We start from the raw sequence: 57,671 nt of genomic DNA on the forward strand, positions 1-57,671 counted from the left end.
TGATGGTAGAAGATCATCCCTACAGTTACAAGGATTTTGAAGGTACAATTCCAGAAGGAAACTACGGCGCTGGAAATGTGATTGTTTGGGATAATGGAACGTATACTTCGGATGAAAAAATAGCTTCCGACGAAAAACAATTATTAAGTGATTTAGAAAAAGGGCGTTTGAGTTTTGTTTTAAAAGGAAAAAAACTCAAAGGCGAATTTTCCTTGGTTAAACTTCACGGCAAACAAGAAAATGCTTGGCTTTTAATCAAGAAAAACGATAAATATGCTTCTACTGAAGATATTTTAGAAAAAAATAAATCGGTTATTTCTAAAAGAAGTTTGGAACAGCTTATAGAAAAATCTGAAAAACTGACTTCAAAAATAGCAGAAAAACCAGCCGAGAAAAAAGCTGTAAAAAAAAAGATTAATCCAAAATTAAAAAAAGCTGCATTTTTAAAACCCATGCTTGCCAGCGTACGCGAAAAACCTTTTGATGATGACGAATGGGTTTTCGAAAATAAATACGACGGCTATAGAACTATTGCTGTCATTAATGCGCAGCAGGTAGATTTATTCAGCAGAAATCAGCTTTCTTTTACTGATAATTTCAATCCAATCGCCGAAGAATTAGAACAAATAGATCATAACGTAGTTTTAGATGGCGAAGTTGTGGTTGAAAATGATGCAGGAAAAGCCGATTTCCAACTGCTTCAAAATTACATGAAAACCGGAATTGGGAATCTCAAATATTACGTCTTTGATTTATTGAATTTGGATGGAAATCTGATTACCGAATTATCGCTTTTGGAACGAAAAGAACTGCTTAAAATTCTGTTCAATAAATACCCTTTCTCAAATATTTTTTATTCTGAACATACCATTGGCGACGGAATAAAACAGTTTGAAAAAGCGGTTAAAGATAAAACGGAAGGCATAATTGCCAAAAGAGCCGATAGCACTTATGCTGCCAACAGAAGAAGCACAAACTGGCTCAAAATAAAAACAGCAAACGAAGAAGAAGCTATTATTATTGGAATCACAGAACCTAAAAATTCGAGAAAGTATTTTGGTGCGCTTCTTTTGGGTCAATATCACGGTAAAAAACTGCAATATATTGGCAAATGCGGAACGGGTTTTACCGAAGCTGTACTGAAAGATTTATACACTCAACTCGAGCCTTACTTTTTAGAAAAATCTCCGCTTGACGAAAAAATCTCTTTGCGCGATCCCATTCAATGGGTAAAACCAAAGGTCGTTTGCCAGGTAAAATTTTCCGAATGGACGCAGGATCAGCATTTGCGACATCCTGTTTATCTTGGATTAAGGGTTGATAAGAAAGCTGAAGAAGTGAATTACAATGGCAATGACAATATCAATGACAATATCAATATCAATATCAATATCAATGGGAATAGAGATTCTAATTTAATTGAAATGGAAAAATCAAATAAACACAAAACTGAGAATGATTACGATTTAAAAATTGGTAAAACTACCTTACATCTCACCAATCAGAATAAAATTTATTTTCCAAAAGATGGCATTACTAAAGGTGATATTGTGCAATATTATAATGAAGTTTCAGAACTGATTTTACCGTATTTAAAAGATCGTCCAGAATCGATGAACCGTTTCCCAAACGGAATTGATTCTCCTAGTTTTTATCAGAAAGATGTCGATGTCGATAAAATTCCGAAATGGCTTAAAACCAAGAAAATCTTCTCAGAATCCAACAATGCCAACATTGATTATCTTATTTGCAATAATAAAGAAACACTACTTTATATGGCCAATTTAGGCTGTATCGAAATGAATCCGTGGAATTCGACCATCAAACATATTCAGAATCCAGATTGGCTTGTAATTGATTTAGATCCTGCAAAAGACGACTTTAAACTAGTGGTTCAAACTGCTTTGGTTGTAAAAGAAGTTTTAGACGAATTGGAAACCGAATGTTTGTGCAAAACTTCGGGCGCTTCTGGACTTCATATTTATATTCCGCTTGGCGCGCAATACGATTATGATTCGATTAAAATTCTAGCCGAATTAATTGCCAAAGAAGTACATTCGAGACTGCCCGATATTACTTCGATTGACAGAAGCATCAAAAAAAGGAAAAATAAACTGTACATCGATTTTTTACAAAACCGACGCGGACAAACTTTGGCAGCGCCGTATTCTGTTCGTCCAAAACCTGGTGCAACAGTTTCTACGCCTTTAGAATGGGGTGAGGTAAATGATAAACTGCATCCGTCGCAATTTACCATTAAAAATGTATTGAAAAGATTTGAGAAAAAAGGCGATTTATGGAAACCCGTTTTATCGAAAGGCGCCAATATTAAAAAGATTATTCACAAATTGGAAAATAACCAAAATAATTAAGACGATTTTTTCTTTTTGTTTTCAAGACTTGCTTTCAGCATTTCCATTAAATCGTCGCTTTGTTTGTGCACGACTTTTAGTTTTGGAGCTGCTTTTTGCGGTTTTCCTTTGGCTTTCTTTTTAATGATATCCAAAAGCTTGGCGGTATATTCGTCTTTAAAGCCAGAAATATCAAATTTCTCCGTTAGCTGATCGATTAGTTTTTCGGCCATGTCCATTTCTTTTGTCGATTTTTTAGACATTGGCGGCAGTTTTAATTCTGCTGTACTTCTAATCTCCTGTTCAAATCGAATTCGGTTTAAAACAATGACATTTTTGTACGGTTTTAGAATTGCCAGACTTTCTTTATTTCTCAGTACAAATCTTGTAACACCCACTTTTCCTGAAGCTTCGAGCGCATCGCGAAGCAATCCGTATGCATTCATAGCGCCTTTATCGGGTTCGAGATAATAGGGCTGTTCGTAATAAATACTTTGGATTTCTTTTTCGAAAGCAAAACTTTCAATATCGATTGTTTTGGTTTTAATAGCGTCTGCAGCTTCAAAATCAGAATCTTCTAAAACAATATATTTACCTTCCAGATTATATCCTTTTACAATATTGGCAAAATCTACTTCTTTACCCGTGTTTTCGTTAATACGTTTAAACTTGATATTAGCGTGATCTTTCGCATCCAGCATATCCATATCCAGACTGCTTTCCTGCACCGCCGAAAACATTTTTATTGGAATATTAATTAATCCAAAACTTACCGAACCTGTCCAAATCGATCTCATGATTTTTGTTTTAAAAATTGAACTCTAATTTAATTCAATAAAAAAACGTAAGTATTACAAAATCAACAGATTGTTTTATATAATTGTTAAGGGTTAAGGGTTAATACTAACCGCGTATTCCCGTGGTTGAAACCACGGGCTATGTTTGAATAAATGTACGTATAGTACAAAAAAAATGAGTTATGAATTATAAGTTAGACAACACTCATAACTCATAACTCATAACTCATAACTTTTAACTTTTAACTTTTAACTTTTAACTTAAAAAAATTACCAGCCTTTAACTGCTCCTCCTTTAAATTCCTGCTCAGCAGCTTTTTCTACTTCTGGAGATTGAAAAGCCTGTAAAAACTGTTTTACTTTTTCTTCGTTTTTATTGTCTTCGCGGCTTACCACCAAATTTACATAAGGAGAATCTTTGTCTTCAACAAACAAAGCATCACGAGATGGAACCAATCCTGCTGCAGAAGCGAATGTATTGTTGATTATAGCAATTGAAACATTTTGATCATCAAGAGCACGAGGTAATTGAGGCGCTTCCAATTCTAAAATTTTTAAGTTTTTAGGATTGCTCACAATGTCTGTTACCTTTGGCAACAAACCAACGCCCTCTTTTAATTTTAATAATCCGTTTTTCTGTAAAAGCAACAAAGAACGTCCACCGTTTGTTGGATCATTTGGGATAATAATTGTGCTTTCGTTTTTCAATTCAGAAAGACTTTTTATTTTTTTAGAATAACCAGCAATCGGATACACGAATGTATTTCCAATAATGGCTAATTTATAACCTCTTTGTTTCGATTGCTCGTCTAAATAGGGTTTGTGCTGAAATGCATTCGCATCGATATCACCTTGGCTTAAAGCTTCATTTGGAATCACGTAATCGTTGAAAGAAACTAGTTCTACTTCCAATCCGTATTTTTCTTTAGCTACTTTTTTAGCCGCTTCCGCCACTTTTAGTTCTGGACCAGAAGCCACACCCACTTTTATAAAATGAGGATCGTTATTTTTTTTGTTTCCGCAATTGGATAAAACAAGCGCCAAAGCCAAAACTCCAGCCGTTTTTAAAATATTAAGTTTCATATATTTCTAATTGTAAATTGTTAATTATAAATTGTTAATTGAGGATTATCTATGATCGAATCGTTTTGATAACCTGTCTCCCGCAAACTGAATTACGAATACCAGAATAACCAATAAAGCCAAAACCGAGTTCATTGTTACGGCATCATAACCAATATATCCGTATTGATACCCAACTTGTCCTAAACCACCTGCTCCAACAGCTCCTCCCATTGCAGAATATCCAACAAGAGTAATTAAAGTTATTGATGCTGCATTGATTAAAGAAGGCAAAGCTTCTGGCAGTAATACTTTGTATACAATTTGTAAAGGAGTTGCGCCCAATGCTCTCGCTGCTTCGATTAATCCCGACGGTAAACCTAGCAAACTATTTTCTACCAAACGGGCAATAAACGGTGCTGCACCAATACTTAACGGAACCAAAGCGGCACTCACACCAATAGAAGTCCCGACAATAGCACGTGTAAACGGAATCATCCAAACGATTAAAATAATGAATGGAATAGAACGAAAAACGTTTACCACAACCGATAATGTTCTGTTTAAAACTGGCTGTTCCAGAATCTGGTTTTTACGAGTTAAGAATAATAAAATTCCTGTTGGAAGTCCTAACAAAAACCCGAAAAAGCCCGATACAAAAGTCATAACAATGGTTTCCCATGTTCCTTTTAACAATAAATCTATAAGAGAATCAGACATAACCTATAATTTCTGTTTTAATATGTTTTGAATTAAAATATTGAATTGCTGCGTCGTAATTTTCGCGTTTCCCTGAAAGTTCAATCAGCATTACACCAAAATTCACTTCGCCAGCCTGATCCATTTGCGCGCTAACGATTTTGAAATCGGTATCAAAAAGTCTTGAAACTTCTGAGATAACAGGCTCGTTAACCGATTTTCCTGTCATTTCCAGTTTCAACAACGGATTCAGATTTCCGTTGTCTTCTTTCTGCAATTTTTCCTGATAAACAGACGGAACTTCGATATGAAGCGAAGAAGAAATAAATTCTCTTGTTAATTCATGTTTTGGGTCTGCAAAGATTTCGCCCACACTTCCCTGCTCGATTAATTTTCCGTGACTGATTACCGCTACTTCATCGCAAATAGATTTTACCACTTCCATTTGGTGCGTGATCAGCAAAACCGTAATATTAAGACGTTTATTAATGTCTTTCAGTAAATTTAAAATCGATCTCGTTGTTGCAGGATCCAATGCGCTTGTCGCTTCATCACACAGTAAAACTTTCGGATTATTAGCCAAAGTTCTTGCAATGGCAACTCTTTGTTTTTGTCCTCCCGAAAGACTTGCTGGATAATCATTGGCTTTTTCTGCCAATCCAACCAATTGCAATAATTCTAAAACGCGTGTTTTGATTTCCGTTTTTGACGTTCCAGCCAATTCTAGCGGAAAAGCCACATTTTCAAAAACCGTTCTCGAAGAAAGTAAATTGAAATGTTGAAAAATCATTCCGATTTGTCTTCTTTCAATCGCCAATTCAGCATTTGACAACTGCATCAAAGCTTTTCCGTCAACGATAATTTCGCCAGAAGTTGGTCTTTCCAACAAATTCACGCAGCGAATCAAAGTACTTTTTCCTGCTCCGGAAGTTCCAATTACACCAAAAATTTTCCCCTGAGGAACCCTTAGAGAAACATCAGACAAAGCAGCTACAATTCTGTCTTTCTGATGAAAAGTTTTGGTTACATTTTTTAATTCAATCATTCTTTACAGTTTAAAAAACAAAAAAGCCTTCCATTAATGAGTTGAAAGGCGTTTTCGAAATAAATTTTATCATTTTATATTAAGCCAGATCAATAAATACCATAACAGCAACACAGCACATCATACTGCGACGATAATAATTATTCATTTTCTGGTTCTGTTTCTTCATAGCGAGTGCAAATTTAAATAGTTATTTTCAATTTTAAGCTATAAATTGTTAAAACTTTTATTACCCTATCAATCTAGTAGGCTTTTTTTTTGAAATCCCAAATTTTTGAAATTCCAAATTCCAATCTTAGTTTTAAATTCCAATATTTGAAATTCCAAATTCCAATCTTGAGAATCGAAATTCCAAAATCCAAATTTATTTCAATTCAAAAAAATCCAAATTCCAATTTGCCCGAGACTTCGAGATTGGAATTTGGAATTTTTATTCTTTGGAATTTGAAATTTCAAGTATTGGAATTTTAAAAAAACTAGTTGTTCTGTTCTGCAATTACCGACTTATTCAACTTTATTACTCTGATTTTTTTATTGGTATTATCAGATAAGAAAATACGATCGTCAAGTTGTGCTGTTCCAACAATAGTTCCAAAAGCATTTTGCCCTAGAATATCAGAAACGCTTAAAGTCGCTTTATAATTCTTTTTAATGAATTCGTCTTTTGGATATAGTTTTAAATAAGATGCACTTCCAATATTTTCTGAAGTAACTGCCCAATCTTTGCTAAAAGATACTGCAACTGGTTTAATGTCTACAAATTGCACTTTTTCTGGCTCAATAGGAGTGGTTAACGAAGCTGCGGCATTGGCTTTAATATTGGCAATATTATAGTATAAATAGCTTTTGGCATCTCTTCCTCCTACAACCAAATTTCCATCAAAAACATCTAATGAATATATTTCTGTATATCCGTTTAGCGTATTCAATTTGGCAATAGGTTTCAAATTCCAATCGCTTGTTTCTGTAATTTGAGTAGCATCAAGAACTTTTATGCTCTTTTCTTTTTCTTTTACAAACACCAATCCGTCTTTTGCGACAACGCCAAAAACGTGAACAAAAGTCTGCCACCACTGACCATTTCCAACAGTACTGATTCCAGCATTTGTAATCTCATCAAAAACAAATAATCTTGATTCTGTACTACCCACATAAATACGGCCACCATCAACAGAAACCGATGTTAAACTTGTTAGCGCAATAGTTGTATTTCCTTTTTTATATTCTTTTATTGTTTTAAGATGATCTAAAGTCAGAGCATTAAAAATCTCTAATACATTTCCGTTAATCACATACAATTTTTCATTTGCAATAGTGATTCCTTTTGGATCAAATGCTTCTGTGCTTCCTGGAATATTTTCGTTTGTAATAGAAGCTTCATCAGTCGGATAATAATAGGTATAATCTTTAGATGCTGGATCATCTTTACTGCAACTTGTAAACAAACAAATTGCTAAAATTAGGGGCAGAATATGTTTCATGTGTTGTTTATATTTTAGTTCCATTTTCCTTCGCCTTTATATTTGAGCAAAAATGGATTTTTAGGATTAACAGTAAATACTGGTTTCTTATAAGTTCCTTTTACGTAAGCCGTTTTTGAATACGTTTTTAAAACGTCTGGATCTGTAAACGGAAGATCATTTAAATAAATTAAGTATTTATAAAAATGAGTAAGCATTTCCTGCTGACCTCCGCCTTCACCACTATTCGCCAAATTACTGCTGTGGTTAAAACCAATATGATGCGAATATTCGTGAGACCAAACCGACATTTCTCCAACCCAATGCCCGGTTACATAACCCGATTCCCATTGCGATGCCAGATTTCCTCCGCCCCAAGCAGAATCTCCTCCAACCATTGCCATCCAAACGGTTCTTTTATCTAGATAATTCCAATATATTTTTTCAATTTCTTCTTTAGAATAATAATCGTAAACACCCTCTACATCATCAGCATTTCCGTGCCAGTTTAATGCGCCGTTTATAGCGGTTCCTGCTGTCGCTGCCTGTTCTTGTTTGTATTTGTCAAAATTGGTAAAAGTGTCATAATACATAGGATGGCTTAAAGCATAAGAATAATTAATAATCATGGTAATTGCTTCTTTTGCCAATGCAGGATTCATCGGAAGAAATTTACCCAACTCATTAATGTGGTATCCGTCATGAAACTGAACTAAATGATTTGATTTTATTTTTTTGAATTTTTTAAACAAAGGATCATCTGATTCTACAGAAAATTCGATCGCTCCAGATGAAAATCCTTCAATTTTATCGATCGTTACTGTGTTTCCTGTTTCTAGCAAATAATCGTTTTTTTGCTCTGTCAAAGGAATTTTATGAAAAGAACGGTGAAAAGCAGGAACTTTTGAAAAACTATAAAGCAAAAACTTTTTATCGTAGTTAGGCAATTTTGCATACACTTTTACGTCTGTTAATCCAACTGGAGAGTAAAGCGAAACTTGTACAGAATCTTTTCCTTTTTGAATAACTTGAAATGGTTCGTTTACTCTAAACCATCGATCTGCTTTATTGTACATAATCGAAGGATCTTCGTTATCCTCAAACATGGTCATTGGTTTATTTTCTGCTGGTAAAGCCGAAGCATCTATACTTGGCAGGTAATTTGGCTTGTAGTTTTCGCCATCGTCACTACATCCAAAAATAATACTTGCCAATAGGGCAAATACGAAAAAGTGAGTGTTTTTTCTCATCAGTAAGTAAGTAGGTTTGGGGTTAAATATGGTGCAAAACTATCAATATACTTTGTATAAGCAAGTTAAATGCAAGAAAAATATGAATATAAAATATACTAAAAGTAAGTTTTTATAAACGACTACTATACTTAAAGGGCAGGTTTTAAAGTTTCTATTCCCTAAAATCTAAAGTCTTGATTACAGTTAAATCAGAATTGAACTCAACAAAGCTTGCGGGAAAATCTGCACGTATTTTTCCTATTTTATTTTTCATGCCAATTGCAGCAGCCACTCTTGTAGTCGCCATTTTTATAGCTTCATCTGCCGAAACATTTAAATGATTATAGGCATTTTGCACTGCTTCTGTCATTGAGATAGATGCGCCAGCAAGATTACCATCCTCATTTCTATAGAAATCATCAACCAAATGAGCGTCAAAGTTATCCCATTTAAAATTGGCTACTTTACGCCCTAAAAAAGTAGCATCACTGATTAAGAAGAATTTATCCTGTTTTAGTTTGTACGCTATTTTTGCTGCTGCATAATCGCAATGCACTCCATCGAGAATAACAGGAGCGTAAACTTCTTCGTTTTCAAAAACAGCTCCAACCAAACCTGGTTCGCGATGTCCGAATTGTGTCATGGCATTAAACAAGTGTGTAACTAGTTTAATTCCTTTTGCAAAATAAGGCTGTGCCTCTTTGTACGTAATAGTAGAATGTCCGATCGAAATTGTCATACCGCTTTCGATCAGCATATTAAGCTGTTTTTCTGTAAAACATTCTGGAGCTATGGTAATGACTTTTATAACGTCTTTTCCTTTGCTGATAATTTCTTGAAGTTCTTCGTCAGTTGGTTTTCGAACCTGATCAATACTATGTGCCCCGCGTCTTTGCGGATTTAAAAATGGTCCTTCTAAGTGCATTCCGATTACACCATTTTGATGCTTTTTCATGTAATTGCGGACCGCTTCAATTCCTTCTAAAATGGTTTCTTTTGATGAAGATATTAAACAAGGTAAAACATGCGTTGTGCCATATTTCATACTGGCATCGTAAATATCCTGAATGGTTTCTTCATTTGGAGTCTGGCTGAAATAATACTTTTCTCCACCATTAATCTGGATATCTATAAATCCTGCCGAAAGATGATTTCCTTTTAAATCAATTGTCTCGATATCGCTTGGAATTTCTTTTTGCACCGAAATAATAGTTCCGTTCCCTACAACTACAACTCCATTTTCTATTATTTCTTCTCCTGTGTGTACGACAGCATTTATAATCGCTTGTTTCATTTGTTTATTTCTTATAACGTTCCAAAGTTAAATATTATAAGTTTTAAGCAAAATAAACTCTTTTAAAATCGGCAATTCAGAAATAATAAAAAAAGCTTTAGAAAATATTCTAAAGCTTTTTTAACTCAAATTCTGAAAAATTAATATAATGCAGACAGGTACAAACTGGCTGTTATTTTTGTGTACACACAATATCTTTTGCTCTTACAGGGCTATTTTATAAATCAAAATACAGTTCTATAAATATTTCGTCCCGCTGGGACGTTTTACAGCTCTGGAAGAGCTAGATATTTATAGCTAAAATTCTGCGTCTCTAAATTCAAAAGTTCCGGAGGAGCGACATATTAAATCACTGCCATTTCAACTATACATCGAAAATTATTAATCTGGATTTGCCAATATTTTGTACAATTCGGCATTCGACAGATAAAACTGATTCTCTAAACTTATTTGCGACAATTTTGCGCTAACCAAATTGTTTTCTCTCGAATTGATTAAGAAAATCGAACTCTCGCCGAATGAAAATAATTTTTCTTCTGAATTCAGCATCGTCATATAATCTTGTACAAGATTGTCTATTACGATTTTCTGTTTTCTTAACGAAGCAATTTCTGTCTGCTGCGCTTTGATTTTATTTTTAAGCTCCAATCGCTGCTGTCCAATATCATATTGCATATCCTGAATTTTCAGTTTAGCCATTTTTAAACTTCCTCTTTCTTTTCTTAAGAAAATCGGGAAGCTGAAATCGATGTTAAACTTATAATCATCGGCGTTGAAATTATTCCAGTAATTGGGTTCTGAAATGTAATTGTAGCCCACATTTATTTTGGGAAGCAACGAATTGGCTTTCAGCTGGCGGTTGACTTCCAAAATATCCATTTTAGTTTCTAAAGATTGAATCTTTGGATGAGAATCTAATGATTCAACATCGACCATCATGGCATCTGTTTTTAAAGTTTCCTCAATGGTCTGAATTAGGTTTTGTTCTGGTTTTACCAAATCTCCCAATTCAACCGGAACATTTTCAATCCATAAAAAATTGGCCAATTTCAGTTTCGCTTTCGCTAATTTCAAATTTCCATTTTCAACATTCAATTCTCTGTTTCGAACGGTTATTTTAGCTTCAACGCTGTCAATTGCGGGCGCATCTCCTGCTGCAATTAGTTTTTTAACTCCTTGAAAACGAGTGCTCGCAAAACCTAAATAGTTTTTATACAATTCTGCTTCGTTATAGCTTTTTCTCCATTCAAAATAAGCTTCACTTGCTTGATATAAAACTTCAATTGCTCTCAATTTTCGCTGTGCATCGCTCAGTTTTACCTGAAGTTTTCCTTCTCGAACATCGGCCATTCTTTGGTTAATAAACATTCCCTGACCTAGAGCAACATTAATTCCGAGCGAAGTTAAACCTGCTTCTGGAGTTTTGTTCTGCGGATTGTAATATTCTCCACTTGTATCGTCAAAACCTGCTTTTACTTCAATTCCATACCAAGTCGGAATTTTGAAACTGCTGTTTAATAACGAATAATATTCTGTGCCTTTAAATTCTTTCTTATTGTAATCTACTTCCAATTTTGGATCAAATCCGCCTCGTGCCATCATCAATTTTGCCTGAGCATTCGTCACTTCAAGATTGGCTTGTTTTACCAGCGGGTGATATTTTTTCACATATCCCAAGTACTCGATAAAAGTAAGTTCCTCTTGATTAAAATTCTGGCTATGAAGTGTAGAAAAACAAAATAGTATTAAGAAAGAAAACAATTTTACAAGATTTCTCATTTTACTTTTTCTCCTTTCCTTTATCTTCTTTTTCTCCTGAATTATAATAGTTTGGCGGAAAACCATTTAAGTTTCGCCAAATCTCGTACCATACCGAAACGGTTTCTAGCAATGCAATACTTTGCGCACCTGCACCAATACTCAATTCTTTTGGCCAGTGGCGATCTTCTCCATCTGGTGAGACTAAAATTCTATATTTCCCGTTCGGACTTATAAAGTTTTCTATCGCTACAACTTTACCTCCGTAAGTTCCATAAGACAATCCTGGCCATCCAGAAAATACAATTCTAGGCCATCCATCAAACCAAACACGAACTTTTGCACCACGATGCACCAGCGGTAAATCGATTGGATCTACGTAAGTTTCTACCGCAATATCATATTTAGACGGCATAATGCTTACAACCGGAGTTCCTTCTTTAATCGTTTCTCCAAGACCAGCCAGTAAAGCACGGTTTACATAACCGCTCTGGGGCGCTGTAATATAATATAAACCGTTTCTAAGTCTGTAATTAGTATATTGGTTCTCTAATTTATTTACCTGAGCTTCTGTATCGTATTGTGTGCTTAAAGCAGTAAATTTATCGCTTCTTGATTTTGATATTTTTTCAGCATATTCAGCAGTAATTCTATTGATTTCTACTTTTGCATTTATCAATTCGTTTTTGCTGCTCAATAATTTATTTTCCTGCGTAATCACATACGCTTCTGACTCTTGCAGTTTTAATCTTTTCTGCTCGACATCAGTCAGCGGTTTAAGACCTTCTTTGTTTAAAGCAGTCGAACGGTCAAATTGTGTTTTTGCAATTCGAAGCTGAGTTTTTACCGCCACAAGATCCATACTGTCACTTTTTATTTTCAATTGTGACTGACGAATTTTGTTTTGCGCTTGCTGCAATTTCAATTGTCTTTCCGTGTTAAGCGACTGCGCCTGCACGTCAAGAGAGTTTACTTTATCGCCATACGATTCTACCGCCATTTTTTTGGCATCTACTTGCTGTTTGGTGTTATTAACCAAATTAGGATCTAGATAATCTTCTTTGATCTCCGAAATAAAAAGAATTGTATCTCCTTTTTTTACGTAATCTCCTTCTTTTACAAACCATTTTTCTATACGTCCTGCAATGGCATTATGAACAGTCTGTGGTCTTTGATCTGGTTTTAAAGTCGTTACAGAACCTGTTCCTGAAATATTCTGTGTCCAAGGCAAGAAAAGACATAAGACAGCGAAAATCAAAAATCCGATTATGACTTTATTTAAAATTGCGTAATGTGGTCTACGAGCAACACTTGTAATCGATTTGTATTTGCCCGGCGTTATAAGTACGTTGTTATCTTTAGATAGGTTGAGCATGATTAAAGCTTTATGTCGTTAATAATTTTTCCGTCATCAATCGTAATCATACGACTGCATTTGCTTTTCCAAATATCATTTTTAGAAGTCACAATAACAGTCCAGTCATTTTCTTCAGAAAGTAAAAAGTCTACAATTTTACTCGAAGTCAAATCGTCCATTTTGTCAACTGGATCTTCTAAGAATAAGATATTCGGTTTACCCACAATACTTCTTGCCAAAAGAATTTTTTGAACATCAGAAGCAGATAGTTCACGACCTCCAGGATGAATTTGATTTTCCAACCCGTTTTCAAAAGTTTTAATATATGGAGTAAGGCCAACATTATCTAAAGCCCATTTTAAATCATCGCTGTTTAATTCTTCATTTCCAAAAACAATATTCTCGCGAATTGTTCCTGCAAAAAGTGTATCGCCTTGCAAGAATGTACCTGCTTGCGCTCTATATGTATCTTCGTTAAGGCGATTCATATAATTGTCAGTTACGTACATCGCTCCGCTTTCTGGTTCTAAAACACCCGAAAGCAATCTTAGCAAAGTACTTTTTCCTGCACCATTTGTTCCTGTAAGAATGATTTTTTCTCCTTGAGAGATTTTTAAATTGATATTCTTCAGTGATTTTTTGTTGTGTCCTGGATAATGGTAATTGATGCTTTCGGTCTCAATATTGATTCCTTTTTCCGTTTTATCTGAAGTTTGAGGAATGCATGAAATTTCCATATCAGTTACCTGACCAATTTTTTCAACAGAAGTCAATACGTCGTAGAAAGACTCTAATCCGAAGATGATTTTTTCTACCGAGTTGATCAATAATACAATTACGATTTCAGCTGCTACAAACTGCCCTATGTTCATTTGGTGGTGAATTACCAGAAAACCACCGATCGATAATAAGGCAGCAGTAACAATTACTTTAAAAATAGTCAGCTGAATATATTGTTTCTTCATTACCTGAAAGTGCTTTTCACGGTAATTTACGTAGCTGGTTGCGTATTGGTCATTTCTTTCCAAAGCATATTCAAAAGCTCCTTTTCTACGGAAACTTTCTCTATTTCTAGCAATTTCCTGAAGCCATGCTGCCACTTTATATTTAAATTTCGATTCGTTCAAACTGGTTTCGAGACCGTCTTTATACGAAAATTTAAAAATGACATATAAAATGACAATAAATAAAAGTCCAATTACCATAAAGAAAGAATGATAAAGAACCAATAGAATAATCCCCAGACCAACCTGAAGGAATGCAGTGCAGAAATCAAGCAATAGTTTTGCAGTGCCTTTTTGTACCATTAAAGTATCAAAAAAACGATTGGCTTTTTCGGGAGCATACTCCGAGTACATTTCTTTAAATTTTATTAAAGGCATTCTGTACGCAAACTCGAAAGAAGAGCGCACAAAAATTCGCTGCTGCAAATTCTCTACAATTCGCAACTGTAAAATTGTTAGAACTCCGCCAAAACCAACTCCAACCGTCACTAGAATCACGAGAATAATCCACGAGACGCTCAGCTGTCCGCTTTGAATAAAATTAATAATAGCTTGGATTCCTAAAGGCAGAGAAAGATTGACTAACCCTGCAAATGCAGCATAGAAGATAATTTGATACACATCGCGCTTATCGAGCTGCAATAAGTTATAAAAACGTTTAAATGGTGTCATGAATTTAAGTATAAATACAGGATTATTACATAGAATAAATATACGGCAAAAACCGCAATTTTGGATTAAGATTTTTTACCCTAACCCTTAAAAAACAAGTATTTATGAATTCACCCTTGGAGGCGGTATGTCTATTTTACCATGAAAACCAAACGAAAAGATCGTATTATCAATATATTTTTTCCCTTCTGATTCTATTAGAAAACAAAAATTAGGCATCAAAGATTCTGATGAAATCAAATATTCCATTAAAGGAATGCCTTTTGCTAATTTGGCCGTTTTAGTCTCTTTCGTTTTGTAGTCGTCCAGTTCTTCTGGGATTCCATCACACTTGAAGATTTTTTTCAGAAAGTTGCAGGTAATGCCTTTTACTGTGTACGTTTCAGCGTTATCGCTTAAGATTCTTCCAACGCTATTAGAAATATTTAAACTGCTAATTAGAAAATAGCCGACAAGCAATACCTGAAGGCATTTACATAAAAAGCTATTTTTAATTTTGTTCAACATACTCTAAAAAAGGCTAAAAGTTTAATTGCATCACATGGTTTTGAATCAAAATCTCAGTGATTTAAGGCGTTTATTATATTTTTTCTGAGCGCGCAATTTAGAGCCAATTTTTTTCTAGAACATTAAAATAACATTAGAATTTAGAATCGTTCAAAACTTTAAAATTATATTAACAAGGCATTCTTACAGGCCTATCGGAATTATGTAAAGACCGACTACAATTCTATAACTCAAAAGGCTACCAGCATTCTACTTTTGATATTCGAAAAATTTAATACAATTCTTTAAAAAAATATATTACAAGTGTTACCGATTAAACAAATTAGATTCACTAACCATTTAATACAGAATCAAGAGATGACTTACGCAAAAAATGATTTGACCCGATTTTTAGATGCGCAAAATAAACTTTATCTGACAGCATTATCTGAAATAAAAAAAGGTAAAAAAGAAACCCATTGGATGTGGTTCATTTTTCCGCAGATCAAAGGACTTGGCAAAAGTGCTCTTTCTGAATATTATGCCGTTGCAGATCTTAAAGAAGCTACTGAATTTTTAAAGCATCCGATTTTATCGAAACATTTAATTGAGATCTCTAAATTACTGCTGACTTTAAAAAAGAAGTCTGCCGAAGGAATTTTAGGAGAACTTGGCGCAAGAAAACTGCATTCTTCTATGAGTTTATTTGTTCAGGTAGAAAATGCGCATCCTGTTTTTCAGGAAATTCTAGATACTTTTTTCTTTGGACATCTGGATCAGCTGACTTTAAATTTTACACAAAAAACTAGTGTCCTGCCAGACATAGCACTTTCTTAATATTCTTAGGACAAAAAAGGGAATAGCTCGTAAACTATTCCCTTTTTGATTAACAACATAATTATAAATAAAGTACAAATCCTGAACTTTAGCTTTTCTCAAAATTAGAAACCCCTTTTTTAAGCCAGTTCAAATATTCTTCGATATCTGGATTATAAGCAGACGTTTCATTGAGCGTTTCTCCATTATGATCTACCAAAACATAAAATGGTTGCGCATTGGTTTTGTAAGTCAGTGTTTGAAATTCGCTCCATTTCTGACCAATGTATTTTAATTTTTTTCCTGTTAGTTTAGAGGTAGTCTGTTCGTGCGGATTTAGTTCTCGTTTATCGTCTACATAAAGTGAAATTAAAACCAAATCGCCTTTTAAGATCTTCTGCACTTTTTCATCAGACCAAACATTGTCCTCCATTTTACGGCAGTTTACACACGCGTGACCTGTGAAATCTATCATAACTGGTTTTCCGATTTTTTTGGCATATTGCATTCCTAAATCATAATCAGTAAAAGCCATAATGTTATGCGGACCAAGTTCTGCTCCTTCTGGCAGATTTTGCGTTATTTCTTTTGAACTGGAATTATTCAATCCATTTGGAATTTCGCTGTAATGCATCGGTGGCGGAAAACCGCTAATCATTTTAAGAGGCGCTCCCCAGATTCCAGGAATCAGATAAATGGTAAAAGCCAAAACCAAAACACCCAATCCAAGTCTTCCCACACTTATATTGGAAACCGGACTATCATGCGGCAATTGGATTTTTCCAAACAAATAAAAAGCCAGCGTTCCGAAAATGGCAATCCAAATTGCTAGAAAAGTTTCTCTTTCCAACCAATGCAATTGCAGAACCAAATCGGCATTGGAAAGGAATTTGAAAGCAAGAGCCATTTCCAGAAATCCTAAAAATACTTTTACAGAATTTAACCATCCTCCCGATTTTGGAAGCGAATTTAGCCAACCTGGAAAAGCGGCAAATAAAGTAAAAGGCAAAGCCAAAGCCAGAGAAAAACCAAACATTCCGACAAATGGCGCAATTCCGCCTCGCGAAGCAGCTTCGACCAATAAAGTGCCAACGATTGGTCCCGTACAAGAAAAAGAAACAATTGCAAGCGCCAAAGCCATAAACAATATTCCGACGATTCCCCCTCTATCGGCTTGCGAATCAACTTTGTTTGCCCATGCATTGGGAAGCATGATTTCGAAAGCGCCCAAAAATGAAAATGCAAAAATCATTAAAAGCACAAAAAATACAAGATTGAACCAAACATTTGTAGAAAGCGCATTAAGCGAATCTGCTCCAAAAATCCAAGTTACAACAGCTCCCAAAAAGATGTAAATGGCAATAATCGCAATTCCGTAAAAAACGGCTTTTCGTATTCCTTGCGATTTGGTTTTACTCTGTTTGGTAAAAAAACTCACCGTCATCGGAATCATCGGAAAAACGCAAGGTGTTAGCAAGGCCGCAAATCCAGAGAAAAATGACAGCAAAAAAATCGTCCATAAACTTCTTGATTCTGTTTTTGGTTCTCTTTTTCTAATTTCTTTTTGAGATGTTTTTGTTATTTCTGCAGCAAGAACTTCTTCTGTTTTTTCTTTTATTTCGGTAACCGAAGAATCTATTACTTCTGTTTTTGTTTCTGTTTTAGCTGCCGTTTCTATTAAAGTTTTCGCTTTCGCGGAAGGACTCATGACAAACTCCAATTCATCTGAACTTGGTGGAAGGCAGTTTTCATCATTACAAATCATAAATTCAACTTCAGCATTGATTTTAAAAGGTTTAGATGAAAGTATTTTAACGCGCTGTCTAAAAGTAGTCTCTTTTTCAAAAAACTTAATCTGCATTTTAAAAACAGGATCGTTAACCGTTTTTCCTTTTTCTTCTTTTACAGCATCAGTCAACTGAAAATCTGCGCTTTTTATAAAATTAAAACGCGTTGGAATCGGTCCTCCGTCTGCAACTTCTTGACTGTACAAATGCCAGCCTGACTCTATAATGGCTTTTGCCTGCAATTCGTATTCAGTATCGGAAATTTTCTCAACACTGGTTTTCCATTTTATGGGGTTGTATATCTGAGCCTTTACGAATATGGAAAACAGCAGGAAAAAGCCCAGTAAAAAAATATTCTTTTTCATGGGTAAAAATCTTTAGAAAGAGGGTTGAATAGCAAAAAACAACCCTCTCGGTAATCCGCTATACAAACTAAATTGCTTACTAATTCAAAATAATTATTTGATAGGGAAATACAAATTAAACTCTAGTAAATAAAGGGGTCAGATTATTTTAATGGTTTAAAAACGACTTCATAAGAATCTGCTTTGTTCAAAAATGAATTAGCAAATTCCTGAATGTCTTTGGCTGTGATGCTTTTTACAATATCAACATAAGTTGCAGGGTCATTCATATCGTAAGCATTCTCAAAATAATTATAAATCAAGTTCATGCTATAACTATTGAAGTTTTTGCTGTCTTCTCTAGATTTCAAATAGTTTGTTCTTGTTTTCTCAATATCTTCAGCGGCGATTTCTCCCTTCTTGATTTTATCAATTTCCTGATACACAATTGGCAGTAAATGTTCCACTTTATCAGCATCGCAATCAAAATTAATCTGAAGATTTGCCTTTGAAATTGGAAGTTTATCTATGCTTCCTCTTACTTGTGCACCGTAAGTTCCGCCTTCTTTTTCGCGAAGACTTTCTGTATAACGCAAAGTCAGCACATCACTTAAATACGAAATCAAAATTCTGTTTTTTTGCGAAAAAGCAATATCTTTTAAAAAGGCAATTCGAACAGAACTTTTTGGAGTTTCCATTTTGATGAAAACATCTCTATCAATTTTATTTGATGTCCATTTCGGAATCTCTGTTTTAAATTTTTCTTTACGTTTAACTCCATTTATACTCGCAATATATTTTTCTAACAAAGGTTTTAAAACTTCTGGCGTAACATCTCCAACAATATAAAATTCAAAATTTGAAACATCTGCAAAACGATCCAAATAGAAAACTTTCATTTTATCAAAAGATAAATCGTTGATAAATTTTTGATTCAATGGCAGTACTCTTGGATTGTTTTTCCCGTAAACCACATCCATTAAACTGTCTCCCATTTTTGCATTAATATCATTTGCTCTGTTTTTAAGCGAATTTTCTAATCTTTGCTTCATAAGCGCATACATCTGATTATCAAATCTTGGCTGCACAAAACGCAAATGAACCAATTGCATCATTGTTTCGATATCTTTTGCATTTGCCCATGCCGTAACTGTCTCTTTCAACGAGGCTACATCTACAGAAGAGCCAGCAATTTTTCCCTTTAAAACTTTTGTCAAATCAACATTTGACAGCTCACCAACTCCAGACATTAGAGCTAATTCGCTTGCGCGACTAACTGATGGTAAGTCTTGAGTTTCGTACAAAGAAGATCCTCCAAAACTTTCCGCTTTCAAATCTACTCGCTTCTTGTTTTTATCGGCAAATTTATAATGCACTTTTACGCCATTGCTCAATACAAAAGTGGTAGCATCAATTGCCGTTTCTTTTTTCTCTGAAACAATTTTTCCTGAATTGATTTTCAGGTTTCCTAAAAGTGTTTTTCCTTCAAAAGTATCTACATAAGGCTGTAACGATGCATCGTTTTCGGCTTTCTGAATAATATCAAAAGCTTTTTCCTGAGTTAAGTTACTTTCGTTTTCTACACCCGTAACCGTTACAACGCGGTTTTGCGCCGTATATAATTTACTGATTTGTTCTTGAAGAATTTTAGTGTCAACATTTTTCAAAATGTTTTTTATCATTTCAAATTCTGCTTTTGGATCGGCAATAACTTCGTGACTTAGATAATCCTCTTTTACCATTCCGATAACATCCTTATGCGAAATCTCATTTAGTTTTTCTAAATAATTTTCGTAACCCGAAATGTTTTCTGCAACAGCCCTTTCAATTTCTCCTTTAGAAAAACCAAATTTGTAAGCTCTAACCCATTCATTCATGACCATTGCAAAAGCTTCGGCTTGTTTTTCTGGTTTTGGAGAAACGTTCAAAATCCAGATATCATTCAAACGAGTATAGTTTTGATAACCAATTGATGCACTTTTAAATGGGCATTCTTGTTTCTGCGCCATTTCTACCAAACGATTATTTAAGATAGAAAAAGCAAGGCTTCTTTGGGTAGATTTTTCTAATTCGGCACAAGTATTAGTTGATTTTTCAGCCGTATGACGAATCATATAACTAATATTTGAAGCCGAAATTTCCTTGTCTAAAGCCAGTTTAAAAGTTGGTTCTGTTCTTTCTGGAATAGCGATTTCAAAACGTTTTTTAGGATTTACTGGTGTCGGAATATCTGCAAAAAGTTTCTTGATTTTGGCTTCAATATCGTCTGCATTGATATCTCCTACAATTGCGATTGCCTGCAAATCTGGACGATACCAATCTTTATAAAAATCTTTTAAAACTTGATATTTAAAGTTTTTAACGATTTCCATATCACCAATCGGCATGCGGTCTGCATAAAGCGAATTGTTATAATAATACGGTGCCAACTGATTGTAGATTCTCGCTCTTGCATTTTGTCTCGTACGCCATTCTTCGGTAATTACACCGCGCTCAGCATCGATTTCTTCATTCGTCAGAGATAAAAAATTAGACCAATCGTGCAAAACCAGTAAACAGGTATCTACTACTCCGCCATCTTTTGACGGAATATTGTCTAAGTTGTAAACGGTTTCGTCTGTACTTGTATAAGCGTTGATATTTCTTCCGAAAACCGCTCCTTGTTTTTGAAGCGTATTTAAAATTCCCTTTCCTTCAAAATTTTTAGTTCCGTTAAATGCCATGTGCTCCAGAAAATGCGCCAGACCTTTCTGCTGATCGTTTTCTAGAATAGAACCCACGTTCTGAATAATGTAATAACTTGCCGTATTTTTATTGACATCTGTCGGATAAATATAATACGTCATTCCGTTTGGCAGTACTCCTTTTTTTATTTTTTGGTTGACTGAAATTGGGTCGCTTGCTTTAAAGTTTTGCGCTTGCGCGAAAGTCAAACTTCCAATAAAAAAGAGTAAAACTGATATTTTTTTGCTGTATTTCATAAAGCTATTAATTAACCTTTCAATAATTTATCCAGCTGTACTCGCAACTCTGGATTTGACGGACGAAGTGCATCTGCATTGATGATGTTTCCTTTTGGATCAAACAATAAAAATCTCGGAATGGCATTTACATCATAATTTTTTGCCACATCAGAACCAAAATCTTTATCGGCCATTAACTGAATTCCTTTTAATTGTTCTTTGGTAACATAATCTTTCCATTTTTGAGCATCTTTTGGTTTATCTAACGAAAGACTTACAAAAACAATATTTTTTCCGTGATAATCTTCTTCGATTTTTTTCATGTGAGGAATCTCTGCTTTACAAGGTCCGCACCAAGTTGCCCATAAATCGATGTAAACAAATTTACCTTTAAAATCTGAAAACGAAACCGCTTTATCGTTAATGTCTTTATATGTAAAATCTAATCCTTTCTGACCAACGTTTTTATGCAATACTTTTTCATATTCTAACAAAAATGCTTTGCTATTATCAGAAATCATAAACGGTTTTATGCTTGGTGCGATTTTTTCGTATTCTTCAATTTTCATTCTTGAATTTGCAACTGCATCACGTAAATAAACATCTTTTAAAGCAGGATCTGTAATATGGGTAATTGCTTCAGTTAAATCTAAACGTTTTGGTGCATCACCAGAATTCATAGTTACATAAAAGAAATAATTTGACATTAAAGAAACGCCGTTTTGCAATTTTAGTAAATCTGGATCTGTAAACTTTTTGTCTGTCTGCCATGTTTTGATTACTGCTGGACGATCGTCTTTGTCTGGAAATGCTGTTCTTGGCATTCTGAAAAAAGTATAAGTCAATTCTTCAACATCTGTTGCAACGGCCAATTTTAATAACTTATTAAAGTTAGCATCTTTCGTTTTTATTGATTTTGAAAATTCTTCTGCTTTAGCCACACCTTTATCAATGAAAGGATAAAATTCTACATAGGTTTCATTTCCGCCCAATCTCGCGAAAGGCGCAAAATCGTTGTAGATTTCATTTGCTTTTTGAACTAAAACATTTTGTCCGACATTTTTCCCGCTCAAAACATAATTCGTTTTATTGATTACAAGATTGATGTCTAATTTTGGTTCTAAATACAAGCGGATTAATTGGTTTCTGCTTTTAAATTGCCCGTAATCGATATAATAAAAGCCAGCAGCTGAAACTGGTGTCATAAAGCCGAATTCCCCCAGCGAATTAACTTTTGCGGTAGCAGCAGCGACTGGCTTTCCATCTTCAACATTGTAGAGTGTGACTTCTTTTGTTTTTAAATCTGGAATCGAAATTGTTCCTTTAATTACTGCATATTCTGAAAGGTTGGCAGCAAAACTCATTTGAACCGTGATAAAGGTCAAAATGAAATAAAAAATGTGTTTTTTCATTGTTTCTTTGTTTTTGGATTGATATTTTAAATTGAAATTCGCATCGATTGATCGCCTTGTTCTATAATAAAATCTTTACTTTCTTTGGTTTCTTTCAGCTTTTTAAGATTTTCAGAATTCAATAAATCTTTGGCTTCAAAATCATTGATTTGTGTGACTTTGGCGCCAATTTTGACTTTCTTCAAATCTTCATTTTCCTGATCGATAATTCTTTTTACTAGAAGATTCTGGTTTTCGTCAAAATCTAATTCCAGTCCGCTTAAATAGAAAGATGGTATTTTTTTGAAATTTTTATTGGGTTCGAGATAAGCGGTTTTATGCAACAAATCGATTGTAAAATTGAAACGTTTTATTAAATCGATTCCGAGAGAACCATCGGCGTAAGCCCAGTTTTTATTGGCTTCTTCATATTCCTGCAAAGCAATTGTTACGTTCGGAAAATTATTCCCATTTATGGCAACATTTGGAATGGCTCCTCCTACAATTTTGGTTTGTTTTCCCAGACTGTAATTCACAGATGTATATTCGGTTTTTAAGCTTGCCTCTAGATTATTTTTATGATTGAAAGGTCCATAAGCAATTAAATCATAACCCGCTCCAGTATCAAAAGTGAAACTGCCTTCGACTGTTTTCTTATCTTCAAAAGTCAGATTCATTTTTACTACCGGAAGTCCCGATTTATAATCAAAAACCAATGGCTTTGCTTTTCCCCAATACGTAAAATTTCCAAAATTGTATAAGTCAATCGTCATGGTATCAAAATTGACAGAAGTGATAAAATTGCGAAGCAGATTCGCACCAAACAATCCGTCGTAAATCCCATGTTTCGGAAAAATAACCAAGCCTTGATTTTTCAGAACTTGATTACCAATATAAATGGTATTGTCTGCCGAATACTGCACTTGCTGACTTCCGCCAACTACAGAAGCCGATTTACTTTTGGTAACCACAACTCCCGCTTTGTACGCGCTGTCTGGATTGAGCGCCATTCCGTCGGCGCCCGTATCAAAAAGCATTAAAAACTCACGATCGGCTTTATTTAGTTTTATTTTTATGGCGATTCCGTTTTCGATAATTTCAAATGGAATACTTGCTACTTCTTTTACTTGCGCGTGTCGATCCACTTTATACAAACCATCAAAAAAAGTCACGTATAGCATTTTATTTTCTGAATTGAAAACAATTTGAGACGGCTTTTTCTCCTTTCCTTTAAAACAGAAATCTACCAAGACGAAAGTTTCATTTTTAATCGCCACAGATTTTCCAATCTGAATGGAATCTAAAGCCGGAAATGCTTTAAAAATACCGTTCAGATAAAATTCGTTTGAAGAAGAATCTCCAACGCCAACTGTAAATTGTGGCGCTAGAAGATCTTTTATTTCTTGATAACTTTTATTCTGAAAGGCTTTTTCGAAAGTTTTAATAGATTTCTGAATACTGTTTTGAGCATAAATTGAGCTTTCAAAAATCAATATTAAAAGCAGGAATATCTTTTTCATTTCGGTTTACTTTTGTACCGTATTTGGTTTCACTACCACTTTTTCTACTCCGAAATCTTTCAATAGAATGCCTGAATATTTTGTAAATTCTTCTGGCGTATAAAGTTCTTTTGAATCATTTACTAATGCTGTAAATCCTTTCAAATCATTCTTTTTTTCGAACTCTTTTTTCTTGCGCTGTAATATGGTAAATACATGGCTGTTAACGCTCCATTTTCCGTAATCTGCTGCTAATTTTTTACTGGCAAAAAGAAACGGATCGTCATATTGTTTCCCTACTCTTAATCCGGTAATGATTACAAAAGAAATCTCTTCAGAAGCGGCTGCAGATTTCAAATACGTATCGATAACTTCAAATGGTACGTTTCTTTTTCCGTCTAAATAGGCTTGTTTGTAAAAATCAGGATACTCTTTTTCTTGAATTTCTGGACTGTACTTTTTAAAGATTCCTTTTTTGGCCGCTTCTTTCGCGTTTTGAAGCAAGGTTGTAAATTGCTCTACGTCATGAAAACCGCCTGCAATGTCAATTATTTTTCCATCAGAATTCATCAATAAAAAAGTTGGAAAACCAGTAACGCCATATTTCATGCATAGCTTTTTACCGATTTCTTCTTTTAAAATATCCGATTTGAAGGTCACAAAATCAGCATTTAAAACTGCTGCAACTTTTGGATCTGGAAATACTTCTTTGTCCATTTGTGCACAGGGCATACAGCCTGTAAAATACAAATCGACAAAGATTAATTTTTTCTCTGTTTGTGCTTGTTTTTTAGCTTGTTCCCAACTTTCTTGAGTGGATTGCGCTTGTGCTTTTAAGGCAATAGATGGACAGGCAAGCAGCAAAACTGCGCTTGCGATTTTAATAAATCGTTTCATAAAATGTGGTTTTTAGAAACCGAATGAAGAATGAGATTTATACTTCATTCGGTTTTATTTTTAGATTTTTAACTTCCTATCATTATCGAACACGATAAGTAACATCGACAATTTTGCATAAGCCTGAATAACTGCTTTCTAAAATTAAATTACCATTTACAGGAGGTACGGTATACAATTCTAATTTGCCTGTTGTATTGTAAGAACCCACAATTAATTTGCTGATAATCTCCTTTTTACCTCTTTTGCTGAAACCTATATAGGTAATTTCTTCATTTCCTTTATCTAACATTAATTTTGCAGATTGCGTTCCGCTGTCATATTCATACACTTTGTTTCCAACAGTATAAAATAAATAACCAGCATCTGGACTTACGGCAAATTTTGTAGCTTTATCTAAATCAGGCGCATTCAGCATCTCTTTATAATACGTTTGTACGGTACTTGCATTAAAACGAAGCAAATAGAATTTACCTGTTGAAATATTTTTTAATACAGCAAAACTTTCGTTCAAATTGAAATTTGATGTGGTCATATAAACCAGCTCACAGTTGGTATTGTTCCAATCTAATACTGTTGCTGAAGGGGTAACCGGAGGCATTGCCGAACAACTTCCTTTTGAAGTACTATAACGCAGAAAACGATGTTTTTCAACATCAAAAAAGACAGGAGTTCCTGCTGATGAACCTTCTGCGATAAAAGGAGCTGCATAGAAAGTTTTAGTTTCCAGATCTACTTTATTTTGCGGCAATCCATATCTAATTTGCAGTGCTCTATTATAATAATAAATATCACCATCTTTATACAGTAAATTTTCTGATCCAATAGGGCATTTCATAAAATCTACTGCAAAATTGGTTGGAAAACTTCCTCCAACAGTTTCGTATGCAATATTCATGGTCTGATTCCATTCAAAAGAATCGGGTTCTAATCTTGCTGTTCCAGATTCTGACGCTGTTACATAGATTCCATAAATAACACTTCCTGGCAAAGGCCCGCTAAAAGTTTCTACATCTACAGCTTTTCCTTTTAATTTCAATGCAGACCCAGCGGCATCTAACACATCATTAATTATACGTGGCTGCGGAATTCCTGGAATTATAGAAACCATATCTAATCGCGCTTTCCCGTCTACATCTCCCACAACTAGCCACCCTTCATAAATTGAAGAAACTACATTTAAGGTGATAATGGGCTGCTGCCAGTTGATTCCCGTTACTTTATCCTTGATAAAATAATAAAGACTATATTTTGCTGGCGGTAATTTTAAAATACCATCCAAATTTTTTGTGGTCGCAATAGTTGTTCTCGCCTCGTTAACCAATTTTAAAGGATTTACCGCAACCCATTTATATTCATATCGGTCAGGATCTTTGCCGTCATCTAAAGTTGGATTTAATTCGGGTGTAATCTTAAAATAATCTCCCGTATAAACCGTATATTCTTCTTCTATTCCTGTTACATTAAATTCATTGATCTTCTCATAATTGTAATTTCCTTCATCGCTTACACATCCGTATGCCAAGAAGAGAAGTGCTATTATGGCTGTCTGTATTTTTATATTTTTAAACATCGCTTTATATTTTTAAATTAAAGAATGGTTTTAAGGAAATAACATTTCTTTTCCGTCTTCCTCATAAATAGTATTGCCATTCGCTTTCTGATCAGCCAGATAACGTTTCATAAAACTTGCATAATAGAGCGTTTCAGGAATTGAGAGTCCTGGCGAACCTTGAGCCTGATTAAACATTTCTGGATCCAAATTCATGAGCTCGCACATTAAAAAGAATTTTTTTGCGGTAAATACACCAAATACAGCCTGCCAACCTATTGGCTGCATGAGCTTGTCTGTAAATGTCAACTTAAAACGCGTATAATGAATCTTTTTCTGTGTCAAAACATTTGTTATTCTGTCTTTCATATTGACAGTAAAAAATTCGTTTTCTTCCAGATTCAAAACTAATGTTACGGACTTATCTTTTAAATCTAAAGTTCTGTTAACTCTTACAGGAATAGAATCTATTTCTCTACCTGCGTGCAACACAATATTTTCGGGCAAAGAAAAATGTGTGCCTAAAATAGCTGTACTTGAAGGATCAACCGAAACTTTAATTTGACGGTCAACATCGCTTACAGCTCCTTGAACTTGTACGGGAATGCTATAAATTCTTCCGGTAACATTAGATTTATCAAAACTAAAACTGAATCCTGTACTGTCTATAAGCGGTGCGTTGTTGTATGCCGGAAATACAGCAAGCGGAAAATAAATGTTATTGGTAGCTTTATAAGTTTCAATTTCTTCTTTATCGCAAGATGTTAAGCCAAACAGAGAAAAAAGAAGAATGCTTAAAATCAATATTTTTTTCATGATCACTTTTTTTAGTTTTGAAAATTAACTTCCGATTCTGGTAATGGCACTACATATTTAACTGCATTCATGGTAACATTTCCTGAAGAAGCAGAACCATTTGGAATTGCAGTCGAATTGATTCTTTTGTAGTAGAAAAATAATTGTCCTTCACCAATAAATTCTTTTCTATACTCTTTTGTAATTTCTGTAGCCAATACTGCAGTAGCTGCTAAATTGGTCAGACCTCGATTAAATCGAAGTGTATTTAAAAAAGCAATACCATCTGCTGAAACTGGTGCTGTTTCTGCCGCAATAAGATACAGTTCTGAAAGTTTAAACATCGGAATCTGAAAACGGAAAAGTTTCGTTTTGTCTGTTACATCTTCATATTTAAAAAATGTCTTCTGAGTTTTTCCTCCCGAAATTGGAATTTTCCAGCTTGGCAAACTTCTGTAATCATTATCATTAGATTCAAAAACAGCATTTATTCTGCTCAACATTGGAGCATAAATATTAAAATCATCTAAACTTGAATCAAAAAGTGCTTTTTGTTTTAAGTATAAAGTCTGATCGCTAAGAGCAAAGAAGTTTTCTGAAGAAAAAATACGATCTGGATTAGAAGTGTTAGTAGCTTCTAAGAATGGAGTCCAAGTAATAACAGGCTGTCCTTTTACAAAATTAATAACTTCTGTTGCCGTAGCAAAAGCTCCAGTTTTATCTCCAGCATATAAAAGGACTCTGGCTTTTAAACATTTTACAGCCAAAATATTCATTCTTTGTCCGCGATTTACAGAATAATACGGATTCGAATCAAATTCAGTAGAACCCGTATATTTTCCTGTAGTCAATATGGGATCTTTTGCTAAAAGTACAATTGCAGCATCTAAATCGGCTATGATTTTGGCAATAACATCTTGAGCGGGCAAAAGCGGTTTATTTACAGTTACGGCAGCATCGTAATAAGGTATTGAGGGATCTGCTGGTGCTATTTTGTAAATTGGACCGTACAATCTTAACATATCAAAATGCAGCATAGCACGAATGGCGATTGCTTCTCCTTTTAAAATAGCTGTTTTTTCGGCTGAAATAACTTCAGGATGTTCCTCAATACTCTCTAAAAACTTATTTGCAGACAAAACAGTTGTAAAAGCACTTTGCCAAATTCCAGCAAAAGTATTTTTAGAAAGCGTTTCTTCATACGAATACGTCGATATTTTGTTTTTAACATGCGATCCAGACATATTATACTGCTGTCCTAAAATCTCTACCGCATCCATAGTCAGCTGTCTGCCGTAAAGATTATTTACAGCTAGCTGAAGATAAAGTCCATTATGCACATTTTGCACACCCGCTTCAGAACTATAGGCCTGATCTTCTAAAATTTTATCTTGTGGCACAACATCCAAAAAATCACTACAGCTTACTGCAACAAAAGAAGCAATCAAAAGGAATGTAATTTTATATAAATACTTATTCATAATTTCTTTATTAAAATGATAAATTAAGACTCAGAGAATATATTCTTGAGAAAGGATAATCGATACCACGTTCTGCTTTAATTGTCGAAACACGGAAGAATTCGTTTGCGAAAACATTAAATCCTAAAGCAGTTAATCCGTTTCTTTTTAACCAAGCTCTATCTGTTAATCTGTAGCCTAAGCGAATAGATTCTCCAGAGATGTAATCATCTTTTTGGATAAAACGGGATGAGATTGGGGTATTATTGGTTAGTCCGATCGCTTTAAATTGTGCCATCTGTCCAGGAGTTGTCCAACGGTCTGTAAAAGCTCTCACATCTTGATTATCAAAAATATTATCTCTTGATATATTTTCTACTTTGTTGTACAAGGCAGAGTTAAATCTTTCTGCACCAAAACTATAGCGCACAAATAATCCAAAACTAAAACCTTTGTAGTTTAAGTTTGTAGAAACTACTCCTGTAGCGGTTTCTCTAGAATTCCCCATTACTACTTCATCTTTTTTATCCAAAATAAAAGTAGTCTGACCATCTTTCTTTAAGAAAATTTCTCTTCCGGTTGCTGGGTCAATTCCTAATGAAGGTACAGCCCAAAGGTCATTGCTGCTTGCTCCATCATAATATCTCGTTAAACTGGTTGTTTTTTGTGCCTCAGAATTTAAAGAAGCCAATGCATTACCAAAACCTCCAAGTTCATTATCTCCTGTCGTTCCCATTAAACCTATTCCCCAAACAAAATTTCTGCTCAAATCATAGATAAAATTGTAGTTCATTTTTAACTCTAATCCTTGAGTAGTTAAATACCCAACATTTAAAGGATAACCGTTAAGTCCTGTTGAAGCTGCAAGATCGATCGCTACAATCTGTGGAGACGTTTTACGTTTGTAAGCTCCTAGAGTCATCGTAAATCTGTTTCTAAACATAGCCAGATCTAATCCTAAAGACAAATCTTTGGTTCTTTGTGCCTCTAAATTGGGGTTTGCAATTTGAGAGACTCCTAATCCAGGACCAAAAACGTTTGTATTTGGGTTATAAGCATATACATCATAAGAAGCAAAACCCACTAAGTTTTGATTTCCGGTCTGACCGATATTGGCACGAATTTTAAAAATATTGACAATATCTTCATTCATTTTAAACTCATTGTTCAAATTCCATCCAAAACCAATTCCCCAATAAGGCGAATATTTTTTGTTGGTTCCAAAATTGGTCGCTCCAGAAATTGTCTGAGTAAAATCGAATAAAAATCTGCGGTCGTAAGCATAGTTAATCTGGTTAGTCAAATCGACGCTTCTTATCAATTCTGTATAAATTTCTGGTTTGCCATTAGGTTCATATCCAAAAGCAAACGAAGGATTTCCGGGAACTCCAAGAGGAAATCCTCTTAAAAATGATTTATAAGAATTGTTTTTTGTCTCTAAAGCCGAAGCTCTAATTGTATAGTTAAAAGAATGAACATTTTTAAAAACATTTGAGTACGTTGCACCAAGATTTGCATTCCATTTATCGGTAATGGCATCATACCTGTTATACGTTCCTTTTTCTGTCGCAATGTTATTTACAAAACGAGTATCGTCTGGAGAAACAAAAACGACATTGTAGTTATCCAATCTTGAAACAGATAGAGCTCCAGTTGCCTTGATATGCGAGTTTACATCATAATTAATAGCGAAGTTATTCGTAAAATTAAAGTCTTTTCCTTTGTCATAACTTCCTAAAAAGACATTGTAAAGCGGATTAGCCGGATGGTTTACAATGGTTTGTAAACTAGTTAAAGGCAATGACGACCCGTCCATATAACGTGTTATCACTCCATTTTCGTTATACTTTGGATAATACGGACTTGCTTTTGCCCAAGTTTCAAATGAACCGTATGGAGATTCCTGATTCGTTCCTCCTGAAACAAAAAATTGGTTGTTAAGACTTAATTTGTTTTTTCTATAAGTCAAAGTCGTATTATAGCCCCAAGTATCGTGCTCAGAACCTTTCATTGTTCCCGTTAGTGTTTTGTAATTTCCGGCAATGTTAAATCTAAACTCATCAGAGCCTCCGCCAAAATTCAAACTGTGTCCAGAAGTAATTCCCATCTGGATCGGTTCGTTTAACCAATACGTATCTACACCCCTTTTTACAGCTGCCAAACGTCTGTTATATTCTTTATCCCAAGTTAATGGAGTTGATTCTGTAGTTCCATCCTTAACAATGAATGCGCCTGAAAGTCTTTCAAATTCTAATTTTTGCGCTGCATTCATTAAATGATAAACACTTAAGTCTGCTAATTCATAAGAAGAATTATACACATAATTAAACTGCAGTTTTCCTGGAAGAGGTTTATTGGTTTCAATAACCACAACTCCATTTGCAGATCGCGAACCGTATAACGCTGTAGATGCCGCATCTTTTAATAAAGTGATGCTTGCAATTCTATTAATATCCAAATCGACAACTTGCTGTAGCGTAGTTGGAAATCCGTCCAAAATAAACAAAGGTTGATTTGGATCATCTCTAAACTGACTGTCAACCTGATTGGCCGTTAAACTTGTCTGTCCTCTCACCTCGATTGTTGGCAGAATATTAGGGTTTGAACCTGCAATATTATTATTAACCACAATAAAAGATGGATCTAATGATTTTAAAGCCTGAACTGCATTTTGAGTAGAAATCTGTCTTAGTTCCTCACCTCTAAAAACAGTAACTGCACCCGTAATTAATTCTTTCTTACGCACCGTAACCCCTGTATTTACTACAACTCCAACAAGTTCTTTAGTTTCTTGTGCTAGTGTAATATTGATTACTTTTCTTTTGTTTATCTCCACTACCTGCGCTTTGTGCCCGATATAGGTAAACAAAATTTGTCCATCTTCTGGCGCACTAATTGTATATTTTCCGTCAAAATCGGTTTGCACAGCAACATTTGTACCTCTTACTTTAATGTTAACTCCTGGCAGTGGCTCTTTGGCTTCATTGGTAACTGTTCCTTTAATTTCGATTATTTTAGATTGAACGACAACTTTCTCTGCTTTTCTTTCTTTTACAATAATCGTATTTCCAGCAGAAAAACTAAAATCAAAATCTTTATCAGAGAAACTGGCTTCTAATAAATCATTTACCTTAATTTTTCCTTTTTTTAAATGTACTTTAGGCAATTTTTTAAATAAATCTTCCTGATAAATAAAAGTATAATTGGTCTGTTTTGTAATGATGTCAAAAACTTCGTCAACAGATACTGTTTTATCAGCTGTAATTACAACTTTCGTGTTTTGTGAAAATAGATTTACGGGAGAAAAACCAAAAATTGTAGTACAAAACAAGAAGATAAAAGTTCTCATAATGTTAATAATTAGCCGCTTTCTAAAATAGAAATAGGCACTGGTTAATTTAAATTTCATAAATTTACATGTTAATTGGTTGGTTGGTTAATAAAACTGACTTACTGGCTGATACACAGAAAGGGATAAAGCGCAGTACGGTGAGAGGTCTAAACTTTAATCCCTTTTCTTTTTTATTTGATTATAATTTTATTGTCTTTTTTCTCATAGGCATTAATAAAATTAATATTCTTGATCGTGGTTAATATGTCTTCCAATTTCTGATTCTTATTTAAAACCCCATTAAACTTGACATTGCCAAGCGCTGGATCTGCAAAGACAATATCAACATCGTACCATCTTGACAATACTCTCGCAATATCTTTTAGAGGCATTCCTTTAAACACGAACAAACCTTTTCTCCAAGAAATTTCATTATAGACATCAACTTCAGAAACATTAATATTTCCGTTATATTCTGTTATTTTAGATTGCTGGTTTGGAGTCAGAATTTGTTTTTTACTAGTATTGCTAACTGCTACAACTCCTTTGACCAAAGTGGTATAAATAGCAGATTCGTCTCTATAAGCTTTAATATTAAATTCGGTTCCAATTACTTCTACATTCTGATTTTCAGTTTTTACTTTAAATCTCGAACCTTTATGTTTGGTACTTGGAGATACTTCAAAATAAGCTTCTCCATAAACCAATTCTACTTGTCTGGTTTGGCCATCAACAAAAGCAACAGGATATTTTAATTGTGATTCCGAATTCAGCCACACTTTGGTACTGTCTGCCAGCTGTACAAAAAACTGCCCGCCCCTCGGAATCGTTAAAAGGTTATTGGCAATTGCTGCAGATTTTCCGTTTGAATTGTAAACTAACTTTTCTCCGTTACTAGAAGCATTGCCTTTGGTATATGATTTTCCTTTTTCTAAGGCTATAACAGAGCCGTCTTCTAAAGTCAGAGTTGCTTTATCGCTTCCAATTAAGATTTCTTTGTGCGCCACTTGCGGAGTCTCAATCTTAAGCGGATTTGTTTTATTAATGATTAATGAAATTGAAATCAGCAATAATAATGATGCCGCCATAACAGTCAATTTGAAAGCTGTCTTAGTATAAAATGGCTGTATTGATCTTATTGGAGTTTCTTCAGATTGAATGGCATTTTGAAGACGGTTTCTCATTCTAAATTCTAATTCTTCTTTAGAACCCAAAGCTTCGTCCCAATCTTTATCTGTCTGGAAACTTTCATAATAATTCAATAATTTATTATTCTCCTCGAGATTGGTATCACCGGAAAGATATCTATTTAGTAACAGTAAGAAATCCTCTTTTTTCATTTTTTATTGTATTATTTCGGGAGTATATAGAGTAAGTAACCAAAAAGGAATATACCCCCTAGTCCAAATTGTTTTTTTTTGATTTTTTTTTGAAAAAGAATTAAAAAGAAGAAAAAACCACACATCATCACCAACCACTGCATTTTTATTTCCGCTAAAAGATATTTTTTGTGAGCCATAAAATGATGGCCATACTCATGCTTTCGCCCATCGAAGTGCGAATGGTATTCAAAGCTTTTGTAATATGGTTTTCGACTGTTTTTGTAGAAATATTAAGTCGTTCGGCAATTTCTTTATGACTCAGCTGTTCTTCACGACTCAGCTTATAAACGGCTTGGCATTTTTCTGGAAGCGATTCGATAATTAAATTCAGCTGTTGCACCAATTCGTTGTGCATTAATTGCGTTTCTGGAGTTGTAGATAAGAAACGTTTTTCTACATCATCAAAAAGTTCGACGTGAACTTTGTCTTTATTTTTTCTCAAATGATTAAAAACCTGATATCTCGCGCAGGCATACATATACCCTTTAAGTGAAATATGAATTTCGATTTTTTCGCGGTTGTGCCAGATATTCATGAAAATATCTTGAATAATATCTTCGCACAATTCTTTGTCTTTAATCACATTGTAAGCAGACATAAAAAGGGCCTGCCAAAATTTATTATACAATTCTGTCAATGCCAATTCATCGCCGTCGCGAAGACGATCGATTAAAATCTGATCCTGATTTAAAATTGAATTTGGCAATGATTGGTTGTTTATGGAGATTGAATAATTCGCAACAAACTTAATAAATTCCGTTAATAATCCTAATTTGTTCCCATCAACACATCTTTATTTTTGCAAGAAAACATAATTTCATAAATAAAAAAACCTTATAAATTTTTCAATTCTACCCATAAAACCTTCATGTTTTTTAAGCTTAAGTAAGATTCAGGATTAAAATAAAATGAATATTTTAAAATAATAGATTTAAAACGCTGTTGCGTTAATATTGTATTTTTATTAAATTTCAAAAAAATACCGTAGCCAATTTCTTTAAATATAAAATTGAGTCTTTTCAGGCTATCTTTTTTAACTCAAAATTTCTTAAATAAAAAAGAAACATAAAATTAGACACGAATAAAAACAGATTCGCTATCGCGAAGACACACATAAAAACTGATTTTTAAAAATCTCTGTTAATCTGCGTTTTCGCGATAGCGAATCTGTTTCTGCATTCAAATTTAGTTTCCCTTAAAAAACAATTCTTTCTAATTAATAATAAATATTCAAGATAATATTCGACTTTGAACTGTCAATAATTTTTTCAAGTCGTTTAAAAAAAACTTCACTAACCATGGGACAACCTTGGCTAAGGGCAATATAATGATCCTGTTCTCCTTCTGGAACTGCCGAATACGAATGCAATACAATCATTCTTTTAACGGCATTATTATTCGTTTGGTCTAGCCCTTTTAAAACATAAGCTTTTCCAAACATTCCTCTATACGATTTTCCTATTGCATAACATCCAAGCGAAGTACATTTAGAATTCGGTTCGTTGCTAAATTTCAATTCTCCTTTTACACCCGTTTCAGAACCTGCGCCATTTGCTACTAAACCTTCATCAATTACTTTGTCGTTTTCAAGATCATAAACAAAGAATCTATTTTTACCCGATTTAATTCTCATATCAATAAAAAATGCGATTTTAGAATTATAAACTCCAGAAGCGCTCATTTTTTTTACATTTTCAATCTGTTGATTAAAACGTTCTATATCAGAATCCTCTATCGCATTTTCTTCTTTTGGTTTTGGGTTGCCAAAAACACACGCTGTTATTAGGATTATTATACTTACTATTTTCATAAACCTTTCATTTTTAAAACATTCAAAATCAATTATTTGACAATGCAAAATTAAAATGAGAGTTCCGAAAAAATGTTTCCTAAAAGTCTAAAAAACAACAGAATAAGGTATTTCTTTTAGCATAAATATCACTATTATTCCATTAAAAAAGGTTAATTTTGGACTACTGAATAAACTAAATTTAGCAAAAACAAACAGTCCAGATGCTTCGACCTTGGCCATTACAAATTCATTTAGATAAAAAATCAGATAAAGCGATTTACCTGCAGATTGCCGATGCTGTAATTGACGCTATCAAAACAGGAAAACTGGTCAACGGAAATGCATTGCCAGGAAGCAGACAATTGGCTGAATTACTGAAAGTAAATCGAAATACTGTTGTAGAAGCTTTAGATGTTTTAACTGCCGAAGGATGGCTAGTAACCATTGACAGAAAAGGAACTTTTGTAACAGAATCGTTGCCAAAAATCAGTCATTCGTCAGAAAATAAAAAAGAGCAAAAAGTTCAAATTGAAGATTCTAAAAGTTTTTTAGTTTTTGATGATGGACTTCCTGATAGCCGATTGGCACCAATGAATGATTTGGCTAGAGCGTATCGCGAATTATTTAGCCGAAAATCACGCTGGCAGATTATGGGTTACAGCAGCGAGTTGGGAAATTTAGAATTTAGAAAATCCATTGCTCAAATGCTCAATTTTAAACGCGGCATGAGTATTTCGCACGATCAAATCTGTATTACACGAGGAAGCCAAATGGCGATGTATCTTGCCTCTCATTGCATTTTAAAATCAGGCGATTTTGTTTTGGTTGAAAATCCTGGGTACAAACCAGCTTGGGAAGCTTTTGAAAATGCAGGTGCAACTCTACTTCCTGTAAATATAGAATCGGACGGATTGGATATCGATCAAGTCGAAAAATATTTGCAGCATAAAAATATAAAAGCCATTTATGTTACACCCCATCATCAATTTCCAACTACTGTTACTTTGTCTCTAAAAAAGAGATTAAAATTAATCGAACTTTCCAACCAATATCATTTTACAATTATCGAAGACGATTACGATAATGAATTTCATTTCGGACTAAGACCAATACTTCCTATTTCGAGTTATTCGGGTCTGAAAAACTATATTTATATTGGCACTTTCAGCAAAATTGTAGCTCCTGCGCTACGTATTGGATATTTAGTCAGTTCGCATGAGAACGTTTTAAAGATTGGAAATCATAGAAAAATCATCGATGTCCAAGGTGACAATATTATGGAAGAAGCAATTTTAAGCCTTATTAATGAAGGCAAAATAAAGCGTCATCTTAAAAAAGCCAATTTGGTTTATAAAAGCAAACGAGACTTCTTCGAAAACTTGTTAAATCAATATCTTCAAAATAAAATTACGTTCACCAAACCAGAAGGCGGACTTGCATTTTGGATTGTTCCAAAAGAAGATTGTAATGTTTTAGAAATTTTTGAAAAGCTAAAATCGCAAGACATTCAAATTATGAGTCCAAACCGATTTAGTTTTGATGAAACGATTAAAGGGTTTCGTTTGGGCTATGCTTCTCTTTCAGAAAAACAAATGGAAGAGGGAATTATAGCGCTTTCTAAATTGTTGTGAAAAAATTTTAGTAATAGGGACTAAAAATTAGACGCAGATTTTACGGATTTGCTATCGCAAAGACGCGGAAAAAAACTGATTTTAAAATCTGCGTAAATCCGCGTTTTCGCGATAGCGAATCTGTTTTATCAGTGTTCAATTAACTATACATAAAAGACTAAAAATTAGATAAAGTATATGTCTCAAAAAATAGAAACTAAAATTAGACGCAGATTTTACGAATTTGCTATCGCAAAGACGCGGAAAAAAAACTGATTTTTAAAATCTGTGTAAATCCGCGTTTTCGCGATAGCAAATTCGTAAAATCTGCGTTCAATTAAGTTAGTTACAGTTTTCCATCTCTATAATAGAAAACCCATTTTCGAGAATCTGATTTTCTACTTCAATCGGCGCTTTATCAATATGGCAAAAACGACATTCTTTAGAAGACAAAGTCTGTCCTTCTTGTGCAACACTTTTCAGGTACTTTTTTCCATATTCGTATACCTGCTCTGCATCGTTAACATTTTCGTCTACCAAAATATCAAAGTGCATAATTTTTCCGTCTTTACGGGTTACATAGGTATCCCAAACTGCTATTTTCATATTTTTTAGTTTCTAAGTTACTAAGCCTCTAAGGGACTAAGTTTTATTGTTTTATGATGCAAATTTACATTGGATTTAAAAGTTGAAAATCATCCAGTTTTTTCATTTTTTGAGATGTACTGGTCCAGTAGAATTTTGTGGTTTCCATTTAATTTTGCAATATGAAAAACGATATTATTTTTAATTTAATTAAAGTGCATCAACGCATTGAAAATGCTTGTAAGATTGCTGAAAGAAATCCTGAAGATGTACAGCTTTTATTGGCAACCAAAACTGTTCCTGCCGAAAAAATACGAATCGCGATAGAAGCTGGCGAAACTTTAATGGGCGAAAACAAAATGCAGGAATTGCGAGATAAAAATGAGGTGTTGAAAAACCTACCTATTGAAAGGCATTTTATTGGACATCTCCAAACGAACAAAGTAAAAGATGTTTTGAAATATGTTACCTGCATTCAATCTTTGGACAGAATCAATTTGGCTGATGAATTGCACAAACAGCTTCAAAACCAAAATAGAAAATTGGATGTTTTTGTTCAAGTCAATACTTCTTACGAAGAAAGCAAATTCGGATTGGCACCAGAAGACGTTTTATCTTTCATTAAAAAAATAAAAACGTACGAAACTTTGAATATTAAAGGTTTAATGAGTATTGGGCTCTTGGATGTTGAAAAAGAAAAAATGATTCCGTCGTTACGACTTCTAAGAACCATACGAGATGAGATTTATTCAGAAAGGATCGAAGGCTTACAAGACTTAAAACTTTCTATGGGAATGTCTCAAGATTTGGAACTCGCCATTGCAGAAGGCTCTAATATGGTAAGAATTGGCACGTCAATTTTTGGAAACCGTTTTTTAGGAAAAGAAATCTGGAACGAAAACATTGCAGAATAAAACTTAATTTTGCAGCAAATTAAAAGTAGATGAACCTGAATGATCTTACCGTAATTGATACTGAAAAAATTGCTTTAGACGATTTGTTTTTTAGCGAAGAAAATAAAGCTGCTTTGCTTCAGATTATCAAAGAACATCAATATATCGAAGAATTAAAGCAATATAATCTTAAAGTTGATAACAAGATTTTACTGCACGGTAATTCTGGCTGCGGTAAAACTACAACCGCAAAAGCGATTGCCCATACTTTAAACAAAAAGATTATCATTGTCAACCTCAGCACTGTTGTCGATTCTAGGATAGGCGAAACTTCTAAAAACTTAAAAGCTATTTTTGATAAAGCTATTCGTGAAAGAGCCGTTTTATTCTTAGATGAATTTGACCAAATTGGAAAAAGCCGTGACAGCGATGACAAAGATGTTGGCGAAATGAGGCGTTTGGTCAACACTATAATCCAGCTTTTTGATTATTTCCCTTCAGATAGTTTATTGATCTGCGCAACCAATCATTACGAAATAATAGATAGCGCTTTACTGCGAAGATTTCAGCTTCGTTTGAAATATGAAATGCCTTCAGAAAAACAGTTGGATATTTATTATGATAAAATCTTGAACGGTTTTCCTGAACATTTCCAGAATATCGAAAGACGCTATTCTATTTCTTATGCCGAAGCTTTAGATTATATCAATACCACGATGAAAAAGCAGATTATTGCTGCACTAGATTCTAACACATAAAAATTCTCAAATTTCACCAACGAAACGTTCCTACGGAACGTAATTGAATTGGACGCCATTTTTTTTCTACCGATGAAACGTTCCTACGGAACGTAAATTGATGCGTGAATTTTAATTTTAGAAAATGCTATAATAAAAAAACCCGCTGACACTACAGCGGGTTTTCATTGGGCGGAGTTTTATATAATAGAATGAATAGTGTACTAAATTTATAGTCCTCTTGTCAACCAGCCTTTTTTGTTGGCTGTTGCAATGGCATAAGGCGCAATCCAGAATAAACTGAAAGTGTAAAAAACACTGTAAGAATAAGCCCAGAAAGATTCTGAAAGTGTATATCTTTTTGCGTAAAATAACATTGAAAAACTTGAAAAGATTAAGATTGCCATTAATGTTGAACTTAAAAATAACACGGGGTGTACCGCGATAAAGTAAAACATAAACAATAGAAATGGATACGTCATTGCAATTTTAAAAAACTGATTTAAAAACAGCATTCTTGGTCCAAATTTTGAATCTTTTCTAAAATCTTTGAAAACAAATTTTGCCATCATAAGATTTTCACGAACGTTACTTCTTGCCCATCTAATGAACATTTTGTATAATCCTTTATACTCTTCTGGAACATTGGTTAATACCACTGCATTTCTTTGAAATTTCACTTCAAAACCTTGTTTCAAAATCATATTGGTAAGAGCGCGGTCTTCTCCAATATCTGATGGCTGACCCATAAAAGTTTGGTTGATCCATTCTGGAAGACAGTTGAAAACGGCATCTCTTTTGTACGCTGCCAAAGCACCTGGTGTACATAATACAGAACCTAATTCACTTTCCGCAGAACGTTGGAATTCGAAACTCATTACGAAACTTACATTAAGCATTTTTGGCAAAATCGCTTTTTTGTTGTTCAAAACCTGAACGTTTCCTGCAACGGCACCACATTTTTTGTTTACTACAAATGGGCTAACTAGGTTTCTTAGAGTATCTTTTTTTACAATAGAATCACTATCTACAGTTACAAAAATTTCTCCTGTTCCTAATTTAAATCCTCTGTATAACGCTTGGCGTTTTCCTTGGTTTTTAGGCTGCTGAAAAATCGTTACACGATCTCCTAATTTTGCTTTTGCTTCTTGCATCCAATACCAAGTATCATCTTTACTTCCATCGTCAATAGCCAAAAGCTGTAATTTTTCTGCTGGATAATCGCTTTCTGCAAGGCTCAATAAAGTGTCCCAAACTAGTTTTCCTTCATTGTATGCTGGAACGATAATCGTACACGTTGGCAATAAATCGTCTGAAACCGACGGAATTGCTTTATATCTTAAGTACAAATAAGAGCTATATAAGAAAACTCCTGTTTGATAGAAAAACAATATTGTTGTGATTATTAAAAATGGCAATCCCCAAGTCGAAGCAATTCTTTCAAAATGAAATTGTTCGAAATCGTCTTGCAATTGGATTACCATAAAGACACCTGCAATTAATAATAAGAATGTTGCAATAAGAACCGCTAATCCGAAAGGACTTGTTGGTCTTTCTACATGTACTTTTTGTGATTTTTCGTTGGTTCTAAAAAAAGAACCGTTTAATGTTTTTTCGCTGATAGCTGAACTGCTGTTCGCATAAAATTGTTCTGAGATAATTGTTTCGCTTTTCATGCTTATACTCCTTTTTTAATTTCCTTAATTGGGCTTTTAGCAAAATCTTCTTCCTTTCAAAAACGGATACATTAGAGATTTTGACATTAACACAATTTGCAAGCGGCATGCCAATACGGTTTTAAACTGGTATAGAGCTATTTAGAAAAACAAGACCAAAAAAGAGTGTGTAATTATTTCACACTTTTTGGATACGGGTATACACTAAAAAGATGTTTTTTAAATGAAAGAAGTGAGATTCCAGAAGGGTTTACAGTATTTTCTGTTCTATTTGGTAAAAGAAATACGAATCTCAAAAAGCATGTCTTAAAAACATAAAATAACAAGAATGAATAAAACGTAATTACTAAACTAAAATTGCATAAAAGAAAGAAAACAATCTAATTTTCCGTTTATTTACGTCTTTTAAAAAACATTCTTCATAAAAAAACAAGAAGTTTTACTGAAAAAAGTTAAATTTATCCTAGTAAAATTCAAACACTAAATTTTAAGGAGACTAAAAAATGACCAAAGAGCATTATTATCTTTTATTGGCTGATGATGACGAAGATGACTGCCTTTTCTTTAAAGAAGCTCTCGACGAAATAACAATTAGCACTACTCTATCAGTAGTACACGATGGCGTGCAATTGATGAATTATTTAAAAAGTAATATTACCAATCTTCCTGATGTTCTTTTTTTAGACTTAAACATGCCACTAAAAAATGGTTTGGAATGTCTGGCTGAAATAAAAGACAACGAAAACTTAAAAAATCTGCCAATTATTATATTTTCTACTTCGCTAGACAGCGAAATCGTTGATAAGTTATATCTAAAAGGCGCTTCATTTTATATTCGAAAGCCTGGAGAATTTTCTAAACTCAAAAATGTAATAGAAAAAGCACTGACCATTGCACCCGAAAATAGTTTCAAACAGCCCGAAAGAGCTAATTTCATTTTGCAACCTTAATCCTCTCTGAAAATGAACCGCAAACAAAAGGAACATTATTTTCTTTCCGAAGGTGGAGAAATGGGAGAATTAATTCGTTCCGCAGATTGGAGTAAAACCCCTTTGGGTAATCCTGAAAAGTGGTCTCAAAGTTTAAAAACAATGACTGCAATGATGCTGGGCAATCCGTTTGGAATGTACATTGCATGGGGAAAAAATTATACTCAAATCTATAATGATGCCTTTCGTCCTATTTTGGGCTCTTCTAAACATCCAGAAGCTCTAGGCGGAAGTTCTAAAGATACATTTGCAGAAATCTGGGACACCATAGGACCTCTATTTACCGATGTCATGAAAGGACATGCGGTAAGTTTCCCCGATTTTAAAGTGCCACTTAATAGAAATGGCTATACAGAAGATTGCTTTTTTGATTTTTCATACAGTCCCATAAAAATAGAAGATGGATCTGTTGGAGGTATTTTGGTTACCGTTATCGAAACCACAGAAAAGAAAATCGTTGCAGACGCTTTGCATGAAAGCAATGCACGATTCATCAATAATATTATGCAAGCTCCGGTGGCAATGTCCATTTTTAGAGGTGAAAATCATATCGTTGAAATCGCTAACGACCAAATGCTGAGGCTTTGGGATGCAAAAGCAGAAAACATTATTAATAAACCTATTTTTGAAGTTCTTCCCGAATTAAAAAAACAAGGACTTGATGAAATTCTGCAAAACGTTTTTATCTCTGGGAAAAAAGTCATCACAGAAGAACTTTTTATTCCTTTAAATCGAAACGGTCAAACCGAAAATACTTATATCAATTTTGTTTACGAAGCTTTACGCGAAAAAGACGGAAGTATTTCTGGCGTTGCCGCAATTGCTACAGAAGTTACCGCTCAAGTTTTGGCTCGTGCTAAAGTGGAAGAAAACGAACAAAAAATAAGACAGCTGGTTGAAAACGCCCCTTTCCCGATTGGTGTTTATGTTGGAAAAGAAATGCGTATTGAACTCGCAAATGAATCTATTATAAAAATCTGGGGGAAAGGCCCAGATGTAATTGGAAAAACCTACAGAGAAATTCTCCCCGAACTACAAAACCAGTCGGTATTTGAACAAGTTGAATCGGTGTTTGAAACCGGACAATCTTTTCACTCAAGAAATTCTCGTATTGATCTTGTGATCGATAATAAATTACAATCTTTTTATTTCAATTACAGCTTTACGCCTTTATATGATCTGACTGGTAAAATTTATGGTGTAATGAATACCGCTGTAGAAATTACAGATTTATACTTAGCAAAACAAAAAATTGAAGAAAGCGACAAACGTTTCCGTAATACGGTAAAACAAGCCCCTGTTGGCATCACAATTCTTCGAGGCCCAGAATATATTGTGGAAATGGCCAATGAAGCCTATCTTAAACTTGTAGCTCGAGAAGAGGAATCTTTTGTCGGAAGACCATTGTATGATTCTCTTCCAGAAGTAAAAGAAACCGTTAGCGATTTATTAGACAATGTATTAAAAACTGGAATTCCGTTTCATGGAATTGAAGTTCCTGTTCCTTTGAACCGATACGGAAAAATAGAAACATCTTATTTTGATTTTCTTTATCATCCATTAAAAGAAGAAAACGGAACAATCTCGGGAATCTTGGTTACGGTTACCGAAGTAAGCGAAAAAGTGGAAGCTCGAAAAAAAATCGAACTTAACGAAGATCGTCTTAAAATTGTTGTAGAAGCCAGCGAATTGGGAACTTGGGAATTGAATGTAAAGACCCGAATTCCGACTTACTCTAAAAGATATCTTGAAATTCTTGGCGGTTATACCGAAGATGTAATGCTTTCTCACGAAGAATTATTGGCACATCTTCATCCTGATGATTTACATATTCGAAACAAAGGCTTTAAAGAAGCTTTAAGTTCTGGTTTTCTAAACTACGAAGTTCGCGTTATCTGGAAAGATCAATCTATACATTGGATTGAAGGAAAAGGAAAAGTTTTTTATGATGAAAACCATCAGCCTCAAAAATTAATTGGAACTATTCGCGACATTACCGAAGAAAAAAAATACCAGCAGAAAATCGAAGAAAGCGAAAAGAAACTGCGCAATCTTATTATGCAGTCGCCTGTTCCAAAAGCCATTTTACGTGGAGAAGATTTTGTAATCGAAATGGCCAATTTTGTATTACTGCATAATATTTGGAAAAGAGAAGTATCCGAAGTTGAAGGGAAAAAAATACTAGAATTATTTCCCGAACTCAACAAACAAAAATATGCTAAGTTATTAAGTAAAGTTTACGAATCTGGCGAAGTGTATTCAGAATCTGAATCTTTACTTTTTATTGCTAATGAAAATGGCGACAGTCAATTTTATGTTGATTTTGAATTTGCCCCGCTGCGCGAAAGTGACAATTCGATTTCTGGAATTAGAATGACATTAATTGACGTTTCTGAAAAAGTCGAAGCCAGAAAAAAAATCGAAGAAAGCGAGAAGAGATTCCGTTCGCTTACCGAAAGTATTCCGCAGTTAATCTGGGAAACCGACGCAGAAGGAAATGCACTTTTTACCTCAGGAAAATGGTTTGAATATACCGGGATAGAGCCTGGAACCGAAGGTTCTTGGCAGAAAATGATTCACCCTGATGATTTTGACGAGAATGTGAAAATCTGGCAGCATGCTCTTGCAACCGGAGAAATGTATCGCTGCGATGTACGCATGCATAGAAAAGATGGTTCGTACAGATGGCATACCGTTATTGGCGAACCTGTTTTGGGTCCTGATAATAAAATTTTAAAATGGGTTGGCGCATTTACCGACATTCATACCGAAAAAGCTTTTACTCACGAACTCGAACAGCAGGTTACTGCTCGTACAAAAGAACTCATTCAGATCAACGAATCACTCCGAAAAAGTGAAGAACGTTATCATTTAATGGTCGAAGAAATTCAGGAATATGCTATTTTGTACCTCAACCGTGAAGGTATTATTGAAAATTGGAACGCTGGTGCCGAAAAAATAAAAGGCTATAAAGCTGAAGAAATTGTCGGCAAATATTTGTCTATTTTTTATACCGAAGAAGATCAAAAAAATAATCTGCCTCAAAAACTTCTGCAAATTGCAAGAGAAAAAGGAAAAGTGATTCATGAAGGATGGCGCGTACGTAAAAATGGCAGCTTGTTTTGGGCAAGCGTAGTGATAACGGCTGTTCATAATAAAAAAGGCGATGTTATTGGCTTTTCTAAAGTGACGCACGATTTAAATGAAAGAAAAAAAGCCGATGATAAATTACAAATGAATGCACTCGAGCTAGAGCAGAAAAACAATGAATTGGAAGAAATGAACAAAGAGCTTCAGTCCTTTGCTTATATCTCCAGTCATGATTTGCAGGAACCGCTTCGAAAAATACAGACTTTTGCTTCGCAGATTATCGATAAAGAATCGGAAAATTTATCTGAAAACGGAAAAGATAAATTTAAACGAATGCAGAATGCCGCACAGCGAATGCAGACTTTAATTAATGATTTATTGGCTTATTCTAGAACAAATAGTCAAGAACGCATTTTTGTAAAAACAGATCTGAGCCAAATTATTATGGAGGTTAAAGAAGATTTAACCGAAGAACTAGAACAGAAAAGCGCCGTAATTGAAATTGGAGAAACTTCTGAAGTTGATGTTATTCCATTCCAATTCAAACAATTACTATATAATTTGATCAGTAATTCATTGAAATTCTCAAATCCTGAAATTCCTATTTTAATTAAAATTACAAGTACAATTGCACTGGGTCAAGATTTCGAAGAAGAAAAACTGATTCCGTCCAAAAAATATTGCCACATTAAAGTTTCAGATAACGGAATTGGTTTTGAAGCGCAATACAACAAAAAAATATTCGAAGTCTTTCAGCGTCTTCATGGCAGAGATCGCTATAACGGCACAGGAATCGGGTTGGCTATTGTAAAAAAAATCGTAGAAAACCACAACGGACTTATAACCGCTTCTGGCATTCATAACGGAGGAGCTTCTTTTGACATTTATATTCCTGCAAATTAATTTTACTTCATAAAAAAAACGGAAACTTCTTAATTGAAGTTTCCGTTTTTCATTTCAAAACAAATTGAAATTATCTCAAAACAATTTTATTATCTAGTATAAACAGTAATAATACCAGTTGTTTTGTCTTTAATTTTTAGTTCTTTGTTAGTAAGGTTCATGATATCGCTTGTTGAACTTAAATTTCCAACAGTAATAGTCAAATCGTTATGAGATCTTACATAAGTTCCAGTAGTTTCTGTTAAAGCACAATCAGATCCACTATAATCACCAATAACTGCTGCATTACTTAATCTTAAATCTAAATAATCTCTATTACATCCTGCTGCATTTTCTGGTGCGTCAACCAATACTTCTTTTCCATCTACAATTGTTCCTCTTTGGCTTAGATTATATTTACCTTGAATTGGTACAATTGTTTCTCCTTCATTATCGTCGCTACTACAAGAGGTTACGAACATTCCCGCGCTTAAGGCTAATACGAATAATATGCTTCTTTTTTTCATGTTTGTTTGTTTTTTAATTATTTAATTCAATAATGCTAAATTAAAAGGATATACTTACAAATAATTCCATGATTTTAGGAATATTTTACATAAATCGCATTTTAGGAATTTTTAAAAATTAATTGCATTTTGGTCTGTTTGACAAATACTTATCAATTATATGCTGCGTAATTGGTTTTAAGAATCGTTGTGTATTTTCAGGATAAGGGGCATGTTGATTATAACATTCTACAGAGTTTCCAATCTTAATATACCAAACTTTTGCTCTTCCAATATCATCAAAAAACTCAGTCGTATCACATACTTCAATCTTCTTTAAATCAAAATATCTGGCATCATAATAAGTATCGCAATAACCGTCGTCAGACCTTTCTATTTTTTCATAATGATCGCCCATCCATTGCATACAATCTTTTTGTGACATGTTTAAGTAAACGATTAAAATTAGTCCCAAGAGAAAAGCTGCAATTATTAAAGATCTTTTTAATCCAGAATTTGTCCCACCTTCTCCTACTTTCTTAATAGGAGTAAATATACCCGTTGGAATTTTTCCCAAATCCTGATTTTCATCTTGTTCTACTTCTTCAGCTTCATCTTGCTTTATTCCTTCATTTTTATCTTTTTCTACCTCATCATTTTTTAACTCAGGAAATTTTTCGGTTTCCACCTTATCAGGCAAAATATCAGAAAAAAATCCATTCTTATCATGATTAGTATCTCTTAACTCTTCTATCAATTTCACTTCATCTGGATCAAGTTGTTTTTGAAACTCTTTAAAAGGTCTAGGCTGAAGATCTACTAATATTGCGGCTAATTGAACAGTATCTTCCGCAGGACTTTCAGTCACATTCAAAAGAAATCTACGAACTGCTGTTAATTTATTTAACTCAATTTCTCCATAAAGATTTCTATTATCCCTATCAAATGGAAAATCAAAAAAAGATTTAAAAGTAATTAGGTCATCTTTACTATTATTTGTTTCAAATCTTTTTATACACAAATTTCTAAGATTTGCGGATGTAGGAGAATTCAAATTATTAGAATATTCTCCATTTTTTTCTTCTTCATATTTAGCTTTAATCGCTTTTTTATAATCTTCAAAAGTAATGGTTGGCATAGGCATTTGAACTTTTTAAAACTTTATCTAAAGTACTTTATTTGACTTTTTATGACTTTCTGGAACTTCTCCTGACTTTCAAAAAAAACATTCGACTTTCCTGACTTTCTGCTCAATGCAGGCTCAAAACGGTTGTTACTTTGCCTCAACAAAATTAGTTAGCGCTTTGATCTGCAGGTCAAAAACAAATGTACAAAACTAGTTTATGCACCAAGTGCGGAAAACCGTAAGACGGATTTTATTCCGGGAAGTATAGATGAAAATCTTACTGTTCTACGCACTTCACTTCCCAAACAAAATTTGGTATTGCCATTTAAAAACCAACCTGAAAAAGATTTCAGGCAGCAATACCCCTGTTCAACTTTTAAATTTTAAAAAAATGAAAACATTATATTTATGGGGAGCGTGTATCCTATTGTCAACTACATTATTTTCTTGTACTGCTGATGAATTAGAATCTTCAGAACAAAAAACTGAAATAAAAAAAGAAACTCCATCAGAAGGGCAAGCAAGTGAACCAGATGGCCCTGGTGATGATCCTACTAACATTAATCCACCAAAAAAATAACAAATAAAATTTGTTGTTTTCAATAAATTGCTAAATTCGGGGAAAGTACGATTTATGTTACGATCCCCGTTTTTTTGTTTCTTTATTTTTCTTCTTTTCTTTTCTTGCGAAGAGAAAACTAGCATATTAGTCCAACCAGAAAAATCAAGCAAAGAAGCAAAACTTATACAAGAAAAAGCTACAGATCAATTCCTGAAGAACAATTATAATAATGCTTTTTACCTTTTTAACAAATCAAAAATTGCCTTTGAAGCTTCTAAAGACAGTTTAAATATTGTTTACAATTTAATTCGGATGGCAAATATCCAGCAAATAAATGGTGATTATTATGGAAGTAAAGAAACATTAACAGAAGCATTACCTTATGCTGAAATTGACAAAACTTACAAATCTGCAATCCATAATTTTTTCGGAATTGCCGATAAAGAACTTTCTATTTATGACGATTCCATCTTTTATTATAACGAAGCGATAAAAGTAGCAAACGATCAGGTTGCGAAACAATCTCCTTTAAATAATATTGCTGTGGTTTATATTAAAAAGAAAAACTACGACGAGGCAATTAAAATTTTAGAGTCCATTTTAAAAACAAAAGCGTTAGATAATTTTGTAAAAAGTAAATCAAGAGTTATCGATAACTTAGGTTTTGCCTATTTCAAAAAAGGATCAAATGAAAAAGGACTTGAACTAATGAATGAAGCTCTAGAATTAAGAACAAAAGCTGATGATCTATATGGAAGCATTGAAAGCCACTTGCATTTAGCCGAGTATTATTCCAAAACCAATTTGCAAAAATCAAACGAATATGCCAAGAAAGCTTATGATATTGCAACTAAATTTAATAGCATAGACGAGCGACTAAGAGCATTATCTTTTCTTATTTCTAATGGATCTGACGCAAAATATGGCAAAAAATATATTTCTTTAAATGATAGCATAATCAAAGTCAGAAACAATTTTAAAAACAAATTTGCTAAAATTAAATACGATTCTAAAAAAGAAAAAGACGAAAATCAGAAACTGCGATTAGAGAAAGCAGAAAATTTACTTGCGCTACAAAAAGCGCAATACCAAAAGATATTGTTTATAATTGGTATTACATCGCTTTTTCTATTATTGCTTTATTTGAGAAAATATTACCAGAACCGAAATCGAATTGAAAAAATAGAAACTGCGTATAATACCGAAACCCGAATTGCGAAAGATATTCATGATGAGCTGGCAAATGACGTTTTCAATGCCATTGCTTTTACACAGACACAACCCTTAGAAAATGAAAGCATAAAAGAAACTTTGATTCAAAAACTCGATACGATCTATTCGCGAGTTAGAGGAATTTCTAGGGAAAATAATGATATTGATACAGGCATAAATTATCCAAACAATTTAAAAGAAATGCTTTCGACTTATAACAGCAGTCAAACAAACGTTATTATTAATGGTGTCGATAAAATAAATTGGGAATCGGTTGAGGATTTAAAAAAGATTGCCATTCAGAGAGTTTTGCATGAATTAATGGTTAATATGAAAAAGCATAGCGAAGCTTCTGTAGTATCCATAAAATTTAATTCCAACTCCAATTCGCTCTTTATTGACTACAGCGATATTGGTAAAGGCTGCGAAAAATCAAAAATTATAAAAAATGGTCTGCAAAATATGGAAAACCGTATTTTGGCCTTAAAAGGAACTATTACTTTTGACACTGAACCGAATAAAGGTTTCAAAGTAAAAATAACAATGCCTAAATAAGAGCCTATGTTTAAAAAAGTAATTATTGCCGAAGATTTTGAAGAATTCAATTTAGCCGTAAAACAAACTTTGAGCGACCTCAACATTGTCAATTTTCAGCATGCAAAATATTGTGATGATGCCTTTCTAAAAATAAGAAAAGCTATTCAGGATAATGAACCTTTTGATTTATTGATTAGTGATCTTTCGTTTAAAAAAGACCATCGTGAAGTAAAAATTGGAAGTGGCGACGAATTAATTCAAAAAGTTCGCGAATTGCAACCCAATATTAAGATTATAGCTTATTCGGTTGAAGATAAAAATGTTCGTATAAAATCACTTTTTGAAGATTCAGACATTAATGCTTTTGTGCTAAAAGGCAGAAACAGTATTGAAGATCTCAAAAAAGCTCTTTCAATCATTTCAACTTCTGACCAAAAATTTATTTCTCCTGAAGTTGCTTCTGCATTACAGGAAAAAGGCAACTACGAAATAGACGATGTCGATATTAAAATTTTAAAGTATTTGTCTGCTGGAACATCTCAGGATGACATTATCGAAATTTTTAAAACCAGCGACATTAAACCAAATAGCAAAAGTGCGATGGAAAAAAGGTTATCAAAACTGAAAGATTTTTTCAAGGCAAATAATACCGTTCATTTGGTTTCAATCACAAAAGATATGGGAATTATTTAAATTCTTTATTACTCCATTTTCAAAGCTCCTTCGGGAGCTTTTTTTATTCTTTCTTCTAAAAATTTATGAATTATGGATTTCCGTAAAATACTGGTTTTGATTGGTTTTACTTTTGAAAAATAAATCAATTTAATAATCAATTAAACCCAAAAATTATGGAATACAAAGTCGTACCATTTGCAGCTTCAATCGATTTAAAGAAAAACACATCTTCACAAATTGCAGAACAATTAGAAAGTGCTATTAAATATTACACAGAAAAAGATTGGAAATATGTAAGAGTTGAAAACATAACAACTTTTGTTAATGCGGAAATGGGATGTTTCGGATTCGGAGCAAGACCAGCTCAGACACTTTTCACTCATTTAATTGTTTTTCAAAAATAAATGAAAATTTTCATTGTATTAATTATTCGATTGTATTGGATTTTAATTCCTCAATCTAAAAGAAGAAAATGCATTTTTAAAAAATCCTGCTCAAATCATGTTTTTGAAATAACTCAAAAAGAAGGATTTATAAAAGGTTTAAAAGCATTTTATTTTCGATATAAAAACTGTAGAGGAAATTTTTCAATTTTTCATAATCCAATTGATAACGAAATCCAGATGATTCTTCCTTCTCAACTAGTAATTGGCAAAGAGGAAATTGCTGATAGATTAATTAATTAAATCACGTATAAGTACTCATTTTCAAAAACTTAATTCTAACTAGATTTATCGATACCAAATACGCTCTTAAACCTAACTAAATACCCCATCGCCTATGCAAAAAAACTACCTCATCTTACTTTTATTATTTGCGTTTTATTCCTGCCAAAAGGCTAGTGCTCCGCCTCCATTACCGCAAGTAAATTCAATTTACAAAAGCGCTATTAGCGCTGACGACCGCAAAACTATTACGGCAGAAGAGGCCAAAACATATCATGTAAATCCTGTCTATAAATACGAATACAGAACTGGGCATCCCGGACATTACAAGTACAACTATCATGTAAAGGGAATAAACATACTAGGCGATTCGGTTTTTGGAAACATTAATACAGAAGGAAAATACGGTGCGGGAATTTTAATAACAGATAGTGTTCCAGAATTGGAAATTAATACCGAATGGGTTTCTCACGGAAAACTAAAAGCTATTGATAAAAAAGGAAACGAATATAATCTAGTTGTCAAATAAAAACAAACTAATGAAATACACTTTACTCTTATTTTTTATTTTTTGCACTTCTTTTCATCCTGTAGAAGACAACGTTTTTATCTGCGGACCTACTGGGGCTAAAAAATATTATTATAATGAAAATTGTCGTGGCTTAAGCTCTTGTAGTCACGGTACGGTAAAAACTTCTCTCAAACAGGCTAAAGGTTTAGGCTTGACACTTTGCGGATGGGAAGATTAAAGATCTTCCCATTTTAATATTTAATCATTTGATAATAATGGCTTTACAATAATTTCACATTAGTTTTTTTAATTTGATATAAAACTAATCGTCATGAAATTATTCAATCTAAATTTTCTAGTTTCTTTCAAAGAATGGCTTTTCTTAAGAGCTATGCAATCTTCTTTCCTACATTAATAAATAGTTTATAAATAAAGGAAAGTACGATTGAATGAATAAAATTGAAAGCTCATTTCTGAACAAAAACCAATTTGGTAAAGATTTCTTGTGGGGTGTATCAACTGCCGCTTTCCAAATTGAAGGTGCGCATGATTCTGACGGAAAAGGTTCTTCTATCTGGGATGTTTTTACTTCTCAAAAAGGGAAAATTAAAAACGGTCATCATGCCATAACTGCTTGCGATTTCTACAACAATTATCAGGACGATATTGGTCTCATTAAGGAATTGAATATTCCTAATTTTAGATTTTCTATCAGCTGGCCGAGAATTATGCCTACAGGCGTTCATCCTATTAATCAAGCAGGAATCGATTATTACAACAAAATAATAGATTCGCTTCTAGCTTCTGGAATCGAACCTTGGATAACACTTTATCATTGGGATTTACCACACGATCTAGAAGTAAAAGGAGGTTGGACAAACCGAGAGTCTGTTTCTTGGTTTAAAGATTATGTTGAAGTCTGCGTACAGTATTTTGGCGATCGTGTAAAAAATTGGATGGTAATCAATGAACCTTCTGTCTTTACAGGCGCAGGTTATTTTTTAGGCATTCACGCACCAGGCAAAAAAGGAATTTCGAATTACCTAAAAGCCATGCATCATGTTACGCTTGCAACTGCTGCTGGAGCCAAAATAATTCGAGAACGAATTTCGAATGCGAATATCGGAACCACTTTTTCGTGCACGCATATTGAACCTGCCACAGAAAGCCCAAAAGATGTTGAAGCCGCAAAACGTGTCGATACTTTATTAAACCGAACTTTTATAGAACCCATTTTAGGATTAGGTTATCCGCAGAAAGATCTTCCGGTTCTTAAAAAACTCAATAATTACATTTTAGAAGACGATTTAAACAATCTCGATTTCGATTTCGATTTCATTGGTTTGCAATGTTATACTCGTGAAGTGGTAAAATCGTCCATGTTGATTCCGTATATCGGTGCCGAATTAGTAAGTGCCGAAAAGCGAAATGTAATTGCTACCGATATGGGCTGGGAAGTTTATCCGCCAGCAATGTATCATATTCTCAAAAAGTTTAATGAATATGACGGAATCAGAAAAATCATTGTAACTGAAAACGGCGCTGCTTTTCCTGACACCGTTCAGAACGGAAAAGTACACGATATAAAACGAACTCATTTTATTCAGGACAATTTAGAACAGATTTTAAAAGCAAAACAAGACGGCTTAAATGTCGATGGCTATTTTGTCTGGACTCTAACCGATAATTTTGAATGGGCAGAAGGATATAATGCCCGATTCGGATTAATTCACGTTGATTTTGAGACGCAAAAAAGAACAATAAAAAACTCTGGATTGTGGTTTAAGGATTTTTTATCTTGATTTTTTTTAACCGCAAAGCACGCAAAGAATAAACGCAAAGTTCGCAAAGCTATTTAAAGCTTTGCGAACTTTGTGTTTATCTATATGCTATTTGCTTTTAAAAAACTAGACCCATATAGTATTAAGACTTATACTTATAATTCTGTTTTAAGATTCCAACATGGATTTTCCCATTAGGTTTTAAGTTAGTTATAATCCTGATAAATTTCTCCTCGGGATATTTTACATCAAAACTAAAGGTTGTATCTTTTACTTTAACTTGAAGCAAATGTTTTCCTTCGCCCGAAACTGACAGTCCGACTGTTTCGTAAGTTGGTAATGCTTCTGTAGCTTTTAAACTAATGTCTTGAACTTTTTCTTTATCTATATACACTTCTAGTTTTATATTGTCCAATTTCATATTGGTTGGCTGTTCAAATGAGACAACATATTTTTTACAGCTGACGGTGCATAAAACGATTAGGAGTAATAGAAGCTTTTTCATAAATGATGTTTTTGTAACTGATACTGGTAGATTCGAAATCTATTTTAATTTTATAAATATAGATAATTTTATTGCAATTCGGCTGCCCAAAAAAGCAACTTTTTCTGTCTTCTCAATGACCAATAAGTGGGTTTCAAATTATCGAAAAAAAACACGTTTTTTAGACAAAAAAAAGCGCTATTTCATTGATTTTTATTAGGTTTAACGGGATTTTTTTCTTATCTTTATAGTGTAAATAACAGTAAATATATGCCGAAAAACGTACTTTTTAACTACCCAAATCACACCTCAAAAAATTATTCTTTTTATCGCTTCACGCATTTTATTTTTCAAAATGCAGTCAAAAATCGGTTAGAATTTATTTCTACTCTTTTTTCTTCACCATGTTTATACACGCAGACGACACCAGTGCGACTGCACCAACTGCAACCATAATTATTTTTTCTGGTTGTATTTTCTGAACTATTTTTTTAGAAAATTCATCTGCTAAATCAAATAAAGAATTTCTCTTTTTAAGAACTTCTTTCGACTCTTCATGTTCATTTTCCACCAAAACCTTTTTCTCTATGCCATTATTTTCAATTTCAACCGTTACCTCTTTAACGACACTTTTCATTTGTTTCGCCTCTTCAATTCTACATTTTTCATTGAACTTTTTAAAAGGGCGCGGCTGAAAATCGACTATCACTGCGGCAAGATTTATCGCATCAATATTTGATGGATCTGTTTCCCCCTTAAAGAAAGTTTCAATAGGCCTAAACTTGTCTTTTTGATCTTTAAACTTATTCTTTTGAGTATGGTCAAAATCTAAGCACAATAAATTTCTAAAAACATTTAAATCGTCTTGGGTCGGATTATCTTCAAAAATAAGCCAACACAGATCGCGGAGTTTCCCGCGCGAAGGGCTGTACAGAAAATCAAAATATTCTCCCTCCTTTTCGATTTCATATTTAATTTTAATCGCCTTTTTATATGCTTCTAATGTATTATTCATCTTGCCTTTTTTAGGAACTTGTTTAGACTCTTTAATTTCATTTTTCACCAAAACTTTCTTCTATGCCTTTATTTTCGACTTCTACTATTAAACTCTATCCAGCACTTTCAATTTTTGTTCCAATTCTATATTATTTATATATTTTTTTTACTGTTCGCAACCAACTTTTGACGGACTTATTGCATCTATAATAATAGAGATTTGTTTAGAATTAAATAACAATTAATTTAAAAAAATAGGCCTTTCATTTTCTTTTATTGGGAATTCTCGGGAATCTCAGGAAAACGCAGGAATTCCGGGAATCCCTTATCAACAGTGATCTAGAAGCGCCTTTACTTTGCATCAGAAATTAGTTCAAGTTTTGTCTGCAGACTAAAACAAAAATATAAAACTAGTTCTAATTAACATTGTGGAAAACCGTAAGACCGAGTTTATTCGGGAAGTATAAATTACGTCTTACAGGTCTACACGATCTACTTCCCCAAAAAAACAATTTTGGTATCGCAATTCCAAGATCTGGTTAAATCCAGACAGCCATACCTATGTCTAATTTCTAAATTAAATTAAAATGAAAAAACTAATACTATTTATAGCTTTCACGCTATTGTTCACGATATTTTCTTGTACTCCTGATGAGTATGAGACTCAACCTAAAAAGAAAGTTGAAAAGAGTGCTAATCTATCTATTGGTGGTGATGGAGAAGATCCAGACGGACCTGGTGACGGTCCAAAAGGACCAGGAAAACCATAAAATTGCTAATTATATATTTTTTAGTATCTAATTTATTATTGTTATTTTCGGGGAAAGTAAATTTATATGTTACGGTCCCCGTTTTTTTATTTTATTATAATTCTTTTTCTCTTTTCCTGCGAGGAAAAAAAGACTGTTTATTCTAATACGGAAACTTTACGACAAAAAGCCCTTGATTTACGAGAAAAGGCAGATGAAAATTATATAAAACAAAATTTCAATACTGCTTTTTATGAGTTTAATAAATCGAAAGTTCTCTTTGAAAATTTAAAAGATAGTGCCAATATTTCATATATATTAATTCAAATGGCTGCTATTCAACAAATCAACGGAGACTATTATGGCAGTAAAGAAACCGTTACAGAGGCATTACCTTATGCTAAAAAAAGTAAGGATTATATTAGCTGTATAAATAATACATTAGGCATTGCAGATAAAGAACTTTCTCTTTACGACGATGCTATTTTTTACTATAAAGAATCTGTCAAAGATTCCAAAGATCTTGAAGATAAACACATCCCATTAAGCAATATTGCGGCGGTTTATATCCATCAAAAAAAATATGATAAGGCAATTATCACTCTAGAGTTCATTTTAAATCAGAAATTTTTAGAAAAGAAATCTAGGGCACGTTCTAAAGCCAGAACACAAGACAATTTAGGATATGCCTATTTTAAAAACGGATTGCATGAAAAGGGGCTTTACTTAATGATTGAAGGTCTAAAATTAAGAAATGAAATCAAAGATACTTATGGCAGCATTGAAAGTTATCTCCACCTTGCAGACTATTACTCTAAAAAAGATCTTCAAAAATCAGATGAAAATGCTCTCTTAGCTTACAAAATTTCTACAAAATTGAATAGTGTGGATGAAAGATTAGAAGCGCTTCAAATACTTGTTTCAAATGACCACAGCCCAAATACTAGTAAATACGTACAACGATATTTTACATTAAATGACAGCATTATTAAGGTTCGAAATAATTTTAAAAATAAATCTGCCAAAATTAAGTACGACTCCAAAAAAGAAAAAGACGAAAATGAAAAACTACGCTTAGAAAAAGCAGAAAATCAATTATCTCTTCAAAAGGCCAAATATCTTCGAATTGTATTTGTAATTGTATTTGTCTTTTTAGTCATTCTAATTGCAATTTTAATCCGCTATTATAAAAACAAAAACAAGGCTATCGAATTTAAAAGTTCGTACGATACAGAAACCAGAATTTCTAAAAAAATCCATGACGAATTGGCGAATGATGTGTTCCAAGTAATTGCTTTTGCAGAATCTCAGCCATTGGCTGTAGAAAACACCAAAGAGAATCTTCTCCAGAAATTGGATGACATTTATGGTCGCGTAAGAGGAATTTCAAAAGAAAATAATAAGATTGAAACGGGTAAAGACTTTACCAAAAGCATAAAAGAAATGCTTTCTGCCTACAACACGGCTGAGAGAAACATCATTGCCACTAATTTAGAAAGTGTAAATTGGGAAGATGTAGATGAGATAAAGAAAATCACCATTGGAAGAGTTTTACAGGAATTAATGGTGAACATGAAAAAGCATAGTAAAGCAAGTCTGGTTGTGATAAAATTTGATAGCGATCAGAAATCAATCCTAATAAACTACACCGATAACGGAATTGGCTGTGAGAAAACAAAGATTTCTAAAAATGGACTTCAAAACATGGAGCACCGCATTCAGACCGTTAAAGGAACCATCGAATTTGAAACAGAACCCCAAAACGGTTTTAAAGCTAAAATAGCAATCCCTAAATAAACAAAAGCCTTTCAGAAGATTTCTGAAAGGCTTTTTCTTCAAAAAACAAACAATAAAATATATAATTAATTTACTATTTTCGGGGAAAGTAAATTTGCATGTTACGTTCCCCGTTTTTTTATTTTATGATACTTCTTTTTCTTTTTTCATGCGAGGAAAAAAAGCCTATTAGCCCAAAGACAGAATCGATAAGGAAAGAAGCACTTGCTCTACGAAATAAAGCAATTGAAAATTTTGATAAACAAAACTTTAATATTGCTTATTCTCAATTTAACAAATCAAAGGAGCTTTATGAAGCCATAAAAGACAGTGCTAATATTTCCTACATATATCTTATGATAGCAAATATCCATCAGAGGAACGGCGACTATTATGGTAGTAA

47 protein-coding genes (2 of these 47 only partly in view) are annotated in these 57,671 nt (G+C 33.6%); 18 read left to right on the forward strand and 29 right to left on the reverse strand.

What is annotated here, in order from left to right:
* Positions 1 to 2,372, forward strand: partial view of a DNA ligase D gene (gene ligD / locus NCC77_RS18735; RefSeq protein WP_250836962.1) — the 3' portion only. Its footprint begins 217 nt before the window's first position; 2,372 of the gene's 2,589 nt are visible here — the last part of the coding sequence; its start codon lies beyond the left edge, outside the window; its stop codon occupies positions 2,370 to 2,372.
* Here the strand turns inward: ligD and ku are convergent.
* The 11 genes from ku to NCC77_RS18790 all read right to left on the reverse strand — a co-directional run bounded on the left by ku (position 2,369) and on the right by NCC77_RS18790 (position 15,238).
* Positions 2,369 to 3,148 carry a non-homologous end joining protein Ku gene (gene ku / locus NCC77_RS18740; protein ID WP_250836963.1) on the reverse strand — a complete coding sequence of 260 codons (780 nt, stop codon included), beginning with the start codon at positions 3,146 to 3,148 and terminating at the stop codon, positions 2,369 to 2,371. The genes ligD and ku overlap by 4 nt on opposite strands.
* Before the next feature lie 270 nt (positions 3,149 to 3,418).
* Positions 3,419 to 4,231, reverse strand: coding sequence for a methionine ABC transporter substrate-binding lipoprotein MetQ (metQ, locus tag NCC77_RS18745; RefSeq protein ID WP_250836964.1), 813 nt, complete (start codon positions 4,229 to 4,231; stop codon positions 3,419 to 3,421).
* A 45-nt stretch (positions 4,232 to 4,276) separates the two neighbouring features.
* A complete protein-coding gene (locus NCC77_RS18750) occupies positions 4,277 to 4,930 on the reverse strand; it encodes a methionine ABC transporter permease MetI (protein WP_095929005.1) in 654 nt (217 codons plus the stop codon).
* Entirely contained in the window at positions 4,923 to 5,954 is a 1,032-nt protein-coding gene (gene metN, locus NCC77_RS18755; RefSeq protein WP_250836965.1) for a methionine ABC transporter ATP-binding protein MetN, read from the reverse strand. The genes NCC77_RS18750 and metN overlap by 8 nt, the downstream gene beginning before the upstream one ends.
* 476 nt (positions 5,955 to 6,430) lie before the next feature.
* A complete protein-coding gene (locus NCC77_RS18760) occupies positions 6,431 to 7,459 on the reverse strand; it encodes a hypothetical protein (protein ID WP_250836966.1) in 1,029 nt (342 codons plus the stop codon).
* Positions 7,450 to 8,664 carry a hypothetical protein gene (locus NCC77_RS18765; protein WP_250836967.1) on the reverse strand — a complete coding sequence of 405 codons (1,215 nt, stop codon included), beginning with the start codon at positions 8,662 to 8,664 and terminating at the stop codon, positions 7,450 to 7,452. The genes NCC77_RS18760 and NCC77_RS18765 overlap by 10 nt, the downstream gene beginning before the upstream one ends.
* A 154-nt stretch (positions 8,665 to 8,818) precedes the next feature.
* On the reverse strand, positions 8,819 to 9,940 hold the full coding sequence (nagA, locus tag NCC77_RS18770) for an N-acetylglucosamine-6-phosphate deacetylase (protein ID WP_250836968.1): 1,122 nt from the start codon (positions 9,938 to 9,940) through the stop codon (positions 8,819 to 8,821).
* 381 nt (positions 9,941 to 10,321) lie between these two features.
* The gene (locus NCC77_RS18775) at positions 10,322 to 11,719 is read right to left on the reverse strand and encodes a TolC family protein (RefSeq protein ID WP_250836969.1); all 1,398 of its coding nucleotides are present in this window, start codon (positions 11,717 to 11,719) and stop codon (positions 10,322 to 10,324) included.
* Between the two features lies 1 nt (position 11,720).
* Positions 11,721 to 13,073: an HlyD family secretion protein gene (locus NCC77_RS18780; protein WP_250836970.1), complete on the reverse strand. Its 1,353-nt coding sequence runs from the start codon at positions 13,071 to 13,073 to the stop codon at positions 11,721 to 11,723.
* A gap of 2 nt (positions 13,074 to 13,075) precedes the next feature.
* Positions 13,076 to 14,731, reverse strand: coding sequence for a peptidase domain-containing ABC transporter (locus NCC77_RS18785; RefSeq protein ID WP_250836971.1), 1,656 nt, complete (start codon positions 14,729 to 14,731; stop codon positions 13,076 to 13,078).
* A gap of 102 nt (positions 14,732 to 14,833) precedes the next feature.
* A complete protein-coding gene (locus NCC77_RS18790) occupies positions 14,834 to 15,238 on the reverse strand; it encodes a hypothetical protein (RefSeq protein WP_250836972.1) in 405 nt (134 codons plus the stop codon).
* Positions 15,239 to 15,595: 357 nt separating this feature from the next.
* On the opposite strand from NCC77_RS18790, the gene NCC77_RS18795 reads away from it, so the two are divergent.
* Positions 15,596 to 16,054, forward strand: a complete 459-nt coding sequence (locus NCC77_RS18795) for a DUF1810 domain-containing protein (RefSeq protein ID WP_250836973.1) — start codon at positions 15,596 to 15,598, stop codon at positions 16,052 to 16,054.
* Positions 16,055 to 16,142: 88 nt separating this feature from the next.
* Here NCC77_RS18795 and NCC77_RS18800 read toward each other — a convergent pair whose 3' ends face one another.
* The 12 genes from NCC77_RS18800 to NCC77_RS18855 all read right to left on the reverse strand — a co-directional run bounded on the left by NCC77_RS18800 (position 16,143) and on the right by NCC77_RS18855 (position 35,244).
* Positions 16,143 to 18,185, reverse strand: coding sequence for a protein-disulfide reductase DsbD family protein (locus NCC77_RS18800; protein WP_250836974.1), 2,043 nt, complete (start codon positions 18,183 to 18,185; stop codon positions 16,143 to 16,145).
* A gap of 143 nt (positions 18,186 to 18,328) precedes the next feature.
* A complete protein-coding gene (locus tag NCC77_RS18805) occupies positions 18,329 to 21,145 on the reverse strand; it encodes a M16 family metallopeptidase (protein WP_250836975.1) in 2,817 nt (938 codons plus the stop codon).
* Positions 21,146 to 21,156: 11 nt separating this feature from the next.
* Positions 21,157 to 22,539, reverse strand: coding sequence for a TlpA family protein disulfide reductase (locus NCC77_RS18810; RefSeq protein ID WP_250836976.1), 1,383 nt, complete (start codon positions 22,537 to 22,539; stop codon positions 21,157 to 21,159).
* A 26-nt stretch (positions 22,540 to 22,565) separates the two neighbouring features.
* Complete coding sequence (locus NCC77_RS18815) at positions 22,566 to 24,038, reverse strand: retropepsin-like aspartic protease (RefSeq protein WP_250836977.1); 1,473 nt, start codon at positions 24,036 to 24,038, stop codon at positions 22,566 to 22,568.
* Positions 24,039 to 24,044: 6 nt separating this feature from the next.
* A complete protein-coding gene (locus tag NCC77_RS18820) occupies positions 24,045 to 24,914 on the reverse strand; it encodes a thioredoxin family protein (RefSeq protein WP_250836978.1) in 870 nt (289 codons plus the stop codon).
* A gap of 82 nt (positions 24,915 to 24,996) precedes the next feature.
* On the reverse strand, positions 24,997 to 26,487 hold the full coding sequence (locus tag NCC77_RS18825; protein ID WP_250836979.1) for a PKD-like family lipoprotein: 1,491 nt from the start codon (positions 26,485 to 26,487) through the stop codon (positions 24,997 to 24,999).
* Positions 26,488 to 26,517: 30 nt separating this feature from the next.
* Positions 26,518 to 27,282: a DUF4843 domain-containing protein gene (locus tag NCC77_RS18830; protein ID WP_250836980.1), complete on the reverse strand. Its 765-nt coding sequence runs from the start codon at positions 27,280 to 27,282 to the stop codon at positions 26,518 to 26,520.
* An 11-nt stretch (positions 27,283 to 27,293) separates the two neighbouring features.
* A complete protein-coding gene (locus NCC77_RS18835; RefSeq protein WP_250836981.1) occupies positions 27,294 to 28,742 on the reverse strand; it encodes a RagB/SusD family nutrient uptake outer membrane protein in 1,449 nt (482 codons plus the stop codon).
* A 10-nt stretch (positions 28,743 to 28,752) separates the two neighbouring features.
* On the reverse strand, positions 28,753 to 32,070 hold the full coding sequence (locus NCC77_RS18840; RefSeq protein WP_250836982.1) for a SusC/RagA family TonB-linked outer membrane protein: 3,318 nt from the start codon (positions 32,068 to 32,070) through the stop codon (positions 28,753 to 28,755).
* A 173-nt stretch (positions 32,071 to 32,243) separates the two neighbouring features.
* Entirely contained in the window at positions 32,244 to 33,392 is a 1,149-nt protein-coding gene (locus tag NCC77_RS18845; protein WP_250836983.1) for a FecR family protein, read from the reverse strand.
* A 154-nt stretch (positions 33,393 to 33,546) separates the two neighbouring features.
* Positions 33,547 to 34,140, reverse strand: a complete 594-nt coding sequence (locus NCC77_RS18850; protein WP_250836984.1) for an RNA polymerase sigma factor — start codon at positions 34,138 to 34,140, stop codon at positions 33,547 to 33,549.
* 510 nt (positions 34,141 to 34,650) lie between these two features.
* Positions 34,651 to 35,244 (reverse strand): murein L,D-transpeptidase catalytic domain-containing protein, encoded by a 594-nt coding sequence (locus NCC77_RS18855; protein WP_250836985.1) that lies wholly within the window; start codon positions 35,242 to 35,244, stop codon positions 34,651 to 34,653.
* Between the two features lie 203 nt (positions 35,245 to 35,447).
* On the opposite strand from NCC77_RS18855, the gene pdxR reads away from it, so the two are divergent.
* Positions 35,448 to 36,857, forward strand: a complete 1,410-nt coding sequence (pdxR, locus tag NCC77_RS18860; RefSeq protein ID WP_250836986.1) for a MocR-like pyridoxine biosynthesis transcription factor PdxR — start codon at positions 35,448 to 35,450, stop codon at positions 36,855 to 36,857.
* A gap of 321 nt (positions 36,858 to 37,178) precedes the next feature.
* On the opposite strand, the gene NCC77_RS18865 is transcribed toward pdxR, so the two are convergent.
* Positions 37,179 to 37,442: a DUF2024 family protein gene (locus NCC77_RS18865; protein WP_250836987.1), complete on the reverse strand. Its 264-nt coding sequence runs from the start codon at positions 37,440 to 37,442 to the stop codon at positions 37,179 to 37,181.
* A 161-nt stretch (positions 37,443 to 37,603) separates the two neighbouring features.
* On the opposite strand from NCC77_RS18865, the gene NCC77_RS18870 reads away from it, so the two are divergent.
* Complete coding sequence (locus tag NCC77_RS18870; protein WP_250836988.1) at positions 37,604 to 38,335, forward strand: YggS family pyridoxal phosphate-dependent enzyme; 732 nt, start codon at positions 37,604 to 37,606, stop codon at positions 38,333 to 38,335.
* A gap of 29 nt (positions 38,336 to 38,364) precedes the next feature.
* On the forward strand, positions 38,365 to 39,072 hold the full coding sequence (locus tag NCC77_RS18875) for an AAA family ATPase (RefSeq protein ID WP_250836989.1): 708 nt from the start codon (positions 38,365 to 38,367) through the stop codon (positions 39,070 to 39,072).
* Positions 39,073 to 39,281: 209 nt separating this feature from the next.
* Here NCC77_RS18875 and NCC77_RS18880 read toward each other — a convergent pair whose 3' ends face one another.
* On the reverse strand, positions 39,282 to 40,727 hold the full coding sequence (locus NCC77_RS18880; RefSeq protein WP_250836990.1) for a glycosyltransferase family 2 protein: 1,446 nt from the start codon (positions 40,725 to 40,727) through the stop codon (positions 39,282 to 39,284).
* A 503-nt stretch (positions 40,728 to 41,230) separates the two neighbouring features.
* On the opposite strand from NCC77_RS18880, the gene NCC77_RS18885 reads away from it, so the two are divergent.
* Together NCC77_RS18885 and NCC77_RS18890 are read left to right on the forward strand one after the other, a co-directional pair.
* Positions 41,231 to 41,677, forward strand: a complete 447-nt coding sequence (locus tag NCC77_RS18885) for a response regulator (protein WP_250836991.1) — start codon at positions 41,231 to 41,233, stop codon at positions 41,675 to 41,677.
* A 12-nt stretch (positions 41,678 to 41,689) separates the two neighbouring features.
* Entirely contained in the window at positions 41,690 to 45,709 is a 4,020-nt protein-coding gene (locus NCC77_RS18890) for a PAS domain S-box protein (protein ID WP_250836992.1), read from the forward strand.
* A gap of 89 nt (positions 45,710 to 45,798) precedes the next feature.
* Here NCC77_RS18890 and NCC77_RS18895 read toward each other — a convergent pair whose 3' ends face one another.
* Together NCC77_RS18895 and NCC77_RS18900 are read right to left on the reverse strand one after the other, a co-directional pair.
* Positions 45,799 to 46,215 (reverse strand): lipocalin family protein, encoded by a 417-nt coding sequence (locus tag NCC77_RS18895; protein ID WP_250836993.1) that lies wholly within the window; start codon positions 46,213 to 46,215, stop codon positions 45,799 to 45,801.
* 118 nt (positions 46,216 to 46,333) lie between these two features.
* Positions 46,334 to 47,332, reverse strand: coding sequence for a hypothetical protein (locus NCC77_RS18900; RefSeq protein ID WP_250836994.1), 999 nt, complete (start codon positions 47,330 to 47,332; stop codon positions 46,334 to 46,336).
* A gap of 379 nt (positions 47,333 to 47,711) precedes the next feature.
* Between NCC77_RS18900 and NCC77_RS18905 the strand changes: the two genes are divergently transcribed.
* From NCC77_RS18905 to NCC77_RS18940, 8 genes are all read left to right on the forward strand, one after another.
* Positions 47,712 to 47,900 carry a hypothetical protein gene (locus tag NCC77_RS18905; protein WP_250836995.1) on the forward strand — a complete coding sequence of 63 codons (189 nt, stop codon included), beginning with the start codon at positions 47,712 to 47,714 and terminating at the stop codon, positions 47,898 to 47,900.
* 54 nt (positions 47,901 to 47,954) lie between these two features.
* A complete protein-coding gene (locus NCC77_RS18910; RefSeq protein ID WP_250836996.1) occupies positions 47,955 to 49,649 on the forward strand; it encodes a tetratricopeptide repeat-containing sensor histidine kinase in 1,695 nt (564 codons plus the stop codon).
* A 6-nt stretch (positions 49,650 to 49,655) separates the two neighbouring features.
* Entirely contained in the window at positions 49,656 to 50,324 is a 669-nt protein-coding gene (locus NCC77_RS18915) for a response regulator (protein WP_250836997.1), read from the forward strand.
* 155 nt (positions 50,325 to 50,479) lie between these two features.
* On the forward strand, positions 50,480 to 50,710 hold the full coding sequence (locus tag NCC77_RS18920; RefSeq protein WP_250836998.1) for a hypothetical protein: 231 nt from the start codon (positions 50,480 to 50,482) through the stop codon (positions 50,708 to 50,710).
* Positions 50,711 to 50,992 carry a membrane protein insertion efficiency factor YidD gene (yidD, locus tag NCC77_RS18925; protein WP_250836999.1) on the forward strand — a complete coding sequence of 94 codons (282 nt, stop codon included), beginning with the start codon at positions 50,711 to 50,713 and terminating at the stop codon, positions 50,990 to 50,992.
* A gap of 94 nt (positions 50,993 to 51,086) precedes the next feature.
* Complete coding sequence (locus NCC77_RS18930) at positions 51,087 to 51,500, forward strand: hypothetical protein (protein WP_250837000.1); 414 nt, start codon at positions 51,087 to 51,089, stop codon at positions 51,498 to 51,500.
* Between the two features lie 10 nt (positions 51,501 to 51,510).
* Positions 51,511 to 51,720: a hypothetical protein gene (locus NCC77_RS18935; protein ID WP_250837001.1), complete on the forward strand. Its 210-nt coding sequence runs from the start codon at positions 51,511 to 51,513 to the stop codon at positions 51,718 to 51,720.
* Between the two features lie 211 nt (positions 51,721 to 51,931).
* Entirely contained in the window at positions 51,932 to 53,284 is a 1,353-nt protein-coding gene (locus NCC77_RS18940; RefSeq protein ID WP_250837002.1) for a GH1 family beta-glucosidase, read from the forward strand.
* Positions 53,285 to 53,405: 121 nt separating this feature from the next.
* Here the strand turns inward: NCC77_RS18940 and NCC77_RS18945 are convergent, their stop codons facing one another.
* The gene (locus tag NCC77_RS18945; protein WP_250837003.1) at positions 53,406 to 53,768 is read right to left on the reverse strand and encodes a hypothetical protein; all 363 of its coding nucleotides are present in this window, start codon (positions 53,766 to 53,768) and stop codon (positions 53,406 to 53,408) included.
* 364 nt (positions 53,769 to 54,132) lie between these two features.
* A complete protein-coding gene (locus NCC77_RS18950; RefSeq protein WP_250837004.1) occupies positions 54,133 to 54,762 on the reverse strand; it encodes a hypothetical protein in 630 nt (209 codons plus the stop codon).
* 568 nt (positions 54,763 to 55,330) lie between these two features.
* Between NCC77_RS18950 and NCC77_RS18955 the strand changes: the two genes are divergently transcribed.
* The 3 genes from NCC77_RS18955 to NCC77_RS18965 all read left to right on the forward strand — a co-directional run.
* Entirely contained in the window at positions 55,331 to 55,513 is a 183-nt protein-coding gene (locus NCC77_RS18955) for a hypothetical protein (RefSeq protein ID WP_250837005.1), read from the forward strand.
* 66 nt (positions 55,514 to 55,579) lie between these two features.
* Entirely contained in the window at positions 55,580 to 57,289 is a 1,710-nt protein-coding gene (locus NCC77_RS18960; RefSeq protein WP_250837006.1) for a tetratricopeptide repeat-containing sensor histidine kinase, read from the forward strand.
* A 335-nt stretch (positions 57,290 to 57,624) separates the two neighbouring features.
* Positions 57,625 to 57,671 carry the beginning of a tetratricopeptide repeat-containing sensor histidine kinase gene (locus tag NCC77_RS18965; RefSeq protein WP_349306055.1) on the forward strand. The gene runs 1,432 nt beyond the window's last position, so 47 of the gene's 1,479 nt are visible here — the first part of the coding sequence; it begins with the start codon at positions 57,625 to 57,627; the stop codon falls past the right edge of the window.

It is taken from the genome of Flavobacterium tyrosinilyticum, from assembly GCF_023656565.1.
Lineage (GTDB): Bacteria > Bacteroidota > Bacteroidia > Flavobacteriales > Flavobacteriaceae > Flavobacterium > Flavobacterium tyrosinilyticum.

What these genes read in the sequence shown, in the direction of transcription:
- ku (WP_250836963.1), bottom strand. Translation starts at nt 3,148, where the DNA reads ATGAGATCGATTTGGACAGGTTCGGTAAGTTTTGGATTAATTAATATT.
- metQ (WP_250836964.1), bottom strand. Translation starts at nt 4,231, where the DNA reads ATGAAACTTAATATTTTAAAAACGGCTGGAGTTTTGGCTTTGGCGCTT.
- NCC77_RS18750 (WP_095929005.1), bottom strand. Translation starts at nt 4,930, where the DNA reads ATGTCTGATTCTCTTATAGATTTATTGTTAAAAGGAACATGGGAAACC.
- metN (WP_250836965.1), bottom strand. Translation starts at nt 5,954, where the DNA reads ATGATTGAATTAAAAAATGTAACCAAAACTTTTCATCAGAAAGACAGA.
- NCC77_RS18760 (WP_250836966.1), bottom strand. Translation starts at nt 7,459, where the DNA reads ATGGAACTAAAATATAAACAACACATGAAACATATTCTGCCCCTAATT.
- NCC77_RS18765 (WP_250836967.1), bottom strand. Translation starts at nt 8,664, where the DNA reads ATGAGAAAAAACACTCACTTTTTCGTATTTGCCCTATTGGCAAGTATT.
- nagA (WP_250836968.1), bottom strand. Translation starts at nt 9,940, where the DNA reads ATGAAACAAGCGATTATAAATGCTGTCGTACACACAGGAGAAGAAATA.
- NCC77_RS18775 (WP_250836969.1), bottom strand. Translation starts at nt 11,719, where the DNA reads ATGAGAAATCTTGTAAAATTGTTTTCTTTCTTAATACTATTTTGTTTT.
- NCC77_RS18780 (WP_250836970.1), bottom strand. Translation starts at nt 13,073, where the DNA reads ATGCTCAACCTATCTAAAGATAACAACGTACTTATAACGCCGGGCAAA.
- NCC77_RS18785 (WP_250836971.1), bottom strand. Translation starts at nt 14,731, where the DNA reads ATGACACCATTTAAACGTTTTTATAACTTATTGCAGCTCGATAAGCGC.
- NCC77_RS18790 (WP_250836972.1), bottom strand. Translation starts at nt 15,238, where the DNA reads ATGTTGAACAAAATTAAAAATAGCTTTTTATGTAAATGCCTTCAGGTA.
- NCC77_RS18795 (WP_250836973.1), top strand. Translation starts at nt 15,596, where the DNA reads ATGACTTACGCAAAAAATGATTTGACCCGATTTTTAGATGCGCAAAAT.
- NCC77_RS18800 (WP_250836974.1), bottom strand. Translation starts at nt 18,185, where the DNA reads ATGAAAAAGAATATTTTTTTACTGGGCTTTTTCCTGCTGTTTTCCATA.
- NCC77_RS18805 (WP_250836975.1), bottom strand. Translation starts at nt 21,145, where the DNA reads ATGAAATACAGCAAAAAAATATCAGTTTTACTCTTTTTTATTGGAAGT.
- NCC77_RS18810 (WP_250836976.1), bottom strand. Translation starts at nt 22,539, where the DNA reads ATGAAAAAACACATTTTTTATTTCATTTTGACCTTTATCACGGTTCAA.
- NCC77_RS18815 (WP_250836977.1), bottom strand. Translation starts at nt 24,038, where the DNA reads ATGAAAAAGATATTCCTGCTTTTAATATTGATTTTTGAAAGCTCAATT.
- NCC77_RS18820 (WP_250836978.1), bottom strand. Translation starts at nt 24,914, where the DNA reads ATGAAACGATTTATTAAAATCGCAAGCGCAGTTTTGCTGCTTGCCTGT.
- NCC77_RS18825 (WP_250836979.1), bottom strand. Translation starts at nt 26,487, where the DNA reads ATGTTTAAAAATATAAAAATACAGACAGCCATAATAGCACTTCTCTTC.
- NCC77_RS18830 (WP_250836980.1), bottom strand. Translation starts at nt 27,282, where the DNA reads ATGAAAAAAATATTGATTTTAAGCATTCTTCTTTTTTCTCTGTTTGGC.
- NCC77_RS18835 (WP_250836981.1), bottom strand. Translation starts at nt 28,742, where the DNA reads ATGAATAAGTATTTATATAAAATTACATTCCTTTTGATTGCTTCTTTT.
- NCC77_RS18840 (WP_250836982.1), bottom strand. Translation starts at nt 32,070, where the DNA reads ATGAGAACTTTTATCTTCTTGTTTTGTACTACAATTTTTGGTTTTTCT.
- NCC77_RS18845 (WP_250836983.1), bottom strand. Translation starts at nt 33,392, where the DNA reads ATGAAAAAAGAGGATTTCTTACTGTTACTAAATAGATATCTTTCCGGT.
- NCC77_RS18855 (WP_250836985.1), bottom strand. Translation starts at nt 35,244, where the DNA reads ATGAAAATAGTAAGTATAATAATCCTAATAACAGCGTGTGTTTTTGGC.
- pdxR (WP_250836986.1), top strand. Translation starts at nt 35,448, where the DNA reads ATGCTTCGACCTTGGCCATTACAAATTCATTTAGATAAAAAATCAGAT.
- NCC77_RS18865 (WP_250836987.1), bottom strand. Translation starts at nt 37,442, where the DNA reads ATGAAAATAGCAGTTTGGGATACCTATGTAACCCGTAAAGACGGAAAA.
- NCC77_RS18870 (WP_250836988.1), top strand. Translation starts at nt 37,604, where the DNA reads ATGAAAAACGATATTATTTTTAATTTAATTAAAGTGCATCAACGCATT.
- NCC77_RS18875 (WP_250836989.1), top strand. Translation starts at nt 38,365, where the DNA reads ATGAACCTGAATGATCTTACCGTAATTGATACTGAAAAAATTGCTTTA.
- NCC77_RS18880 (WP_250836990.1), bottom strand. Translation starts at nt 40,727, where the DNA reads ATGAAAAGCGAAACAATTATCTCAGAACAATTTTATGCGAACAGCAGT.
- NCC77_RS18885 (WP_250836991.1), top strand. Translation starts at nt 41,231, where the DNA reads ATGACCAAAGAGCATTATTATCTTTTATTGGCTGATGATGACGAAGAT.
- NCC77_RS18890 (WP_250836992.1), top strand. Translation starts at nt 41,690, where the DNA reads ATGAACCGCAAACAAAAGGAACATTATTTTCTTTCCGAAGGTGGAGAA.
- NCC77_RS18895 (WP_250836993.1), bottom strand. Translation starts at nt 46,215, where the DNA reads ATGAAAAAAAGAAGCATATTATTCGTATTAGCCTTAAGCGCGGGAATG.
- NCC77_RS18900 (WP_250836994.1), bottom strand. Translation starts at nt 47,332, where the DNA reads ATGCCAACCATTACTTTTGAAGATTATAAAAAAGCGATTAAAGCTAAA.
- NCC77_RS18905 (WP_250836995.1), top strand. Translation starts at nt 47,712, where the DNA reads ATGAAAACATTATATTTATGGGGAGCGTGTATCCTATTGTCAACTACA.
- NCC77_RS18910 (WP_250836996.1), top strand. Translation starts at nt 47,955, where the DNA reads ATGTTACGATCCCCGTTTTTTTGTTTCTTTATTTTTCTTCTTTTCTTT.
- NCC77_RS18915 (WP_250836997.1), top strand. Translation starts at nt 49,656, where the DNA reads ATGTTTAAAAAAGTAATTATTGCCGAAGATTTTGAAGAATTCAATTTA.
- NCC77_RS18920 (WP_250836998.1), top strand. Translation starts at nt 50,480, where the DNA reads ATGGAATACAAAGTCGTACCATTTGCAGCTTCAATCGATTTAAAGAAA.
- yidD (WP_250836999.1), top strand. Translation starts at nt 50,711, where the DNA reads ATGAAAATTTTCATTGTATTAATTATTCGATTGTATTGGATTTTAATT.
- NCC77_RS18930 (WP_250837000.1), top strand. Translation starts at nt 51,087, where the DNA reads ATGCAAAAAAACTACCTCATCTTACTTTTATTATTTGCGTTTTATTCC.
- NCC77_RS18935 (WP_250837001.1), top strand. Translation starts at nt 51,511, where the DNA reads ATGAAATACACTTTACTCTTATTTTTTATTTTTTGCACTTCTTTTCAT.
- NCC77_RS18940 (WP_250837002.1), top strand. Translation starts at nt 51,932, where the DNA reads ATGAATAAAATTGAAAGCTCATTTCTGAACAAAAACCAATTTGGTAAA.
- NCC77_RS18945 (WP_250837003.1), bottom strand. Translation starts at nt 53,768, where the DNA reads ATGAAAAAGCTTCTATTACTCCTAATCGTTTTATGCACCGTCAGCTGT.
- NCC77_RS18950 (WP_250837004.1), bottom strand. Translation starts at nt 54,762, where the DNA reads ATGAATAATACATTAGAAGCATATAAAAAGGCGATTAAAATTAAATAT.
- NCC77_RS18955 (WP_250837005.1), top strand. Translation starts at nt 55,331, where the DNA reads ATGAAAAAACTAATACTATTTATAGCTTTCACGCTATTGTTCACGATA.
- NCC77_RS18960 (WP_250837006.1), top strand. Translation starts at nt 55,580, where the DNA reads ATGTTACGGTCCCCGTTTTTTTATTTTATTATAATTCTTTTTCTCTTT.